Source organism: Pleomorphomonas koreensis DSM 23070 (assembly GCF_000425185.1).
GTDB classification, from domain to species: Bacteria; Pseudomonadota; Alphaproteobacteria; order Rhizobiales; family Pleomorphomonadaceae; genus Pleomorphomonas; species Pleomorphomonas koreensis.
In genome coordinates, this window is sequence record NZ_AULH01000011.1 from 1 (window position 1) to 55,550 (window position 55,550).

The 55,550-nt window shown below is 67.6% G+C and carries 55 protein-coding genes and 1 tRNA gene (1 of these 56 running past the window's edge); 26 read left to right on the top strand and 30 right to left on the bottom strand.

What is annotated here, in order from left to right:
• Nucleotides 1–531: hypothetical protein (locus tag H512_RS23440; RefSeq protein ID WP_036791115.1), on the top strand; the 531-nt coding region annotated here is incomplete at its 5' end.
• A 322-nt stretch (nucleotides 532–853) separates the two neighbouring features.
• A complete protein-coding gene (locus H512_RS26935; RefSeq protein WP_156899448.1) occupies nucleotides 854–1,456 on the top strand; it encodes a hypothetical protein in 603 nt (200 codons plus the stop codon).
• A 134-nt stretch (nucleotides 1,457–1,590) separates the two neighbouring features.
• On the opposite strand, the gene H512_RS0110100 is transcribed toward H512_RS26935, so the two are convergent.
• Both H512_RS0110100 and H512_RS0110105 read right to left on the bottom strand, forming a co-directional pair.
• Entirely contained in the window at nucleotides 1,591–2,226 is a 636-nt protein-coding gene (locus tag H512_RS0110100) for an SOS response-associated peptidase (RefSeq protein WP_026783349.1), read from the bottom strand.
• Between the two features lie 209 nt (nucleotides 2,227–2,435).
• Nucleotides 2,436–2,511 (bottom strand) — tRNA-Lys (locus H512_RS0110105).
• Between the two features lie 320 nt (nucleotides 2,512–2,831).
• Here H512_RS0110105 and H512_RS0110110 point away from each other — a divergent pair.
• Nucleotides 2,832–4,040, top strand: a complete 1,209-nt coding sequence (locus tag H512_RS0110110) for an MFS transporter (protein ID WP_026783350.1) — start codon at nucleotides 2,832–2,834, stop codon at nucleotides 4,038–4,040.
• Between the two features lie 25 nt (nucleotides 4,041–4,065).
• A complete protein-coding gene (locus H512_RS0110115) occupies nucleotides 4,066–5,043 on the top strand; it encodes a quinone oxidoreductase family protein (protein WP_026783351.1) in 978 nt (325 codons plus the stop codon).
• Here the strand turns inward: H512_RS0110115 and erpA are convergent, their stop codons facing one another.
• Nucleotides 5,044–5,382, bottom strand: a complete 339-nt coding sequence (gene erpA, locus H512_RS0110120) for an iron-sulfur cluster insertion protein ErpA (protein WP_026783352.1) — start codon at nucleotides 5,380–5,382, stop codon at nucleotides 5,044–5,046.
• Between the two features lie 100 nt (nucleotides 5,383–5,482).
• Between erpA and H512_RS0110125 the strand changes: the two genes are divergently transcribed.
• The 13 genes from H512_RS0110125 to H512_RS0110185 all read left to right on the top strand — a co-directional run bounded on the left by H512_RS0110125 (nucleotide 5,483) and on the right by H512_RS0110185 (nucleotide 18,794).
• A complete protein-coding gene (locus tag H512_RS0110125; RefSeq protein WP_053239743.1) occupies nucleotides 5,483–6,733 on the top strand; it encodes a deoxyguanosinetriphosphate triphosphohydrolase in 1,251 nt (416 codons plus the stop codon).
• 45 nt (nucleotides 6,734–6,778) lie between these two features.
• Nucleotides 6,779–8,530, top strand: coding sequence for an arginine--tRNA ligase (argS, locus tag H512_RS0110130; protein ID WP_026783354.1), 1,752 nt, complete (start codon nucleotides 6,779–6,781; stop codon nucleotides 8,528–8,530).
• Nucleotides 8,531–8,588: 58 nt separating this feature from the next.
• Entirely contained in the window at nucleotides 8,589–10,106 is a 1,518-nt protein-coding gene (locus tag H512_RS0110135) for an SPOR domain-containing protein (RefSeq protein WP_026783355.1), read from the top strand.
• A gap of 75 nt (nucleotides 10,107–10,181) precedes the next feature.
• Nucleotides 10,182–11,198 carry a beta-N-acetylhexosaminidase gene (gene nagZ, locus H512_RS0110140; RefSeq protein WP_026783356.1) on the top strand — a complete coding sequence of 339 codons (1,017 nt, stop codon included), beginning with the start codon at nucleotides 10,182–10,184 and terminating at the stop codon, nucleotides 11,196–11,198.
• Nucleotides 11,199–11,214: 16 nt separating this feature from the next.
• Entirely contained in the window at nucleotides 11,215–12,027 is an 813-nt protein-coding gene (locus H512_RS23445; protein WP_036791119.1) for a segregation and condensation protein A, read from the top strand.
• Nucleotides 12,028–12,116: 89 nt separating this feature from the next.
• Nucleotides 12,117–12,749 carry an SMC-Scp complex subunit ScpB gene (scpB, locus tag H512_RS0110150; protein WP_036791164.1) on the top strand — a complete coding sequence of 211 codons (633 nt, stop codon included), beginning with the start codon at nucleotides 12,117–12,119 and terminating at the stop codon, nucleotides 12,747–12,749.
• 127 nt (nucleotides 12,750–12,876) lie between these two features.
• Nucleotides 12,877–13,074: a twin-arginine translocase TatA/TatE family subunit gene (locus H512_RS0110155; RefSeq protein ID WP_026783358.1), complete on the top strand. Its 198-nt coding sequence runs from the start codon at nucleotides 12,877–12,879 to the stop codon at nucleotides 13,072–13,074.
• 78 nt (nucleotides 13,075–13,152) lie between these two features.
• Nucleotides 13,153–13,596, top strand: a complete 444-nt coding sequence (gene tatB, locus H512_RS27610; RefSeq protein ID WP_053239744.1) for a Sec-independent protein translocase protein TatB — start codon at nucleotides 13,153–13,155, stop codon at nucleotides 13,594–13,596.
• Nucleotides 13,593–14,393 (top strand): twin-arginine translocase subunit TatC, encoded by an 801-nt coding sequence (gene tatC / locus H512_RS0110165; protein WP_026783359.1) that lies wholly within the window; start codon nucleotides 13,593–13,595, stop codon nucleotides 14,391–14,393. The genes tatB and tatC overlap by 4 nt, the downstream gene beginning before the upstream one ends.
• Nucleotides 14,394–14,432: 39 nt before the next feature.
• Complete coding sequence (serS, locus tag H512_RS0110170; RefSeq protein WP_026783360.1) at nucleotides 14,433–15,728, top strand: serine--tRNA ligase; 1,296 nt, start codon at nucleotides 14,433–14,435, stop codon at nucleotides 15,726–15,728.
• Nucleotides 15,729–15,744: 16 nt separating this feature from the next.
• Complete coding sequence (gene surE, locus H512_RS0110175; RefSeq protein WP_026783361.1) at nucleotides 15,745–16,500, top strand: 5'/3'-nucleotidase SurE; 756 nt, start codon at nucleotides 15,745–15,747, stop codon at nucleotides 16,498–16,500.
• Nucleotides 16,501–16,708: 208 nt separating this feature from the next.
• Nucleotides 16,709–17,359, top strand: coding sequence for a protein-L-isoaspartate(D-aspartate) O-methyltransferase (locus H512_RS0110180; protein ID WP_036791171.1), 651 nt, complete (start codon nucleotides 16,709–16,711; stop codon nucleotides 17,357–17,359).
• A 166-nt stretch (nucleotides 17,360–17,525) separates the two neighbouring features.
• On the top strand, nucleotides 17,526–18,794 hold the full coding sequence (locus H512_RS0110185) for a peptidoglycan DD-metalloendopeptidase family protein (RefSeq protein ID WP_026783363.1): 1,269 nt from the start codon (nucleotides 17,526–17,528) through the stop codon (nucleotides 18,792–18,794).
• Nucleotides 18,795–18,862: 68 nt separating this feature from the next.
• Here the strand turns inward: H512_RS0110185 and H512_RS0110190 are convergent, their stop codons facing one another.
• Both H512_RS0110190 and H512_RS0110195 read right to left on the bottom strand, forming a co-directional pair.
• Entirely contained in the window at nucleotides 18,863–19,345 is a 483-nt protein-coding gene (locus H512_RS0110190) for a hypothetical protein (protein WP_026783364.1), read from the bottom strand.
• A 28-nt stretch (nucleotides 19,346–19,373) separates the two neighbouring features.
• Entirely contained in the window at nucleotides 19,374–20,252 is an 879-nt protein-coding gene (locus H512_RS0110195) for an ATP-binding protein (protein WP_026783365.1), read from the bottom strand.
• Between the two features lie 296 nt (nucleotides 20,253–20,548).
• On the opposite strand from H512_RS0110195, the gene yajC reads away from it, so the two are divergent.
• From yajC to H512_RS0110220, 5 genes are all read left to right on the top strand, one after another.
• Complete coding sequence (gene yajC, locus H512_RS0110200) at nucleotides 20,549–20,896, top strand: preprotein translocase subunit YajC (protein WP_026783366.1); 348 nt, start codon at nucleotides 20,549–20,551, stop codon at nucleotides 20,894–20,896.
• A gap of 74 nt (nucleotides 20,897–20,970) precedes the next feature.
• Complete coding sequence (gene secD, locus H512_RS0110205) at nucleotides 20,971–22,584, top strand: protein translocase subunit SecD (protein WP_026783367.1); 1,614 nt, start codon at nucleotides 20,971–20,973, stop codon at nucleotides 22,582–22,584.
• Nucleotides 22,585–22,605: 21 nt separating this feature from the next.
• Nucleotides 22,606–23,559, top strand: a complete 954-nt coding sequence (gene secF / locus H512_RS23455) for a protein translocase subunit SecF (RefSeq protein ID WP_036791123.1) — start codon at nucleotides 22,606–22,608, stop codon at nucleotides 23,557–23,559.
• 66 nt (nucleotides 23,560–23,625) lie between these two features.
• Entirely contained in the window at nucleotides 23,626–24,033 is a 408-nt protein-coding gene (locus H512_RS0110215) for an Mth938-like domain-containing protein (RefSeq protein ID WP_053239745.1), read from the top strand.
• On the top strand, nucleotides 24,033–24,884 hold the full coding sequence (locus H512_RS0110220; protein WP_053239746.1) for a phytoene/squalene synthase family protein: 852 nt from the start codon (nucleotides 24,033–24,035) through the stop codon (nucleotides 24,882–24,884). The genes H512_RS0110215 and H512_RS0110220 overlap by 1 nt, the downstream gene beginning before the upstream one ends.
• Here the strand turns inward: H512_RS0110220 and H512_RS0110225 are convergent.
• From H512_RS0110225 to H512_RS0110340, 23 genes are all read right to left on the bottom strand, one after another.
• Nucleotides 24,881–25,402, bottom strand: coding sequence for an NADH-quinone oxidoreductase subunit B family protein (locus H512_RS0110225; protein WP_026783370.1), 522 nt, complete (start codon nucleotides 25,400–25,402; stop codon nucleotides 24,881–24,883). The genes H512_RS0110220 and H512_RS0110225 overlap by 4 nt on opposite strands.
• A gap of 15 nt (nucleotides 25,403–25,417) precedes the next feature.
• Complete coding sequence (locus H512_RS0110230; protein WP_026783371.1) at nucleotides 25,418–26,980, bottom strand: hydrogenase large subunit; 1,563 nt, start codon at nucleotides 26,978–26,980, stop codon at nucleotides 25,418–25,420.
• A 4-nt stretch (nucleotides 26,981–26,984) separates the two neighbouring features.
• Nucleotides 26,985–28,454 (bottom strand): hydrogenase 4 subunit F, encoded by a 1,470-nt coding sequence (locus tag H512_RS0110235; RefSeq protein WP_026783372.1) that lies wholly within the window; start codon nucleotides 28,452–28,454, stop codon nucleotides 26,985–26,987.
• A complete protein-coding gene (locus H512_RS0110240; protein ID WP_026783373.1) occupies nucleotides 28,451–29,113 on the bottom strand; it encodes a hydrogenase-4 component E in 663 nt (220 codons plus the stop codon). The genes H512_RS0110235 and H512_RS0110240 overlap by 4 nt, the downstream gene beginning before the upstream one ends.
• Nucleotides 29,113–30,066 carry a respiratory chain complex I subunit 1 family protein gene (locus H512_RS0110245; RefSeq protein WP_026783374.1) on the bottom strand — a complete coding sequence of 318 codons (954 nt, stop codon included), beginning with the start codon at nucleotides 30,064–30,066 and terminating at the stop codon, nucleotides 29,113–29,115. The genes H512_RS0110240 and H512_RS0110245 overlap by 1 nt, the downstream gene beginning before the upstream one ends.
• On the bottom strand, nucleotides 30,057–32,075 hold the full coding sequence (hyfB, locus tag H512_RS0110250) for a hydrogenase 4 subunit B (protein WP_026783375.1): 2,019 nt from the start codon (nucleotides 32,073–32,075) through the stop codon (nucleotides 30,057–30,059). Before hyfB ends, H512_RS0110245 begins: the two co-directional genes overlap by 10 nt.
• A 269-nt stretch (nucleotides 32,076–32,344) precedes the next feature.
• Nucleotides 32,345–33,391 (bottom strand): hydrogenase expression/formation protein HypE, encoded by a 1,047-nt coding sequence (gene hypE, locus H512_RS0110255; RefSeq protein WP_026783376.1) that lies wholly within the window; start codon nucleotides 33,389–33,391, stop codon nucleotides 32,345–32,347.
• Nucleotides 33,388–34,542 carry a hydrogenase formation protein HypD gene (gene hypD / locus H512_RS0110260; protein ID WP_026783377.1) on the bottom strand — a complete coding sequence of 385 codons (1,155 nt, stop codon included), beginning with the start codon at nucleotides 34,540–34,542 and terminating at the stop codon, nucleotides 33,388–33,390. Before hypD ends, hypE begins: the two co-directional genes overlap by 4 nt.
• On the bottom strand, nucleotides 34,539–34,781 hold the full coding sequence (locus tag H512_RS0110265; protein WP_026783378.1) for a HypC/HybG/HupF family hydrogenase formation chaperone: 243 nt from the start codon (nucleotides 34,779–34,781) through the stop codon (nucleotides 34,539–34,541). Before H512_RS0110265 ends, hypD begins: the two co-directional genes overlap by 4 nt.
• Before the next feature lie 3 nt (nucleotides 34,782–34,784).
• Nucleotides 34,785–37,049 carry a carbamoyltransferase HypF gene (gene hypF, locus H512_RS0110270; protein WP_053239747.1) on the bottom strand — a complete coding sequence of 755 codons (2,265 nt, stop codon included), beginning with the start codon at nucleotides 37,047–37,049 and terminating at the stop codon, nucleotides 34,785–34,787.
• A 7-nt stretch (nucleotides 37,050–37,056) separates the two neighbouring features.
• Nucleotides 37,057–38,001 carry a hydrogenase nickel incorporation protein HypB gene (hypB, locus tag H512_RS0110275; protein ID WP_026783380.1) on the bottom strand — a complete coding sequence of 315 codons (945 nt, stop codon included), beginning with the start codon at nucleotides 37,999–38,001 and terminating at the stop codon, nucleotides 37,057–37,059.
• Entirely contained in the window at nucleotides 38,001–38,342 is a 342-nt protein-coding gene (hypA, locus tag H512_RS0110280) for a hydrogenase maturation nickel metallochaperone HypA (protein WP_026783381.1), read from the bottom strand. Before hypA ends, hypB begins: the two co-directional genes overlap by 1 nt.
• On the bottom strand, nucleotides 38,335–39,318 hold the full coding sequence (locus H512_RS25775) for a hypothetical protein (protein WP_053239748.1): 984 nt from the start codon (nucleotides 39,316–39,318) through the stop codon (nucleotides 38,335–38,337). Before H512_RS25775 ends, hypA begins: the two co-directional genes overlap by 8 nt.
• On the bottom strand, nucleotides 39,315–39,806 hold the full coding sequence (gene hybE, locus H512_RS23470; protein ID WP_053239749.1) for a [NiFe]-hydrogenase assembly chaperone HybE: 492 nt from the start codon (nucleotides 39,804–39,806) through the stop codon (nucleotides 39,315–39,317). Before hybE ends, H512_RS25775 begins: the two co-directional genes overlap by 4 nt.
• Nucleotides 39,796–39,981 carry a rubredoxin gene (locus H512_RS0110300; RefSeq protein ID WP_026783382.1) on the bottom strand — a complete coding sequence of 62 codons (186 nt, stop codon included), beginning with the start codon at nucleotides 39,979–39,981 and terminating at the stop codon, nucleotides 39,796–39,798. Before H512_RS0110300 ends, hybE begins: the two co-directional genes overlap by 11 nt.
• Nucleotides 39,978–40,793 (bottom strand): hydrogenase expression/formation protein, encoded by an 816-nt coding sequence (locus H512_RS0110305; RefSeq protein ID WP_026783383.1) that lies wholly within the window; start codon nucleotides 40,791–40,793, stop codon nucleotides 39,978–39,980. The genes H512_RS0110300 and H512_RS0110305 overlap by 4 nt, the downstream gene beginning before the upstream one ends.
• Nucleotides 40,790–41,230: a thioredoxin domain-containing protein gene (locus H512_RS0110310; protein WP_026783384.1), complete on the bottom strand. Its 441-nt coding sequence runs from the start codon at nucleotides 41,228–41,230 to the stop codon at nucleotides 40,790–40,792. Before H512_RS0110310 ends, H512_RS0110305 begins: the two co-directional genes overlap by 4 nt.
• Before the next feature lie 7 nt (nucleotides 41,231–41,237).
• Complete coding sequence (locus H512_RS23475; RefSeq protein ID WP_053239750.1) at nucleotides 41,238–42,059, bottom strand: glycosyltransferase; 822 nt, start codon at nucleotides 42,057–42,059, stop codon at nucleotides 41,238–41,240.
• Nucleotides 42,060–42,152: 93 nt separating this feature from the next.
• On the bottom strand, nucleotides 42,153–42,446 hold the full coding sequence (locus H512_RS0110320) for a HypC/HybG/HupF family hydrogenase formation chaperone (RefSeq protein WP_026783385.1): 294 nt from the start codon (nucleotides 42,444–42,446) through the stop codon (nucleotides 42,153–42,155).
• A gap of 13 nt (nucleotides 42,447–42,459) precedes the next feature.
• A complete protein-coding gene (locus H512_RS0110325) occupies nucleotides 42,460–43,020 on the bottom strand; it encodes a HyaD/HybD family hydrogenase maturation endopeptidase (RefSeq protein WP_026783386.1) in 561 nt (186 codons plus the stop codon).
• A 5-nt stretch (nucleotides 43,021–43,025) separates the two neighbouring features.
• The gene (cybH, locus tag H512_RS0110330) at nucleotides 43,026–43,724 is read right to left on the bottom strand and encodes a Ni/Fe-hydrogenase, b-type cytochrome subunit (RefSeq protein ID WP_245585390.1); all 699 of its coding nucleotides are present in this window, start codon (nucleotides 43,722–43,724) and stop codon (nucleotides 43,026–43,028) included.
• A 45-nt stretch (nucleotides 43,725–43,769) separates the two neighbouring features.
• Nucleotides 43,770–45,560, bottom strand: a complete 1,791-nt coding sequence (locus H512_RS0110335; protein ID WP_026783388.1) for a nickel-dependent hydrogenase large subunit — start codon at nucleotides 45,558–45,560, stop codon at nucleotides 43,770–43,772.
• Between the two features lie 58 nt (nucleotides 45,561–45,618).
• Entirely contained in the window at nucleotides 45,619–46,725 is a 1,107-nt protein-coding gene (locus tag H512_RS0110340; protein ID WP_026783389.1) for a hydrogenase small subunit, read from the bottom strand.
• A 286-nt stretch (nucleotides 46,726–47,011) separates the two neighbouring features.
• On the opposite strand from H512_RS0110340, the gene H512_RS0110345 reads away from it, so the two are divergent.
• Nucleotides 47,012–47,368, top strand: a complete 357-nt coding sequence (locus tag H512_RS0110345; RefSeq protein ID WP_026783390.1) for an arsenate reductase — start codon at nucleotides 47,012–47,014, stop codon at nucleotides 47,366–47,368.
• Here H512_RS0110345 and H512_RS0110350 read toward each other — a convergent pair whose 3' ends face one another.
• Nucleotides 47,369–48,895: a protein adenylyltransferase SelO gene (locus H512_RS0110350; RefSeq protein ID WP_425414167.1), complete on the bottom strand. Its 1,527-nt coding sequence runs from the start codon at nucleotides 48,893–48,895 to the stop codon at nucleotides 47,369–47,371.
• Between the two features lie 761 nt (nucleotides 48,896–49,656).
• On the opposite strand from H512_RS0110350, the gene H512_RS23480 reads away from it, so the two are divergent.
• On the top strand, nucleotides 49,657–50,547 hold the full coding sequence (locus H512_RS23480) for a tetratricopeptide repeat protein (RefSeq protein ID WP_210162677.1): 891 nt from the start codon (nucleotides 49,657–49,659) through the stop codon (nucleotides 50,545–50,547).
• Nucleotides 50,548–50,986: 439 nt separating this feature from the next.
• Here H512_RS23480 and xth read toward each other — a convergent pair whose 3' ends face one another.
• Complete coding sequence (gene xth / locus H512_RS0110360) at nucleotides 50,987–51,769, bottom strand: exodeoxyribonuclease III (RefSeq protein ID WP_026783392.1); 783 nt, start codon at nucleotides 51,767–51,769, stop codon at nucleotides 50,987–50,989.
• 190 nt (nucleotides 51,770–51,959) lie between these two features.
• Between xth and H512_RS26945 the strand changes: the two genes are divergently transcribed.
• A complete protein-coding gene (locus H512_RS26945) occupies nucleotides 51,960–52,262 on the top strand; it encodes a hypothetical protein (protein ID WP_156899449.1) in 303 nt (100 codons plus the stop codon).
• A gap of 144 nt (nucleotides 52,263–52,406) precedes the next feature.
• A protein-coding gene (gene dnaE / locus H512_RS0110370) for a DNA polymerase III subunit alpha (protein WP_026783393.1) crosses the window boundary here: on the top strand, nucleotides 52,407–55,550 show its 5' portion. The gene runs 309 nt beyond the window's last position; 3,144 of the gene's 3,453 nt are visible here — the first part of the coding sequence; its start codon is at nucleotides 52,407–52,409; its stop codon lies off the right edge, out of view.

Genomic DNA, 55,550 nt, shown 5'->3' on the forward strand with positions numbered 1-55,550 from the left:
GGTATTCTCATAATGCCCTCGGTAACGAACCAGAGCATAAAGTCGACGAGCAGAATGTTGGTGGGTAACGGTGGGACAGACGCCCTTCCGATTCTGGACCCAAAGAGCACCATGAAGGACAACGTTTACCAGGGGCGTTCGGTCAAAATCTATCCGAAGGCATCGGGCAATCACTACGTCGATGAGTATATTAGCCCGGCGACATTCCCTGTTGTGAGTCCCATATCCTTCAAGCGGGACACGAATGACTTCCGGTCTTTCCTTTTCGAAGTTCTATCCGACAGCGTTAGGCTTCTGTTTGGCAGCGGCGCATCTGACCTTGATACGCAGCTGTTCAGAGATGTGGCCGATCGCCTCACGATGGGGACGGGAGACAGCTTTAGGGTAGATGGAACTTATAACGGTGGCCACTTCGTTATGGGCAATTATCACCTGTGGGTAGACGCGGAAGGTCGACTGAGAATCAAAAACGGGGCGCCGACACCTGGCACAGGTGACCATGAGGGGACAGTCATAGGCTCTCAAACGTAGTCACACGTCTGAAAGCCATCCTTCACCGAATGGATCTTTTCGGGCTGAAAAGCTAGGCGCCAGCGCCGGTTTGGTGAGGAAACCGGACGCCAACTAGCGCAGTATCGAACAACCAGTCAGGATTTTCTTGTGGGAAAAGTGGAATCCGAAGATGGAGACCTTCAAGCGCGCCTCGACGCATTGGCCCGTGCTCTTAGGCATATAGCCGACAGTTCAGCTGCCAACTACTGCGCTCGCAACTCTTTAGACGAGTTGACAGTGGAGTTTCCAGAGCTTTCGCTGCAGCAATTGATGGCTTCGCTGGAGCGAGAGGGGTGGAGATTTGCGCCGAGATGCGAGATTCTATCTTGATGGTTCTAAGCGCGCATTGCGTATGGCTTTAGACGGACTTTCGGATGCGCAAAGTCATCCGGAACGTCGCGAGCGTGGCCTGTGCGTTGCAATTGAATTCGGGAGATCTGTCGGTGAAGCTCTTCGCCGCTTAAAGTCCCGAGTTCCGGGCTACGACGAATGGTGGCTGTCGGCGAAAGAGACCTATCTATCGCATCCTGTGTGCGCTTATCTCTACGACAAAAGGAACGACATTTTCCACGAAGGCCATCTCTTGGTGAATCGCGTCACCGTCCCCCCTAACGTGAAGATGGTGCCAGAGGGCATCTTGGTTGACGGGCAGCTGTTTATAGCACCTCCAGATGCTGACAGCTTTGTCTTCGGCGACACGTTTGGAAACGACGGATGGGCAGTCGGCGACTCCGATATCGTCACCTATGCACTAAGCTTCCCCAGACCTTCAACTTCCTTGCAATTCGACGATGCCCCGGGGGAATTTAAAGACAGGCCCGCTATTGATGCGGTTGAGTTTTGGTTGAGCCGACTTACAGAATTGGTCGACGACGCCGAACAGAAGCTATTTGGGGCCGGCTGACTTCGCTTGTGCCTGAATTGGTATTTAACGATCGGAGTGCAGATGCTGGTCTCGCTCGGCGGGCACGCCGCCGCCGAAATAGTTGATGTGCATGTACGGCAGGAAAGCCGGCCACAGCTGCTCTAGTTCTGATCCTATGGATCTTCCTTTTTGCCTGTGGCCACGATCTGAAGCGTGCCATTTGGTAAGGGCCGCTGCAGAGCCCGCGCTTCACTCCAAGGAGCAAGAAGCCAGACGTCGATCTCCTCGGTCGTGGTGAGGATGGCCGGCATCGCTTTATCATGGATGGGATAGACTTCTGCGTTCGCGTCGGTCGTCAGAAAGCCGTAGAGAAGGTGCTCGCCGAGCTCTCGCATCGCCTCGGTTCCGCGGGCGCCTTTCCATCTGGTCCAGACTCCCGCAAAGAAAAACAACGGACGGGACTCGTCCAGTGCGAACCACGTGGGCGTCTTCTTTGGGGTGGTCGGTGCATACTCGCAGAAACTCGACGCCGGCACGATGCACCGGCACTCCGGCCGCAGCCATTTCTGCCAGTATGGCTTATCGGTGTTCCGCACGTTCGTGACGGGGATGCCACCCGGTGCCGGCGGTGGCATTCCCCAGCGCATCATGAGCAGCTCCCGCGCATCGCCTGCCTGACGCACCACCGGAGCGAATTTGTCCGGGAAAACGCCTGGCAACGGCGGAAGGTTGGTGGGTGGGTTGATCATCGCCCTCACGATGGCGCGAAAGGCATCTAGCGACTTTGTCATCGAGTACAAATTGCACATCGGCGGTCTTCCCAAGGGAGGCCGTCGCGACTCAACGACGGAGACCGCTTCAGGTTCACCTCGAACACCGCTCAAACGTAATTCCAGATCAATTCATCTGGTGCCAAGTGATCTTGCGCAGCGTGCCATTTGATTTTGCGCGCTACAGCGCCCGGCGCGAGCGTCGGCAGAAGCCGCCGGGCAGACCGCAACCAGACCATCGAGATAGTTGGTGAGCGCGGAGGGACTCGAACCCTCGACCCCATGATTAAAAGTCACGTGCTCTACCGACTGAGCTACGCGCTCCCACCTCGTCCGCAGGACGGCCGACGCCACGCAGTATAACCCGTGGCGGGGCCGGCGCGAACGGGCTTTCACATACTCGACCGGGATCGACATGGCAACCGAGGGCAGGGCGATTTTCGGCGCCGCCGCCAGCATGCCGTTGTCGCGTCACCCCCGGCACCGTGTCCGTGGCGTCACGGCGAGGCCGCAATCGACGGCGCTGCCGGCAGTGCTCCGTCCGCAATCGTTGCGTCCGGCCCTTGAATCGTTTTATGCCTTCTTGATTCCGCGGCGGAGTCCATGTCGAGTCCGTCGCCTTTTCCTTCCCATTGGTGAGACCCGTGTTTACCGCCCTGCGCATCGGCACCCTTTACTTCGGCTCGTCCTTTCTCACCGCCAACTGGCTGACGCGGATGCCGGATCTGCTCGTCCATCTCGGGGTGGACAAGGCGACCATGGGCCTCGCCCTGTTCCTGGGACCGGTGGGCGCGCTGGTCACCGCGCCGATCGCCGGGCCGCTGATGGACCGCTTCGCCGCCGCCCGCGTCTCCGTCGCCGGCCTCGCGCTCGCCGCGGCGATGCTGCTCGGCATCGGCCTTGCCGGCCATTGGATGGCGCTTGCCGTCATGCTGTTCTTCGCCGGCGCCGGCAACACGCTGTTCGAGATCGGCGGCAACGCCGGCATCCAGCGCCTCGAGGTGACCACCGGCGGCAAATATATGTCCCAGTGCCACGGCTACTGGAGCCTCGGCTTCGTCGGCGGCGCGTTGTCGGCCGGCCTGTTCGGCCAGTTCGGCGTGCCGCTCGTCTGGCACCTTGCCGCGATGGCGGCGGTCGGCGTGGTCGCCTGCGCCGGTATCGCCCTCCTGCTGCCCGCACCCATGTATGAGCGCGTAACCCGTCCGGCCGACGCCGCCAAGCCGCCCTTCTTCACGCTGCCGAGCGTCGGCCTGATCGGCCTCTGCGTGATGGCCACCGGCGTGACGCTGGCCGAGGGCGCCGTCTACGACTGGGGCACCCTGTTCCTGCGCGAGCAGCTCCAGCCCAACCCGTTCTGGACGTCGGTGGCCTATGGAACCTTCCCGCTTACCATGTTCCTCGGCCGGCTGGCCGGCGACTGGTTCCGGGCGCGCTACCGGGCGTCGAACATCGTCCGCGTCTGCGCGGCGGTCACCGTCGTCGGCCTCGTCGGCTTCATTTTCTCGCCGCATATTCTCGTCTCCGGCCTGTCGCTGGCGCTGATGGGGGTGGGCGTGTCGCTGGTGATGCCGATCGGCGTCGCCGCGGCCGGCGACAAGCCGGGCGACCCGGCGCGCAACGTCGCGGCCATGTCGATGATCATCACCGCCATCTTCCTGCTGGCACCACCCGGCGTCGGCTTCATCGCCCAGCATTTCGGCCTGACCGCCGCCTTCCTCCTGATGTTGCCCTTCGTGGCGGCGTCCGGCGTGTTTGCCCGCGAGGCCGATCCACCGCTCCGGGATGGCGGCAGCCAACAAAAGATGATTGGCGACCGACCGGTGGTTGATGCTACCAACGCCATCGGATGAGTTTCCGGGATTGGGAGCGGCGGCCATGGTGAAGGCGATTGTCGTCCGAAAGACGGGCGGACCCGAGGTGATGTCGTTCGAGGAGATCGAGGTTGGCGAGCCCGGCCCCGGCGAGGTGCGCCTGCGCCACACGGCCATCGGCGTCAACTTCATCGACACCTACTATCGCAAGGGCCTCTATCCGGCACCGGCCGGCCTGCCGTTCGTACCCGGCGCCGAGGCCGTCGGCATCGTCGACAAGGCGGGCGAGGGCGTCGTGCAGTTCCGTCCCGGCGATCGCGTCGCCTATGCCGGCTCGGTCGGCGCCTACGCCGAGGCGCGGGTGATCGACTCCCGCAAGCTGGTGCGCATCCCCGACGACATCGACGGCTACACCGTGGCGGCGAGCCTCCTCAAGGGCATGACGGTGCAGTATCTCCTGCGCCAGACCTTCAAGGTGACACGCGACCACACCGTGCTTTTCCACGCCGGCGCCGGCGGCGTCGGCCAGATCGCCGGCCAGTGGCTGAAGTCGCTCGGCGCCACGTCGATCGCCACCGTCGGCTCGGATGAGAAGGCGGAGATCGCCCGCGCCTGCGGCTATACCCACGTCATCAACTACCGCAAGGAGGACTTCGTCGCCCGCGTCGACGAGATCACCGGCGGCGCCAAGTGCGACGTGGTCTATGATTCGGTCGGCAAGGACACCTTCCCGGCCTCCCTCGACTGCCTGAAGCCGCGCGGCCTGTTCGTGTCCTTCGGCAATTCCTCCGGCCCGGTGGCCGAGTTCAACCTCGGTATACTGTCGCAGAAGGGTTCGCTCTACGCGACGCGGCCGACGCTCGCCCACTACACGGCGACGCGCGCCGATCTCGATGCCTGCGCCGAGGATCTGTTCGAGCAGATCAGGACCGGCGCGGTGACGATCAACGTCGGCCAGAAATTCCCGCTCGCCGAGGCCGTCGCCTGCCACAAGGCGATGGAGGCGCGCGAGACGGTCGGCTCGACGCTGCTGACGGTGTGATCAGACGGAAAACGACGTACCGCAGCCGCAGCTCGACGTGGCGTTCGGGTTCCTGACCTGGAACGACTGGCCCATCAGGTCGTCGACGAAGTCGATCTCCGAGCCGTCCATGAACGGCAGCGACACCTGATCGACCAGCACCGTGGCGCCATCGCGGCTGATGACCAGATCGTCGGCGTTCTGGCCGTCCACCAGGTCGAATCGATAGGAGAAGCCTGAGCAGCCGCCGCCTTCCACCGAGATGCGCAGCGCCGTCTTGCCCGGCTGCTTTTCCAGCACCTTGGCGATCCGGCGCGCGGCACTGGCGGTCATGGTGATATTGGCGGCGAGCGCTTCCATCGCGGTTCCCTTGGGCTGATAATGACTTGCAACCGTCATCGCTGCTGACATAGGTAAGGCAGCGGATGGCAAAGTCAAATGACGGCTGCGCGAGCCGGTCATGCGGATTTGCCGGGCAGGTGTGCGGGAGGCGACTGTGGCAGGTCTCGGATTCGGTACGGAACCGCTGGCGCCTTTCGCGGTCCACCCCGACGACAGCCGCGGCCGCCGCTATCCCGAGACGGCGAGCCCGACGCGCACGCCCTTCCAGCGCGACCGCGACCGCATCATCCACTCCACCACCTTCCGGCGCCTCAAGCACAAGACGCAGGTGTTCGTCTTCCACGAGGGCGACCACTACCGCACCCGGCTCACCCACACGCTGGAGGTGGCGCAGATCGGCCGGGCGCTGGCGCGGGCGCTGAGGCTGAACGAGGATCTCGCCGAAGCGCTGGCGCTCGCCCACGATGTCGGCCACACGCCGTTCGGCCACACCGGCGAGGATGCGCTCGACGCCTGCCTTTCAGGCTTCGGCGGCTTCGACCACAACGCCCAGTCCTTCCGGGCGGTCACCGAGCTGGAACATTCCTATGCCGAGTTCGACGGCCTCAACCTGTCGTGGGAAACGCTGGAGGGTCTCGTCAAGCACAACGGCCCGCTGACCGACGCCGAGGGGCGGCCGATCGGCCGTTATGCCGAGAAGGGGCTGCCGGTGGCGCTCCTCGCCTATCCGCATCTGTTCGACCTCGACCTGCACACCTTCGCCAGCGCCGAGGCGCAGGCGGCGGCGATCGCCGACGACATCGCCTACGACGCCCACGACATCGACGATGGCCTCCGGGCCGGCCTGTTCTCGCTCGGCGATCTCAGCGACTTGCCGCTGATCGGCGGCTTTCTCGACGCCATCGAGGCGAAATACCCCGGCCTCGACCAGCACCGCACCATCCACGAGATCACCCGGCGGCTGATCACCGCCATGGTGGAGGACGTGATCGCTACCTCGCTGTCGGCGCTCGATCAGCTCCGGCCCGGCTCGGCCGACGACATCCGCCGGGCGGGGCTGACCATCGTGACCTTTTCCGAGGGCATGGCCGCCGTCGACGCGGCGATCAAGGGCTTCCTGTTTCCGCGCATGTATCGCCATCCCGAGGTCATGCGGGTGCGCCGCGATGCCGATCGCGTGGTGAGGGACCTGTTCGACAAATACGTCATGCACCCCGACATGATGCCCGAGGAATGGCGGCGCGGCCTCGTGGCCGGTGACGAGGCGATGCTTGCCCGGCGGGTCGGCGACTACATCGCCGGCATGACCGATCGCTTCGCCATCCAGGAGCACCGGCGCTGGTTTGACGATACGCCGGAATTGCGCTAGGCCGCAGGCCGAACGGCCGCCTTTCAGGCCCCGACGAGGTACCCGATGAATATCTTCCAGGTGTTCGGCGAGCGCATCCGCTCGGCCATCGCTTCCCTGCCGCTCGACGTGCCGGCCGACGCGCTCGCCCGCATCGCCGTCGAGCCGCCGCGCGACGCGAGCCACGGCGATGTCGCCACCAACGCCGCCATGCTGCTGGCAAAGCCGCTCGGACGGAAGCCGCGCGACCTCGCCGAGGAGATCGCCGCCGCGCTGCGCGCCGACGCCGACGTCGAGGCGGTGGAGGTGGCCGGTCCCGGCTTCATCAACCTGCGCATCTCCCCGGCCTTCTGGACCGGCTTCCTGAAGACGTCGCTGGCCGAAGGGGAGGGCGTCGGCGCCAGCCGCTTCGGCAAGGGCCTGAAGGTCAATGTCGAATATGTCTCGGCCAATCCGACCGGCCCGATGCACGTCGGTCATTGCCGCGGCGCCGTGGTCGGCGACGCGCTGGCGCGCTTGCTCGCCAAGGCCGGCTTCGACGTCACCAAGGAATATTACATCAACGACGCCGGCGGCCAGATCGACGTGCTGGCCCGCTCGGCCTTCCTGCGCTACCGCGAGGCGCTGGGCGAGGCGATCGATATTCCCGACGGCTTCTATCCCGGCGACTACCTGAAGCCGGTCGGCGAGGCGTTGAAGGCCACCTGGGGCGACCGCCTGCTGGCCTTGCCCGAGGCCGAGTGGCTGCCGATCGTCAAGAAACTCGCCGTCGACATGATGATGGAGATGATCCGCGCCGACCTGGCGCTGCTCGGCGTCCGGCACGACCTGTTCTTCTCGGAGAAGACGCTGCACGACGCCCTCGACGGCAAGCCCTCCGAGATCGCCGAGATGATCGACGAGTTGCGCGCCCGCGACCTCGTCTACGACGGCCGCCTGCCGCCGCCCAAGGGCCAGCTGCCCGAGGACTGGGAGGACCGCGAGCAGGTGCTGTTCCGCTCGTCGGCGGCCGGCGACGACGTCGATCGTCCGCTGGTGAAGTCGGACGGCAGCTACACCTACTTCGCCGCCGACGTCGCCTACATGCGCTCGAAATACCGGCGCGGCTTCAAGCAGATGATCTTCATCCTGGGCGCCGACCATGGCGGCTACGTCAAGCGGCTCGAAGCGGTCGGCAACGCCATTTCCGGCGGCACCATCGAAGTGATCGTCCGCCTCTGCCAGCTGGTGAAGCTCTATCGCGGCGGCGAGCCGGTGAAGATGAGCAAGCGCTCCGGCGACTTCGTGACGCTGGCCGAGGTGGTGGAGGAGGTCGGCTCCGACGCCGTGCGCTTCATGATGCTGATGCGCAAGAACGACGCGCCGCTCGATTTCGACTTCGTCAAGGTCAAGGAGCAGTCGAAGGACAACCCGGTCTTCTACGTCCAGTACGCGCACGCCCGCTGCCACTCCATCCTGCGGCAAGCGCGCGAGGTGGCGCCGGAGGTGGCGGCGGCCGACGAGTCGGCGGCGCCGCTCGAGCTTCTGACCGACCCGGCCGAGCTGGCGCTGATCCGTAAACTTGCGGAATTCCCGCGCGTCGTCGACGCAGCCGCCGACACCCACGAGCCACACCGGATCGCTTTTTATCTGTATGAGCTGGCAAGCGACTTCCATGGACATTGGAACGCCGGTAAGGAAAATGTAGGTTTGCGGTTTGTTAACCCTGATGAACCACTGTTGACCCATGCACGTCTGGCTCTGGTCAAGGCAGTCAGGAACGTTGTTGCGTCGGGGCTTGGGGTTCTTGGCGTCAATGCGCCCGATGAAATGCGGTAGTCGCGGCGGAGCGTTCGCTCCCGTCGCCGGCTGAGAGACACGGGAAGCCGGAAGGCCGATGGTCAGGAGCAGCGCAGCCGAACAGTCGCCGATGCGGCCCGCCATGTCCGAGGGCGAGGACCGGCTCAGCGACGAAGAGCGGTATTATGAGGATATCCTGAGCGGCCGCCAGGCCGGCGACGCCGAGATGGACCAGTTCGTCGACGCGCTGGCCGCCGAGCTGGAGCAGGACATCGCCTCGATGAACCCGGTCGATGTGCGCACCGGCCAGGTCTACAAGCCGGTGAACGCCCGCAAGACGCGGCCGGCCTACGACCCCTGGGACGATCAGGCCCTCGACGAGTTCATGGCCGAGTTCGAGCGAGACGGCGTCGATCCGGTGGTCGACGAGTTCGGCGTGCTGCCGCCGCATGGCGAAGCCGCGCCGGCCGCCGCCGCCGAGCCGCGCGGCCGCCGTCGCCTCATGACCGCCGCCGCGGCGGCCGTCCTGCTGCTCGCCGCCGGTTTCGCCGGCTGGGCCTTCCTCGGCGGCTCCGGCGGCTTCGGCGAAGTGGCCGTGGTGAGGGCGCCCGACGGCCCCTTCAAGGTCAAGCCCGATCCCAATGCCAAGGAAGTGGTTGCCTCCTCGGAGGGGACTTCCGTTTACGACACGGTGGGGGGCGCGCCGCCCAAGGGCGAGGAGCGGCTGGTTGCCCGCAGCGGCGACGTGCCCGAACTGCCGGCGGTGACGCCGCATGTGTCGCGCATCACGCTGCCCGACGGCCAGGAGGTGGAAGCCGAGCTGCCGACCGGCTTCGATCCCAACGAAACCGGCCCGCGCCGCGTCCGCACCGTGCTGGTCCGGCCCGACGGCTCGCTGATCGAGACGCCCGCCGCCAATCCGGCCGCGCCGCTGCCGGCCGACGGCGCCGGTCAGATCATCGCCCGCAGCGAGGGCGACGACGCCGATAACGCCGAGGGCGGCACCGGCTTGCCGCCGCTTTCCGCCAGCAACCAGACGCTGGCGTCCGACGCGCCGGCCGCGCCGCAGGGCCTGCCGCCGAGCAATCTCACCGACGCCTCCGGCCAGCCGATGCCGATCAACCTCGCCGCCGTGGCCAATCCGCCGCCGGCTGCGGTGGAGACGACCGCTTCGGTGGCGCCGGCGCCCGACAGCATGGCGCCGCTGCCGCCCGTCAAGCCGGCGGCGTCGGCGGTGCCCGCCGCGTCGTCCGGCCCGCTCGACCTGACGGCCGCCGCCTCGCGGCCGCAGCCGGCCGCTCCGGCGGCGACGGAGACGGCAAGCCTGCCGCCGGCCACTGAGGCCGCACCGCCGCCCGCCGCCACCGGTGGTTCGGCTGCCTATGTGCAACTGTCCTCGCAGCGCAGCGCGGACGCCGCGCGCTCGGCCTTTGTGGCGTTGCAGAAGAAGTTCCCGTCGGTTCTCGGCTCGGCCACCGTCGACATCCAGCAGGCCGATCTCGGCGCCAAGGGCGTCTACTACCGGGCACGCGTCGGCGCGCCGACCCGCGAGGCGGCCGTCTCGCTCTGCGAGCAGCTTCGCGCGGCTGGCGGCGATTGCCTAATCGCCCGCTGACTTGAGCCCGCATCCTGCGGCCGCGTCGGAGTGCCGGATGGCCTCCGGCGCGGCTTTTCCTTTGGAGACCCACCGATGCCCCGTGCTTTCGTGACCGGCCTCAAGGGCACGATGCTGTCGCCCGACGAGCGCGCCTTCGTGGCCGACGCGGCGCCCTGGGGGCTGATTCTGTTCCGGCGCAACGTCGAGGACCCCGGGCAGCTTCGCCGCCTGACCGGCGATTTCCGCGACGCCGCCGGCTGGCACGCACCGGTGCTGATCGACCAGGAGGGCGGTCGCGTCCAGCGGCTGACCGCGCCGCACTGGCGCAAATATCCATCCGGGCGGCGCCTCGCCGGTGCGGCGGCCATGGCCGGCGACCCCACGCTGATCACCGACATCGCCCATCTGATCGGCGACGACCTCGCCGCCGTCGGCATCGACGTCGACTGTGCGCCTTGCCTCGACGTCGCCACCGCCGACATGACGCCGGCCATCGGCGACCGCAGCTACGGCGAGCGGCCCGATCTGGTAGCCGCCGCCGGCCGCGCCTTTGCCGAAGGTCTGATCGCCGCCGGCGTGCTGCCGGTGATCAAGCATCTGCCCGGCCACGGCCGCGCCCGCGTCGACAGTCACCACGAATTACCGGTGGTTGGCGCGAGCCTCGATACGCTGGCCGCCACCGATTTCCGCCCCTTCGAGCTGCTGAACGATCTGCCGGCGGCGATGACCGCGCATCTCGTCTACACGGCGATCGACCCCGAGCGGCCGGCAACGCAGTCGCCCGCCGTCATCTCGGAGATCATCCGCGGCCGCATCGGCTTCGATGGCCTGCTGTTCTCCGACGATCTGTCGATGAACGCCTTGAAGGGCTCGATTGCCGAGCGGGCTCGGGCGACGCTCGCCGCCGGCTGCGACATCGCGTTGCATTGCTCCGGCGACATGGCCGAAATGGTCGCCGTGGCCGCCGAGGCGCCGGAACTCACGGGAAAAGCCGCCGTGCGGGCGGAATTGGCATTGAAGCGGCCTGCCGCATCGCCGCATGATGACCCGCAAGGCGTGCTGGCGCGGCTCGACGCGGCGCTGGCCATCCACGACGCCGCCGGCGTCTGAGGAAACGGCACTCCCCATGGTGACCACCGACGAGTGGAGCGAATCCCGGCTCGACGTCGACCCCACGGCCGGCGAGGCCTTCGTGGTCGATCTCGACGGCTTCGAGGGGCCGCTCGACCTGTTGCTGACGCTCGCCCGCAACCAGAAGGTCGATCTCGCCCGCATCTCCATCCTGGCGCTGGCCGACCAGTATCTCGCCTTCATCGACAAGCTGGGCGAGCACCGGCTGGAACTGGCCGCCGACTATCTGGTCATGGCCGCCTGGCTGGCCTACCTCAAGTCGCGCCTGATGCTGCCGCCCGACGAGGTGCCGCAGGACGAGCCGTCGGCCGAGGAACTGGCCGGCATGCTGGCCATGCGCCTCAAGCGCCTCGAAGGCATCCGCATCCTGGCCGGCCGCCTCCTCGACCGCTCCCGCCTCGGCCGCGACGTGCTGCCGCGCGGCGCGCCCGAGGAGACCGGCCTCGTCAAGCGGTCGCTGTGGGAGGCCAGCCTCTACGACCTGCTCGACGCCTACGGCCGCCAGCGCCAGCGCGACATGGTGCGCGTCCACACCGTGCGCAAGCGCCAGGTCTGGGCGCTGGCCGACGCCCGCGACATCCTCGAACGGCTGGTCGGCACGATTGCCGACTGGGCACCGATCGACGACTATCTCGTCCGCTACATGACCGGGCCGGACTCGCGGGCCACCGTCCGCGCCTCGGCCTTTTCCGCCGCGCTGGAGCTGGTCCGCGAGGGACGGATGGAGCTGATGCAGTCCAGCCCGTTCGCGCCGCTCTACATGCGCAAGGGGCCGGGCGGACCGGACACGCCGGAGGAGGGCGCCTGATGAACCGTTCGGGCATGAGCGACGACGCGCCGCACGGCCAGCTCCGGCTGTTCGCCGGCGACCGCGACCCGGCCGAGTACGAAGCGTGGATGGCGGCGATTCGCGGCGCCGAGGCCATCCTGTTCGCCTCGGCCCAGCCGGTGGCCGCCGAGGACCTCGCCGAGCGCCTGGCGCCCGGCACCGACGTGGCGCACGTGCTCGCCGATCTCCGCACCATCTACGCCTCGCGCGGCGTCAACCTCGTCGAGGTGGCCGGCAAGTGGATGTTCCGCACCGCGCCCGACCTCGCTCACCTGCTCACCCGCGAGCAGGTGGAGCCGAAGAAGCTGTCGCGCGCCGCGCTGGAGACGCTGGCGATCATCGCCTACCACCAGCCGGTCACCCGTGCCGAGATCGAGGAGATCAGGGGCGTCTCCACCAACAAGGGCACGCTCGACGTGCTGATGGAAACCGGCTGGATCCGTATGCGCGGCCGCCGCCGTACGCCGGGCCGGCCGCTCACCTACGGCACCACCGAGGCTTTTCTGGTCCATTTCGGGCTTGAAGCGGTGACCGATCTGCCGGGCGTCGACGACCTCAAGGCGGCCGGTTTCCTGGAAGGCGCGGTGCCGCCCGGTTTCCGCGTGCCGGTACCCAACGCTTCGGACACGCTGATGCCCGACGAGGACCCGCTGACCGAGCTTGATTTCCAGGATTACGAGCCGTTGCCGCCCGAAGAATGAGGGCTTTGCGGCCGCATCTTCAGAATGCCGGATTTCCTCCATAGCCTCGTCGCAGTTTCTTGCGACGGGGCGTCCGTTGTGCAAGAGTGCCGCCACTTTCGGGCGGCTGCGCCCTCAGGAGACAGAAATGGGTTCGTTGAGCATCTGGCACTGGCTGATCGTCTTGGTCGTCGTCCTCATCCTGTTCGGCGGTCGGGGCAAGATTCCCGAGCTGATGGGCGATTTCGCCAAGGGTATCAAGAACTTCAAGAAGGGTATGTCCGACGACGACGAAACGCCGGCCAAGCCCGTCGAGAACAAGACCGACGACGCCCCCAAGGCCTGATCGATCCTCATCGGGTGTGTTTTTCTGAAGGCGCCGCGCCCTTATGCGCGGCGGGCGCCGATGGCGGGCGAGTGAACGATGTTTGAAGTCGGCTGGTCGGAAATCCTGGTGATCGCCATCGTGGCGCTCATCGTCTTCCCCACCAAGGATCTGCCGCGCCTGCTCAGGACCGTCGGCCAGATGGTGGGCAAGGCGCGGCGCATGGCCGGCGACATGCAGGCGCAATTCAATCAGGCGCTGCGCGAGGCCGAGCGGGAGGCCGATCTCGCCGACCTCAGGAAAAGCGTCCAGGACGCCAATCCGCTCAACGACATCAAGAAGACCCTCGATCCCGTGCGCACGCTCGGCGACGACCTGAAGACCGCGGTGACCGCGCCGATCCCGCCCAAGGCCGTCGAGCCGGCCCCGGCCGAGGTTTCGCCGCCGGCTGCGGCCGAGGTTTCGCCGCCGGTCCCGGCGGAGACGCCGGTGGCGCCGGCCGAGACCCCCGCCCCGGAGACCAAGGACGGGAGCGCCACATGACCAACAAGGACGAGGAAGACGAGATCGAGGCCTCCAAGGCGCCGCTGATCGAGCATCTCACCGAATTGCGCTCGCGTCTGTTGAAGTCGGTGGTGGCGATTCTCGTCTGCTTCCTGATCTGCTTCTTCTTCGCTCAGCACATCTTCAATATTCTGGTCATTCCCTATGAGCGAGCGGCCGGCGCCACGCAGAACGTGCGGCTGATCTACACCGCGCCGCAGGAATATTTCTTCACCCAGCTGAAGCTGGCGCTGTTCGGCGCGATGTTCATCGCCTTCCCGGTGATCGCCAACCAGATCTACATGTTCGTGGCGCCCGGCCTCTACAAGCGCGAGCGTCAGGCCTTCCTGCCGTTCCTGATCGCCACGCCGATCCTGTTCGTGCTCGGCGCGCTGATGGTGTTCTTCTTCGTGATGCCGGCGATCATGATCTTCTTCATGTCAATGCAGCAGACGGGCGGGCCGGGTCAGGCGGCGATCGAGCTGCTGCCCAAGGTGTCGGAATACCTGAGCCTGATCATGACGCTGATCTTCGCCTTCGGCATCGTGTTCCAGTTGCCGGTGGTGCTGACGCTGCTCGGCCGCATCGGCGTCGTTACCGAGGCGGGGCTGCGATCCTGGCGTCGCTACGCCATTCTCCTGTCCTTCGTGGTGGCGGCCGTGCTGACGCCGCCGGACCCGATGAGCCAAATCCTGCTTGCGGTTCCGACGATGCTTCTCTACGAAGTGTCCATCATTGCCGTCAGGTATATCAACAAGCGCGGCCAGTCCCGGGACGTCTCCACCACCGAAAGCTGATGAGTCGGCCCCGGCGGACGTGCCGCGCGGGGAAAGCCAATGCTCGACATCAAGTGGATTCGCGACAATCCGGAAGCCCTGAAGCACGCCCTGATGCGGCGCGGCCAGTCGGCGGACATCGCCGAAGCCACCGTGTCGGAGGCCGTCCGCCTCGACGACGCCCGCCGGGCCCATCTCAAGTCCCTTCAGGAGGCGCAGGAGCGCCGCAATGCCGCCTCCAAGGAAATCGGCAAGGCCAAGGCGGGCAAGGACGAGGCCCGCGCCGCCGCGCTAATGGACGAAGTGGCGGCCATCAAGTCGTTCATCCAGGACGGCGAAGCCAAGGAGCGCGACCTCGACGCCGCCCTCGACGCGGCGCTGTCGGTGATCCCCAATCCGCCGCTCGACGAGGTGCCCGACGGGCCGGACGAGAGCGCCAACGTCGAGCACCATCGCCACGGCGAGCCGCGCCAGCCCAACTGGGCGAAGGAGCATTTCGAGCTTGGCGAAGGGCTCGGCATGATGGATTTCGAGCGCGCCGCCAAGCTGGCCGGCGCCCGCTTCACCGTGGTGAAGGGCCATCTCGCCCGCCTCGAACGCGCGCTCGGCCAGTTCATGATCAACCTCCACACCATGGAGCACGGCTACACGGAAGTGATTCCGCCGCTCATGGTGCGCGACGAAGTGATGTACGGCACCGGCCAGTTGCCGAAGTTCGCCGAGGACCTGTTCCGCACCACCGACGGCCGATGGCTGATCCCGACCGCCGAGGTGCCGCTGACCAACCTCGTCCGCGAGGAAATCCTCGACGAGAAGGAACTGCCGCTGCGCTTCACGGCGCTGACGCCCTGCTTCCGCTCGGAAGCCGGCTCGGCCGGCCGCGACGTGCGCGGCATGCTGCGCCAGCACCAGTTCAACAAGGTGGAGCTGGTGTCGATCACCACGCCGGAGACCTCGCTCGGCGAGCACGATCGCATGCTGGCCTGCGCCGAGGAGGTGCTGAAGCGCCTCGGCCTCGCCTATCGCGTCGTCACGCTGTGCACCGGCGACATGGGTTTCGGCAGCCGCAAGACCTACGACATCGAGGTCTGGCTGCCCGGCCAGAAGAAATTCCGCGAGATTTCCTCCTGCTCGGTGTGCGGCGACTTCCAGGGCCGCCGCATGAACGCCCGTTACCGTCCGGCCGGTGAGCCGAAGGGCACGCGCTTCGTCCACACGCTGAACGGCTCGGGCGTCGCGGTCGGCCGGGCGCTGATCGCCGTCATGGAGACGTGGCAGAACGAGGACGGCTCGGTGACGGTGCCGGACGTCCTGCGGCCGCTGATGGGCGGCATCACCCGCCTCGAGAAGGCGTGAGGGAGAAGAGGCGGCCATGCGCATCCTGATTTCCAACGACGACGGCATCCACGCACCGGGGCTCGTGGCGCTGGAGACCATCGCCCGGGCGCTTTCCGACGACGTCTGGGTGGTGGCGCCGGAGACCGACCAGTCGGGCTTCGCCCATTCGCTGACGCTGCACGATCCGCTGCGCGCCAGGAAGATCGACGAGCGCCGATTCGCCGTGCGCGGCACGCCGACCGACTGCGTCATCATGGGCGTCCGCCACATCCTGCCCGGCAAGCCGGACCTGGTGCTGTCCGGCGTCAACGCCGGCACCAACATGGCTGACGACGTCACCTATTCGGGTACCGTCGCCTGTGCCATCGAGGCGACGCTGCTGGGCATCCCGGCCGTGGCGCTCTCGCAGGCCTACGAGGATTTCGTCGGCCGCATCCCCTTCGAGACCGCCGAGGCGCTGGGGCCGGACGTCCTGCGGAAGCTGACGGGGCAGGGCATTGCCCACGGCACCTTCGTCAACGTCAACTTCCCCAACTGCCGGCCGGACGAGGTGACGGGCATCGAGGTGACGCGGCAGGGCAATTTCGCCTACGACCACGGCATCGACGTCGAGAAGCGCATCGACGCCCGCCACAAGCCCTACTACTGGCTGACCTTCCAGCGCGGCGAGATGCTGTGCGCGCAGAGCACCGACGCCTTCGCCATCTCGCGCAACAAGGTGTCGGTCAGCCCGTTGCGCCTCGACCTCACCGACATCGAGGCGATGGAGCGGATGCGCGGCCTGTTCTGAAAGACCGCTCCGGCCTGTCGTCGCGCCTTCGGATCTCGAAAGCCGGGTCTGTCGATTCGCCGGAGCAGTTTCCAACCGCCGTCCGCGTGCCGCGATTTTGCCGGCTTCAACACTTTATCAAGGCCATTGGTCTTACTTTTGACACCTCCGTCGTAAATGCAGCGTCGCAATTCATGTTTTGCGGCATTGCGCGAGAGTAATGGTGTCGATGAGGCCTTTCGAGCCGGACAAGGTGGCGATCGCGGAACTGACCATGAAGCTCCGCGGCATGGGTGTCACCGATACCCGGCTGCTGCGCGCGCTCGAACTCGTTCCCCGCCGCATGTTCGTCGCTGCCGCCCACCAGGCGAGTGCCTATCTCGACCGTTCGCTGCCCATCGAATGCGGCCAGACGCTCAACGCCCCCTCGACGGTGGCGCTGATGGTGTCGGCACTCGGCGTCCAGCCGGAGGACAAGGTGCTGGAAGTCGGCTGCGGCTCGGGTTTCCAGGCGGCCATCCTCGCCCATCTCGCGGCGCAGGTGGTGACGATGGACCGCTTCCGCAGCCTGATCGACATCGCCGAGGACCGGCTGGTCGCCCTCAGGATCGCCAACGTCACGACGCTGCTCGGCGACGGGCTCGAAGGCTTCACCCGCTACGCGCCCTATAACCGGATCCTGGTCGACGGCGCGGTCGAGAAGGTGCCGACGGCGCTGCTCGACCAGCTCGCCGACAAGGGCACGCTGGTGGCGCCGGTCGGCACCGGCCACACCCAGACGCTGGTGCGAATCTCCCGCGACGGCCGGCTGTTCCACCGCGCCGAGCTTGGCCGCATCAAGCAGTTTCCGCTGCGCGAGGGCGTTGCCCGGCGGCTGTGAGTCTGGCGCCGGATGCTTTTGGCTTCGCCGGAAGTCTTGCGGAATTCAGCGGTTTTCCCTGCCTTTGCCACTTCTTCATACGAGGTCGCCGCGTCGCCTTAAACCTTTATCAACGTTACTGCGGCTTAATCATTGCAGTTGATGTCGAGCAGGCGAGACCTGATCCATGAGTAACCTAGCGATCCGCCGCACCTCCCGTTTCCTGGTCCAGGCTGCCGCCCTCGCGCTGGTGGCCGGCTTCTCGGCCGGCTGCAGCGGCGACACGAGCCGTTTCGGCAACATATTCGCCGAGACCGATAATCAGGACCAGATCATCGGCCGCGCCGATCCCATGCCGACCGGATCCATAAATCCCCAGGCGACCTACGCGCAGCCCGCCTATGCGCAACCGGCCTACACGCAGCAGACCTATGCCGCGCCGGCCTCCACCTATCCTTCGGGCAGCGTTTCCTCCAACGCTCTGCCGCCGGCCCCCGGCGCCGTGGTCAACAACGGCGCCTATGTCCGCCCGGCCCAGACCGCCGCGTTGCCGGCGCCGCCGGCCACCCAGCCCTGGGCCCCGGCCAACGGCACCTCGATCACCGTCAAGCCCGGCGACACGGTGCAGGTGCTGGCCCGCCGCTACGGCGTTGCCGAATCGTCGCTGCTTGCCGCCAACGGCCTCGTTGCCGGCGCCCAGCTGACGCCCGGCCAGACCATCGTCATTCCGGCCTATACGCAGCCGACCACGGCGAGCGCCGCTCCGGCCGCCGCCACCGGCGGCATGGCGCCCGGCCCGCAGGTGCTCGGCCAGCTGCCGCCCACCAAGCCGCCGGTGCCGAAGTCGGTGTCGAGTGAGGTTGCCGCCGCCGTGCCGGCCAAGCCGGCCGCGCCGGCCACCACCACCGTTGCCATGGCGACGTCGACGGCCTCCGACGCGCGGCCCGGCCTTCTGCCGCCGGCCGGCAACACGCCCGCCCAGCAGGCCGGACAGCAGACGGCGGCGCTGGCGCCGAGCCAGACCCAGCCGAGCACCAAGACCGCCACGCCGGCCACGACCGGCGTCGAGAGCGCCGCCGACGGCAGCTTCCGCTGGCCGGTGCGCGGCCGCGTCATCTCCGCCTTCGGCGTCAAGCCGGGCGGCGAGCGCAATGACGGCATCAACATCGAGGTGCCCGAGGGCACGCCGATCAAGGCGGCCGAGGGCGGACAGGTGATCTACGCCGGCAACGAATTGAAGGGGTTCGGCAATCTCGTGCTGGTGAAGCATCCGAACGGCTTCGTGTCGGCCTATGCCCACGCCAGCGAGGTGCTGGTGCAGCGCGGCGACAGCATCCTGCGCGGCCAGACCATCGCCAAGGTCGGCGCCACCGGCAACGTCAGCCGGCCGCAGTTGCACTTTGAAATCCGCAACGGCAACCGGCCGGTCGATCCGCTGCCCTACCTCAGCGGCTGACGGCCGACGATCCGGCAGCACGGTTCTCAACCGGCGGCGTCAAAGCCGCCGGTTTTCTGTCTGCCGGTTCAGCGCCAGTCGCGCGGGATGACGCGCTCGTCGTCGGTGACGCAGGCGAGGCTGTCGGCCGGCGGCTGGGCGTTGCGGCTCGCGACATAGGCGGCACCGGCGTCGCTGCCGCAGATCGGCCGGGCGATGACCTCGAAGCCGCCTTGGCGCAGGCAGGCGCCGATGTAGCGCTCGCGCAACTCGGCGTTGACGTCGCGCGTGCGAGTGCTGCCGGGATAGACGAAGCCGCCGGTCTCGCGGCAGTAGCGGCGGCCGCTCACCGGGTCCTCGCGGCATTCGGTGAAGCCGGGCCGGTAGACCGGCGGCCGGATTTCGGTGACCAACGCCTGGGGGATCTTCTCCAGCGATTCGATGCGGCAGGCATCGGCCGCCGACTGCCGTTCGGCAAAGCTCGATCCGGCCTTGTAGACCACCGGCACCGGTCCGGATACGCAACCGGCAAGGAACAGAAGCGTCCCCGCCGCCGCGACGCGTTTCAACATGATCCTCTCCTCCGCCGTGGGGCGGCCGTCAGACGCCGAGCCGCAGCCGGCCGGCCAGATCCTGGACATATTGCCAGGCGACGCGTCCCGACCGCGCGCCGCGCGTCCGTTCCCATTCGAGCGCTTCCGCCCGCAGGAGGTCCGGATCGACGTCGAGTCCCAAGGCCGCGACATAGCCGTATACCATGTCGAGATAGTCATCCTGCGAGCAATTGTGGAAGCCGATCCACAGGCCGAAGCGGTCGCTGAGCGACACCTTCTCCTCCACCGCCTCGCCGGGGTTGATCGCCGTCGCACGCTCGTTCTCCATCATGTCGCGCGGCAGGAGGTGACGGCGGTTGGAGGTGGCGTAGAACACCACGTTGTCCGGCCGGCCCTCGATGCCGCCTTCCAGCACCGCCTTCAACGACTTGTAGGAGGTGTCGCCGTGGTCGAAGGACAGGTCGTCGCAGAACAGCACGAAGCGATGGCGGCTGTCGCGCAGCATCTTCATCAACAGCGGCAGGCTCTCGATGTCCTCGCGGTGAATCTCGATCAGCTTGAGCGGCGTGACGTTTCCCTCGCCGGCGAGACGCCGGTTGACCTCGGCCTGCGCCGCCTTGACCAGCGACGACTTGCCCATGCCGCGGGCGCCCCACAAGAGCACGTTGTTGGCCGGCAGGCCGCGGGCGAAGCGCTCGGTGTTGGCGACGATCATGTCGCGGTTGCGGTCGATGCCCTTGAGGAGGCCGATCTCAACGCGATTGACGCGTTTGACGGGTTGCAGCGACGCCGGGTCGGCGACGAAGACGAAGGCGTCGGCCGCCTCGAAGTCCGGCGTCTCGGGCGCCGGCGGCGCCAGCCGCTCAAGAAGGCCGGCGATGCGTTCGAGATGGGCGTTCAGCGTGTCGATGGGGGAAGCGCTCACATCCGGTCTCCTCAATGCCGCTTCAGTACCAAGCGGTACTCTCCCGTCTTCTTTATTGCCCGGCCCGCCCCGATGCAAACCGCGGAAGGCCATTTCCGGTACGCTTCGGCGCATTTCCTGCCGGAGACTACCTAGTCCGTGGCCCCGAGAGCGCCTACACGTAGCTTTGGTTTGCAAAGTCCCCCGGCCTAGGTATATTCCGGCCACTTTCGCGTGGACGTCTCGCCGTCCTGCCGAAGACACTATGCCTCGTCGGTCCGGCTTGCGGGCGGCGTCAGGCCAATGGAGTTGACCCGATGTTCGTAACCCCAGCCTTCGCCCAGGCGGCCGGAGCGGCCCCCGGCGGCGCCGATTTCCTGATCCAGTTCGCGCCGTTCATCCTGATCTTCGTCATCATGTACTTCCTGCTCATCCGGCCGCAGCAGCGCAAGGCCAAGGATCACCGGGACATGCTGAAGAGCCTCCGGCGCGGCGACGTCGTCGTCATGCAGGGCGGCCTGATCGGCAAGATCGTCAAGGTCGTCGACGAGAACGAGCTGCTGCTCGACGTCGGCGACGGCACCGCCAAGGTGCAGGTGCGCGTCGCTGCCGGCCTGGTGCAGCAGCTCCGCGCCAAGGGCGAGCCCGTCAAGGAAGGCGCCTGACCGCACAGGCGGTACAAGATTGAAGGCGGGCAGCTTGGCTGCCCGCTTTCGGCCAATAAGGTCCGAGGCAGCAAATGCTCTATTTTTCCCGCTGGAAAGTAACCGCGATCCTTTTGACGATCTTCGTCAGCCTCGTGGTCCTGGTTCCCAACTACCTGACCTCCGACCAGATCAAGAACTACTGGCCGTCCTGGCTACCGGGACGTCAGGTGGTCCTCGGCCTTGACCTGCAGGGCGGTGTCTATCTGCTCTACCAGGTCGACGTGAACGACTACAAGCAGAAGCGCCTCAAGGCGCTCGAGGGCGACATCCGGCAGGCGATGCGCGACGAACCGCGCATTGGCTACACCGGCCTCGGCATTCAGGGTGACCTCGTCCAGCTGAAGATTCGCGACGCCGACAAGGTCGACGAAGCGGCCAAGCGCCTGCGCAACCTGCTCAATCCGCTGTCGACCGGCGCGCTCGGCGGCGCCGCCGTCTCCGAGTTTCAGCTCGAACAGGGTTCCGACGGCCTGATGCGCCTCGGTTTCTCCCAGGCCGGCCTCGACAAGCGGCTCGGCACCGTGGTGCAGCAGTCGATCGAGGTCATCCGCCGCCGCGTCGACCAGATGGGCGCCGTCGAGCCGTCGATCCAGCGTCAGGGCTCCGACCGCATCCTGGTCGAGGCGCCCGGCGAGAAGGACCCGGAGCGACTCAAGAACATCATCGGCCGCACGGCGCAGATGACCTTCCACCTCGTCGACCTCAACGTGTCGCCCGACGAGGCGGCCAAGGGCAACCTGCCGCCCGGCGAAATCCTTCTGAAGCAGAAGGAGCCCGGCGGCATGCCGATGGTGGTCGACGAGACGCCGCTGATGACCGGCGAGGATCTCACCGACGCCCAGACCTCCTTCCAGAGCCAGACCAACGAGCCGGTGGTGTCCTTCCGCCTGTCGACGTCGGGCGCCCGCAAGTTCGCGCAGGTGACCACCGACAACGTCGGCCGGCTGTTCGCCATCGTGCTCGACGACGAGATCATCTCGGCGCCGCGCATCAACGAGCCGATCACCCAGGGTTCCGGCCAGATTTCCGGTCACTTCACCGTCGAGAGCGCCAACGACCTCGCCGTGCTGCTGCGGGCCGGCGCGCTGCCGGCCAAGCTCGCCGTCGCCGAGGAGCGCACCGTCGGCCCCGGCCTCGGCGCCGACTCGATCGCCGCCGGCGAGCGGGCCGCGCTGATCGGCACGGTCGCCGTCGTGATCTTCATGCTGGCCGCCTACGGTCTGTTCGGCATCTTTGCCAACGTGGCGCTGGTGGTCAACCTGATCCTGATCATGGCGATCATCACCATCCTGCAGGCGACGCTGACGCTGCCCGGCATCGCCGGCATCGTGCTCACCATGGGCATGGCCGTCGACAGCAACGTGCTGATCTACGAGCGCATCCGCGAGGAACAGCGGCTCGGCCGGTCACCGGTGTCGGCGATCGACGCCGGCTTCCGCCGCGCCTTCGGCACCATCCTCGACGCCAACATCACCACGCTGATCGCCGCCATCGTGCTGTTCCAGATGGGCTCCGGCCCGGTGAAGGGCTTCGCGGTGACGCACGTCATCGGCATCGTCACCACCATGTTCACGGCCATCACCTTCACCCGACTGGTGGTGGCGACCTGGGTCCGCTATCGGCGGCCGTCCGTCGTTCCGCTCTGATCCGGATCCCGAGGCTCCATCATGCGCCTGCTTCGCCTGTTTCCCGACGACACCAAAATTCCCTTCATGAAGTGGAGGAAGTGGAGCTTCCTGTTCTCCGGCATCGCGTCGGTGCTGTGCTTCATCTTCCTCTACACCCACGGCATGAACACCGGCATCGATTTCCAGGGCGGTACGCTGATGGAAATCCAGACCAAGTCCGGCCCCGCCGACCTCGAGGGGATCCGCCACACGCTCGACGCCCTCGGCCTCGGCGAGGTGCAGGTGCAATCCTTCGGCGCCGATGACGACGTGCTGATCCGCATCGTCCGCCAGGAGGGCGGCGACGAGGCGCAGACCGCCGTGGTCACCAAGGTGCAGGCCGCCTTCGGCGACAGCGTCGAATACCGCCGCACCGAGGTGGTCGGTCCGCGCGTTTCCGGCGAGCTGGCCGAGAACGGCATCATCGGCGTTCTCGCCGCGCTGGCGCTGATCATGGTCTACGTCTGGTTCCGCTTCGAGTGGCAGTATTCGCTCGGCGCGGTGATCGCCACGCTGCACGACGTGGTGATGACCATCGGCTTCTTCGCCGTTGCCCAGCTCGAATTCAACCTGTCGTCGATCGCCGCCATCCTGACCATCGTCGGCTATTCGCTGAACGACACGGTCGTGGTCTACGACCGAATCCGCGAGATGCGGCGCAAGTACAAGCGCCTCAACCTCGTCGTCCTCCTGGACCTCGCCATCAACCAGACGCTGACCCGCACCACCAACACCGCGCTCACCACGCTGCTGGCGCTGGCCGCGCTGGTGATCTTCGGCGGCGAGGTGATCCGCTCGTTCACGGCGTCGATGCTGTTCGGCGTGGTGATCGGCACCTACTCGTCGATCTTCATCGCCGCGCCGATCCTGATCTTCCTCGATCCGCAGCTTGCCGGCGACAAGTCGGCGAAGAAGATCGAGGACGACGGCGACGAGGCGGCCGAGCCGGCGTGATTTGGTAAGGTAGAGCAGGGCTGTTATAAGGCCCTCATCCGATACCCCCTTCGGGAGGTGCCGCCGATGAAGCTGTTCGGGCCGCGAGGCCATCCCCTGGAACGTCGCGACCAGCACCTGCCCGAGCAGGTGCCGGTGGACGCCTATGGCAACGGCGGCTTCCGCTTCGGCGGCATGTCGCATCGCGGGTCGATCCTGATCCTGCCGTCGGGCGTTCACGGCTGGGCGGCCGCGACGCCCGCCGATATCACCACCGACAGCCTGTCGGCCGTGTTCGACGAAGCGGCGACGATCGACATGCTGCTGGTCGGCACCGGCCGCGACCTCGTGCCGCTGCCGAAGGCTGTCGCCGCCGCACTCAGGGCCAGCGGCACCGCCTTCGAGGCCATGTCGACCGGCGCCGCCGTCCGCCTCATCAACGTCATGCTCGACGAGCGGCGTCGCTTCGCTGCCGCGCTGCTGGCGGTCGACTGATGGCGCCGGCCGCCCGCCTCGACGATGCCTACCGTTACTGCGAGGACCTCGTCCGCGACCACGATCGCGATCGCTGGCTGGCCGACCGGTTATTGGCGGACGACCGCCGCCGGCACGCCTTGGCCATCCATGCCTTCTCCTACGAGGCGGGCCGTGTCCGCGAGACGGTCCGCGATGCCATGCCGGGGGAAATCCGCCTGCAATGGTGGGTCGATGCCATCGAGGGCGAGGCGCGCGGCGACGTTGCCGGCCATCCGGTGGCGGCGGCGCTGATCGACACCATCCGTCGCTTCTCGCTGCGGCGGTCGGGTTTCGTCAACCTCCTGGAGGCGCGCCGCTTCGACCTCTACGATGATGCCATGCCGACGCTGAACGACCTCGAAGGCTATGCCGGCGAGACGGCGTCGGTGTTGTTCCTGGAAGTGGCGCAGGTGCTCTGCGACGGCGCCGACCCCAGGGCGGCCGACGCCGCCGGCCATGCCGGCGTCGCCTATGCGCTGACCGGCCTGATGCGGTCGCTGCCGATCCACGCCCGCCGCAACCAGGTCTACCTGCCGGCCGACCTGCTCGGGAAGGCCGGCCTCGATCCCGACGACGTGCGCCACGGCCGCAAGGCGGAGCAACTGGCCGGCGTGCTCGCCGATCTCCGCCGGCAGGCGGCTGACCATCTCGACCGGGCGCTCGCGGCGCTCACTGGCACGGATCCGCGCGCAAAACCGGCCTTCCTGCCGCTCGCCTTCGTCCGGCCCTACCTCGACGCACTTGCTAAGACGCCACCCTACGGCCCGGTGGCCGAACTGGCCAACTGGCGGAAGCCGCTGATCCTCTGGAAGTTCGGGCGGCGGCTTTAGCCCCGCGCACTGGCTTCGATGAGGCCGATCAGGCCCTTGAGCATGGCGATGGGCTCCGGCGGGCAGCCGGGGATGACGAGGTCGACCGGAAGGACAGCCGACACCGAGCCGATCGTCGCGTAGCTCTTGCGAAAGACGCCGCAGCCGGCGGCGCAGTCGCCCACCGCCACCACCCATTTCGGGGCCGGCGTCGCGGCATAGGTGCGTTCGAGGCCCTCGCGCATGTTGGCGGTCACCGGTCCGGTGACCATCAGCACGTCGGCGTGGCGCGGCGAGGCGACGAAGCGCAGGCCGAAGCGCTCGACGTCGTAGTAGCTGTTGTTGAGCGCGTGGATTTCCAGCTCGCAACCGTTGCAGGAGCCGGCATCGACCTCGCGGATCGACAGGCTGCGGCCGAGCCGCGCCCTGGCGACGGCGCCGAGCCGGGCGGCCAGTTCCTCGAGTTCGGCATCGGCAACTGCCGGCGCCTCTTCGGTCACCGGCCGCCGGAACAGGCCTTCGAGCAGCATGCGGCGCATGGTGGATGTCCGTTTCTAGAGATCGCTGCCCGAATAGGAGCAGTTGAACGACTTGTTGCAGATCGGGAAGTCGGCGACGATATTGCCCTCGATCGCCGCTTCCAGGAGCGGCCACTGGAATACCGACGGATCGCGCAAGGCGCCGCGCAGCACGCGACCGTCCTCGTCGATCCTCAGCCAGACCAGCACGTCGCCGCGGAAGCTCTCGACCATGGCGAGGCCCTCCGTGGAGGTGTCGTGCGGCTCGTTGGCGAGGCCGCCGGCCTGCGGCACCCGCCGTTCGCTCAAGGCGGCCGCCACCGGATGGGCGATCGGCCCGGCCGGCAGCCGGTCGAGGATCTGCTCGATCAGCTCCAGGCTCTCGTAGACCTCGCCGATGCGCAGCCAGACGCGGGCGTTGACGTCGCCGTCCTGGCGCGTCACCAGCTTGAAGTCGAGATCGCCGTAGGGCGGATAGCCCGGCGTCTTGCGGGCATCGAAGGCGCGGCCCGAGGCGCGGCCGACCGGGCCGCCGGCCCCGAAGCGGCGGGCGAGGTCGGCCGACAGGGTGCCGGTGGTGACGGTGCGGTTCTGCAATGACGCGGTGTTGTCGTAGAGTTCCACGAGGCGCGGGAACCGCTCGCGGATGTGGCGGGCCATCGCCTTGATCGCCGAGGCGTCGTGGAGATCGACGGCGACGCCGCCGGGCACGATGCGGTCCATCATCAGCCGGTGGCCGAAGGCGGCCTTGGAAGCGCGCAGCACCTCCTCGCGCAGCATGCCGCAATGGGCGAGCATCAGCGCGAAGGCGGCGTCGTTGCAGATGCCGCCGATGTCGCCGAGGTGGTTGGCGAGCCGTTCCAGCTCGGCCATCAAGGCGCGCAGCCAGATCGCCCGCTGCGGCACGGCAACGCCGAGCGCCGCCTCGGCGGCCCGCGCGAAGGCGAAGGACCAGGCGACCGTGCTGTCGCCGGAAACGCGGGCAACGACGCGCGCCGCTTCGTCCAGCGTCGTGCCGGCAAGCAGCCCCTCGATGCCCTTGTGAACGTAGCCGAGCCGTTCCTCCAGCCGCACGATGATCTCGCCGTTGGCCGAGAAACGGAAATGGCCGGGCTCGATGATGCCGGCGTGCACCGGGCCGACGGCGATCTGGTGCAGCGGCGGCCCCTCGGCTGCGAGGAACGGATAGGCGTCGCCGTCCGCCGCTACCGACGTTGCGGCGCCGAGCGGCTCCCGGACGCCCCAGCGGCCGTGATCGAGCCAGCGCCGGTCGTCGGGGAGCCCCACGGGCACCAGGCCGTAAAGGTCGGCGATCGCCCGCTCAAGGCGGAGCGCCGGCGGATGGGTGAGGCCGACCGACGGGAAGCTGCCATCGGGGACGGCCAGCGTCAGCACGGTCAGCGCGCCGTCGTCGTCGTCAAGCACGGCCATGTGCATGGCGCGCGGCTCGGCCCAGAGGTGGGCGAGCGTGGCATTGCCGGCGGCGATGGCCAGCGTTGCCTGCCGCCAGAGGTCGGCATCGACGGTGATGCGCGGCCAGGGCTTCTGCTCCTCGACGGTGAGGGCGGCATTGAGAAGGGCGGTGCGGAGCGTGCTCATGATTTCACCCCAGCATCCGCGCGACGTTCTGGAACCAGGCGACCAGCGGTCCCGGCAGGTAAAGTCCGGCGATCAGCACCAGAATGAGGTGGATGATCAGCGGCAGCATCGACGGCCGTTTCCCCGCGTCGACGACGCTGGGGCTCGGCTTGCCGAAGGCGATACCGGTCAGCCGCCAGACCAGCGCGCCGCTGGCGATCAGCAGGCCGAACACCAGCGGCACGGCGAGCAGCGGCTGCCGCGCGAAGGTGGAACTGACCAGCAGGAACTCACTCATGAAGATGCCCATCGGCGGCAGGCCGGCGATGGCGGCGACGCCGACGACGAGGCTCCAGCCGAGCGTCGGGTGGCTCTCGGTGAGGCCGCGGATGTCGGCGATCTTCTGCGTGCCCTTGACCTGCGCCACCTGCCCGACGGCGAAGAAGATCGCCGACTTGGTCAGCGAGTGCATGGTCATGTGCAGGAGGCCGGCGAAGTTGGCGAGCGGCCCGCCCATGCCGAAGGCGAAGGCGATCAGGCCCATGTGCTCGATCGACGAGTAGGCGAACAGCCGCTTGATGTCGCGCCGGAGGTAGAGCATGAAGCCGGCGAAGATCAGCGACACCAGGCCGAGCGTGACGAGCAGCGGCCCCGGCGCCACCGCGAACGGGTTGGCGGCGAGCAGCATCTTGAAGCGCAACAGCGCGTAGAGCGCCACGTTGAGCAGCAGGCCCGACAGCACCGCCGAGATCGGCGTCGGTCCTTCGGCATGGGCGTCCGGCAGCCAGGCGTGCAGCGGTGCCAGGCCGACCTTGGTGCCGTAGCCGAGCATCAGGAACACGAAGGCGACGTTGAGCAACTCCGGGCTGAAGGCGGCGGCGTGGGCGACCAGCGTCGTCCAGACCATGGCATCGTGGCCTTCGCCGATCACCGGCCGGGCGGCCATGTAGATCAGGATGGTGCCGAACAGCGCCAGCGCGATGCCCACCGAGCCGAGGATGAAGTATTTCCAGGCCGCTTCCAGCGCCGCCTGCGTCCGGTAGAGGCCGACCATCAGCACGGTGGTCAGCGTCGCCAGCTCGACCGCCACCCACATCAGGCCGACGTTGTTGGCGGTCAGCCCGAGGTTCATCGACAGGCTGAGCGCCTGATACATGCCGTGGTAGAAGCGGATGTAGCCCGGCTTCAGCCGGCCGATCTCGATTTCGTGGCCGATGTAGCTCGCCGAGAAGATCGACGTGGTGAAGCCGACGAAGGTGCCGAGCACGATGAAGACGATGTTGAGGTCGTCGACGAACAGGAAGCCTACCGCCGGATCCGGTCGCTCGAACAGCAGCGTCAGCGCGAACAGGAAGGTGATGCCGGAGGCCAGCATGTTGAGGCGGGCGCCGAGCTTGTAGCTGGAGATCAGCGCGAGGATCAGCGCCGCCGCTCCGGGCACCGCCAAGAGGGCATCGATCGGGGCGAAGGGCAAGAGATGGAGAAAGGCGGTCATTCCCGGCCCTCCCGGAAGTCGTCGAGGGCTTGGGTGTCGATGGTGTCGAAGCGCTCGCGGATGCGGAACAGGAACACGCCGATGACGATGAAGGCGACCAGCACCGAGAAGGCGACGGAGATCTCCACCACCAGCGGCATGCCGCGGGCGCCGGTGGCGGCCAGCACGAGACCGTTTTCGAGACTCATGAAGCCGACGATCTGGCTGATGGCGTTCTGCCGCGTCACCATCATCAGGAGACCGAGCAGGATGACGGAGAGGGCGAGGGCGAGGTCCTCGCGGGCGATCGGGTCGGCCTCGGCGGCGGCCGGCAGCATCACCACCATGGAGAGGGCGACGAGGCCGATGCCCATCAGCATGGTCGGGCCGATGCCGCCCACCGTCTCGATGTCGCGGTGGACGCCGAGCCGCACCACCATGTGATGCAGCGCCACGGGAATGATGATCGCCTTGAGGATCAGCGCGATGGCGGCGGTGACGTAGAGATGCGGCGCCGCCTGGATGTAGGCCTGCCAGGCGACCGACAGCGACAGCACCACGGCATGCGCCGCGAACACGTTGAGCAGGCCGAGGATGCGGTTCTGGTAGAGCATCATGAAGCTCACCAGCACCATGCCGCCGGCCAGCAGATGCGCCGCGTCGAGCGAGAAGCGTTCCATCAGAAGCTCCTCGAAACGAACAAGAGCAGCGTGCCGAGGAAGCCGAGCATCAAGGCGCCGCCGACGAATTCCGGCACGCGGAACACCCGCATCTTGGCGATGGCCGTCTCGAACAGCACCATCAGGAAGCCGCCGACCGCCAGCTTGCCGACGAACGTGACAACGCCGAAGGCCATTTCGAGAAGGCCGTCGCCCTGCCGGGCGATCCCCCAGGGCGCGAAGATGCAGGCGATCAGCGAGATGTAGAGCAGGAGCTTCAGCGCCGCCGCCAGCTCGATCACCGCGAGATGGCGGCCGGAGTATTCGAGCACCATCGCCTCGTGCACCATGGTCAGTTCGAGATGTGTAGCCGGGTTGTCGACGGGCACGCGGGCGTTCTCGGTCAGCGCGACGATGATCAGGCCGATCAGCGCGAGGCCCAGCGACACGCGCAGCGTCGCATGGTCGACCATGAAGGCGGCCACCGTCGAGAGCTGCGTCGAGCCGGCGACCAGGGCGACGGTGAAGACGATCATGATCATCGCCGGCTCGGCCAGCGTCGCGAACAGCATCTCGCGGCTGGAGCCGATGCCGCCGAAGGCGGTGCCGATGTCCATGCCGGCGAGCGCCAGGAAGAAGCGCGCCGAGCCGAGCAGGGCGGTGATGGCGATCAGGTCGGCCGCCCAGGAGAAGTGCAGGCCGGTGGCGAAGGTCGGCACCAGCGCCGCCGCCACCCAGGTGGTGGCGAAGATCAGGTAGGGCGCGTTGCGGAACAGCCAGGAGGCGTTGTCGGCCAGTACCGCCTCCTTGCGGACGAGGCGGTAGAGATCGCGGTAGGGCTGGAGAATCGGCGGTCCCTGCCGGCGCAATAGGCGCGCCTTCACCTTGCGCGTGAAGCCGACGAGGCCGGGGGCGAGCGCCAGCACCAGCACCATCTGGGCGCCCTGGACGAGGATGGCGAGGATCAGGCCCATGTTGCCACCAGCACGAGAAGCAGGACCAGCGCCGCGAAGACGAGGCTGAGATAGCTGCGGATGGTCAGGAATTGCAGGACATTGAGCCGTTCGGCGGCATAGAGCACCGCGCCCTCCAGCGGCTCGTAGACGAACTCCCAGACGAGATCGCGGAGCGACAGCGTCAGCCGGGCCGGCGCGGTATCGCCGGGCGGCGGCATGGTCTGCGTGACCTTGGCGCGGAAGGCGATCGGCCCGAACACCCGGCGGATCGGCTGGGCGAAACTGTCGGCGGTGTATTGCGTCTGTGGCGAGGGGTCGGGGAAGCCGCAATCCCAGGGCGGCGCGCGGCGCACGGCGCGCGAGGCGAAATTGTGGATGACGCGGATCGCCGCCCAACTGGCCATCAGGATGAAGAAGAAGACGAGGAAGCCGGAATAGGAGCTGCGGCTCTCGGAGATCGGGATGATCGCGAGGTGCGGCAGGATCGGCTGCTTGGGCATGGCGCCGCCGACCAGCAATTGCGAGGCCGGCGACAGCGCGTCGAGGAACGGGCCCGGAAAGATGCCGGCGACGAGGCAGATGGCGATCAGCGCATACATCGCCCGGAGCTGCCAGCGGCCGACCTCATGGGCCGTCTCGGCGGCCGGCGAGCGCGGTCGGCTCAGGAAGGTGATGCCGAAGGCACGCACGAAGCAGGCGGCGGCCAGCGCGGCGGCGAGAGCCAGCATGGCGCCGGACGCCGGCACCAGGAAGCGCAGCGCCCATTGCGGCAGCTCGGGGCTGATCAGGATCGCCTGAAGGATCAGCCATTCCGAGACGAAGCCGTTGAGCGGCGGCAGCGCGGATATGGCCAGGCACCCGCCGAGGAACAGGTAGGCGGTCTCCGGCATGCGGTGGATCAGGCCGCCCAGCTTCTCGATGTCGCGCTCGCCGGCGCCGGTCAGCACGTTGCCGGCGCCGAAGAACAACAGGCTCTTGAACAGCGAATGGTTGAAAGCGTGGAAGATGGCGGCGGTGACGGCCAGCGCCGCGGCGCCGGCCATGTCGTTGGTCTTGAAGGCGAGGCCGAGGCCGAGGCCGATGAACACGATGCCGATGTTCTCGACCGTCGAATAGGCGAGGAGCCGCTTGAGGTCGCGTTGCAGCACGGCGTGCAGCACGCCGAGCACCGCCGATGCCGCCCCGAGGATCAGCACCACCACCGCCCACCACCAGGCAGGCTGGCCGGCAAGGTCGAACACCACGCGGATGAAGCCATAGACGGCCACCTTGGTCATCACGCCGGACATCAGCGCTGACACATGGCTTGGCGCCGCCGGATGGGCGAGCGGCAGCCAGACGTGCAGCGGCACGAGGCCGGCCTTGGAGCCGGCGCCGAGCAGCATCAGGATCAGCACGAGGCCGGAGAGCCAGGGCGCGTGGCCGGCGGCGCGGATGGCCGCGAAGGCATAGCCGCCGTCCGGCCCGGCGAGCAGGCCGAAGGCGAGCAGCAGCATCAGCGTGCCGAACGAGGCCATCAACAGGTAGACGTAGCCGGCGCGCCGGTTCTCCGGATCGTGGTGATGGGCCATCACCAGCGCCCAGGAGGAGAGCGACATGAACTCCCAGGCCACCAGGAAGCTGAAGGCGTCGGCGGCGAGCACAACGAGGTTCATGCCGGCCAGGAAGGCCGGGTAGAAGGGCAACACGCGGCCCGGCTCTTCTTCATGGGCGCCGTAACCGACGGCATAGAAGGAAGCGACCACCGCGCCGAGGTTGACGATGATCAGGAAGGCGGCGCTGAGCGGGTCGATGGCGAAGTTGGCGCCGACCCATGGCAGGCCGACCGGCAGGCGGACGCCGCCCCAGTAGGCGCTGCCGCCCAGCAATCCGAAGAGGCCGCAGACGAGCAGCACGGCGGAGAACACGAGACTGGCGCCATAGACGGCGGGTGTCGCCCAGCGGACGCGGCGGGCGGTGAGGATCGGCGCCGCCACGGCGACGCCGGCGAGGCCGGCGACGCTCAGAAGGGCCGCTGCGATCGGCATGGTCACTTTTATTCCCCGTACGGGTTCGAGCCGCGCCCGGCGGCTCCGTGAAGGCCGGCGCCAGAATGGCCGGCTGCCCCGCACCGGCCGGTGCGGGCGCCGCGGCAGCGGCGCGCAATCGGCGCCGGAGGAGCGGCTTGTCAGGAAGACTCAAGGTGTGGCGGCGAGCATATCGGCTCGCCGCCAATCCCGAAATTGTTTGTTGGTCTTCAATCCATTCAGGTGGTCCGAGGCGCCGCCGCTGTTGCACGGATGCCGCGGCCCGCCTCTCAGCAGATGCGCGGCAACTGCTCGCCGGCCAGCCAGTCGACGATGCGGCCGCCACCGAAGCCGGTGGTCATCTGCACGAAGTGCTGGTCGTCTTCCACCGCGTCGCCGATGATCGCCGCATCGGCGCCAAGCGGATGGCCCCGCATCGCCGCGAGCAGCGCTTCCGCCGCCTCCGGCGCCACGACCACGACCAGCTTGCCCTCGTTGGCGACATTGAGCGGGTCGAGGCCGAGCAGTTCGCAGGCGGCGGCCACCTGCTTCTTGATCGGGATGTGATCCTCGACGATGCGGAAGCCGACGCCCGACTGGTGGGCCAGTTCGTTGAGCGTCGCCGCGAGGCCGCCGCGCGTCGGGTCGCGCATCAGCTTAAGGTGCGGACCGGCCACCGTCACCATCGCCTCGACGAGGCCGTTGAGGGCCGCGCTGTCGGAGAGGATTTCCGTCTCGAAGGTCAGGTTCTCGCGGCTCGACATGATGGCGACGCCATGATCGCCCATCGATCCCGAGACGATCACCTTGTCGCCGGGCCGCGCCCGGTCGCCGGAGAGGGCGAGCCCGTCCGGCACCACGCCGACGCCGGCCGTCGAGATGAACACGCCGTCGGCCTTGCCGCGCTCCACCACCTTGGTGTCGCCGGTAACGACCAGCACGCCGGCCGCTTTCGCCGCCGCGCCCATGGAGTCGGCGATACGCTTGAGATCGCCGAGCGGGAAACCTTCCTCGATGATGTAGCTCGCCGACAGATAGAGCGGCTTCGCCCCGGCCATGGCGAGGTCGTTGACCGTGCCGTGCACGGCCAGCGAACCGATGTCGCCGCCCGGAAAGAACAGCGGCGACACCACATAGCCGTCGGTGGTCATCACCATGCGGCCGCCGGCCGGCGTCGGGAAGCTCGCCTGATCGTTGCCCTGTTCGAGCAGCTCGTTGCCGAAGGCATCCTTGAAGATCGAGGATATCAGCTCGGCCATGGCGCGGCCGCCGGCGCCGTGGCTCATGTCGACGCGGCCGTTCTTCAGGTCGAGCTTGCGGCGGAAGGTCTTGCTCATGCGCTTTTCCTGAGGCCGGCGCCGGCTTCGCGATCACGGAAGCGGCCGTAGGTCCAGTGGGCGGCGCAGGCGCCTTCCGACGACACCATGCAGGCGCCGGTCGGCGTCTCCGGCGTGCAGACGGTGCCGAAGAGGCGACAGTCGGCAGGCTTCTTCTGGCCGCGCAGGATGGCGCCGCATTCGCAGGCCGGGTTGTCCTCGGCCGGCTGCGTCTCGATGGAGAAGCGCTTTTCGGCGTCATAGAAGGCGTAGGCGTCGCGGAGCTTCAGGGCGCTTTTCGGCACCGTGCCGAGGCCGCGCCACTCGAAGCTGTCGCGCAGCTCGAACACTTCGTCGCAGAGGTCGATGGCGACGGAATTGCCGTCGGCGCGGACGGCGCGGATATACTGGTTCTCCACCTCGGCCCGCTGCTCGTTGACCTGCCGCACCAGCATCAGGATGGAGTACATCACGTCCAGCGGCTCGAAACCGGCGATCACCACCGGCTTGCGATAGTCGCGGGCGAACACCCGGTAGGGCTCCATGCCGATGATCGTCGAGACGTGCGACGGCCCGACGAAGCCCTCGATGGCGATCGGCGGCTCGTCCGGCGTCGGCTCCCGGTCGAGGATGGCCCGCATGGCCACCGGTGTCAGCACGTGGTTGCAGTAGATCGAGAAATTGGTGAGGCCCTTGGCCTCGGCCGTCTTCAGGGCGACGGCGGTCGGCGGCGTCGTCGTCTCGAAGCCGATGGCGAAGAACACCACTTGCCGCTCGGGATTGGCCTCGGCGATGCGCAGCACGTCCAGCGAGGAATAGACCATGCGGATGTCGGCGCCGGCCGCCTTGGCCTTCATCAGGCTGAGGCCGCCGGAGGCCGGCACGCGCATCAGGTCGGCATAGGTGCAGAGCGTCACCTCCGGCCGCCGGGCGAGGCGGATAGCATCGTCGATGCGGCCGATCGGCAGCACGCAGACCGGGCAGCCGGGGCCGTGGATCATGCGGACGTTCGGCGGCAGCAGGTCCTCGATGCCGTAGCGGGAGATGGCGTGGGTGTGGCCGCCGCAGAACTCCATGAAGGCATAGGAGCGGTCGGGCCGCACCTCGGCGGCAATGGCGGCGGCGAGCGCCCGCGCCTTGTCGCCGTCGCGATATTCGTCGACGTATTTCATCGGGCGCCTCCTGCGGCCAGCGCCACGCCGCGCGCCTCATCGAGCAGATCGAGCGTCCGGCGCGCCTCGTCGGGATCGACCTTGGACAGGGCGTAGCCGACGTGGACGATGACGTAGTCGCCGACGGCGACATTCTTCACCAGCGCCACGGAAATGGTCATCGAGACGCCGTCGAGGCTGATCTTCGCCATGCTGTCGGGCAGAAGCTCGGTGACGAGGGCGGGAACGGCAAGGCACATGGATCAGGTCTCCGAGAAGGCCCAGCGGGCGAGGACGGCTTGCCCGAAGGACAGGCCGCCATCGTTGGCGGGCAGGCGCCGGGCGAGGAGGGGGGTGAGGTCGGATTTGAGGAGCGCCGCCGACAGGCCTTCGGCCAGCACGCGGTTCATCAGGCAGCCGCCGCCGAGCGCGATCGACTTGAGGCCGGAGGCGGTGGCGCCATGGCGGGCGAGGGCGGCGAGCCCGTCGATCAGCGTGCCGTGGAACAGCGCCGCGCCGGTGCGGGCATCGGGGCGGGCGAGGGCGAGATGGGCAAGGAACGGCGCGAAGGAGAGGACGCCGTCGTCCAGCGTGAAGCCGCCGGCCAGCGTGGCCGGCTCATCCACCAATGCTTCCAGCTCCATCGCCGCCTGCCCCTCGTAGTCCTGGACAGTGCGCACGCCGAGCAGCGCCGCCGCCGCGTCGAACAGCCGGCCGAGCGAGGTGGTGGCGAGCCTGTCGGCGCCCGAGGCGACGCGGCCGGCGATCGGCCCGGCCAGCGGCCGATCGGGGAACAAGGTGGCGGCGAGATCGGCCCGGCCGAGCGCCGCCAGTGCGCCGGCGCCCATCCGCCACGGTTCGCGGGCGGCGCGGTCGCCGCCGGGCAGCGGCAGCGGGGCGAGATGGCCGAGGCGGCGGTGCGCCGCGCCGTCCACCAGCAGCAGCTCGCCGCCCCAGGCGCCGCCGTCATCGCCGAGGCCGTGGCCGTCGAGGGCGAGGCCGAGCGCCGGACCTTCAAGGCCGGCTTCTGCGGCAACCGCCGCCACATGGGCGGCGTGGTGCTGGACGTGGATCACCGGCAGGCCGAACTCTTCGGCCATCTGGCTGGAGCGATAATCGGGATGGAGATCGCGGGCGACCAGCTCCGGCTTGATGCCGACGATGTCGATCAGGTGCTCGATCGTCTCGCGGTAGAATTTCAGCGTCTCGGCGGTGTCGAGGTCGCCGACGTGCTGCGACACGAAAGCCTCGCGGCCGCGCGTCAGCGTCACCGTCGCCTTGAGATGGGCGCCGAGGGCCAGCGTCGCCGGTCCGTCTTCGGTTAGCGTGATCGGCTCGGGCACGTAACCGCGCGCCCGGCGCAGGAAGCTCGGCGCGCCGGCGATCACCTGCGTGACGCTGTCGTCGGCGCGCACGACGATCGCCCTGTCGTGGGTGACGATCAGGTCGGCGATGCCGGCGAGGCGGCGGGTGGCGTCGTCATCGTCGACCACCAAGGGCTCGCCGCCGGGATTGGCCGAGGTGGCGACCAGCACGAAATCGTTGGCGGCGTGCGGATCGTGGCCGGCGAAATCGTGACCGGCGAGCGCCGCGAACAACAGATGATGCACCGGCGCATAGGCCAGCATGACGCCGACGCGGGCAAGGCCCGGCGAGACGGCCGGTGCCAGCACGCCGGCTTTCGCCGCCATCAATACGATCGGCCGGGCCACCGACGATGCAAGCGTTCGCTCCTCCACTGACGCCTCGGCCACCGCCGGGATCGAGGCGGCATTGGCGACCATCACCGCGAAGGGCTTGAACTCGCGCGCCTTCCTGGCCCGGAGCGCCGCCACCGCCACGGCGTTGCGGCCGTCGCAGACGAGATGGAAGCCGCCGATGCCCTTCAGCGCCACGATGCGGCCGGCCCGGATCGCCTTGGCGATGTCGGCGATTGGATGGCTGAGCTGCGGCCCGCAGGCCGGACAGGCGACCGGCTCGGCGTGGAAGCGGCGGTCGCGGACGTCGGTGTAGGCGGCGGCGCAGTCCGGGCACATCGGGAAGTCGGCCATCGACGTCTGCCGCCGGTCGTAGGGCAGGCGGCGGGTGATGGTGTAGCGCGGGCCGCAATGGGTGCAGTTGACGAAGGGATAGCCGAAATAGCGGCTGGTCGGTTCGAACAGCTCGGCGAGGCAGGCGTCACAGGTGGCGGCGTCGGCAACGATGCGCGTCATCGTCGCGCCGCCGACGCTGTCGCAGATGACGAAATCGCGGTCGCCGGCGAGCGGCAGGTCCTCGCGGAGGAAGGAATCGATGCGGGCGAGCGGCGGCGCCTCCGACCTCAGCCGGCGCGCGAATTCCTCGACGCGGGCGCCCTCGACCTCGATGGTAACGCCGTCGGCGCCGTTGTGGACGTAGCCGGCGAGGCCGCAGTCGGTAGCGAGACGATGCACGAACGGCCGCATGCCGACGCCCTGCACGGCGCCGTTCACCTTCAGGCGCAGGCGCGCCACGGTGGCGAAGGCGTCAAGGGCGGGCACGGCGGTCATCGTCCGGTCAGGCCCGGACGGCCGCGGCGCGGCTGAGGGCGGCGCGCGCTTCGATCCAGGCGTAGAAGGCGGCCATGCCTTCACCGGTTTCAGCCGACACCACCAGCGTCTGGAGATGCGGATTGACGGTCAGCGCGGCGGCGAGGCATTTGCCGACGTCGAACTTCAGATATGGCAACAGATCGGCCTTGTTGAGCAGCAGCAGGTCGGCGGCGGCGAACATATCCGGATATTTCAGCGGCTTGTCCTCGCCCTCGGTCACCGACAGCACCACCACCCTGTGCGCTTCGCCAAGGTCGAAGCCGGCCGGGCAGACGAGGTTGCCGACGTTCTCGATGAACAGGAGGCCGCCCGGCTCAAGCCGGAGGTCGTCGAGCGCGGCGCCGACCATGCCGGCTTCGAGGTGGCAGCCCTTGCCGGTGTTGATCTGCACGGCGCGGGCGCCGGTGGCGCGGATGCGGGCCGCGTCGTTGTCGGTCTGCTGGTCGCCCTCGACGACGGCGATGGGAAAGCGCCCCTTCAGGTCCTCGATGGCGCGCACCAGCAGCGTCGTCTTGCCCGAGCCGGGCGACGACATCAGGTTGAGCGCCAGCGTGCCGGTGGTGGCGAGGCGGGCGCGGTTCTGGCGGGCGGTGTCGTTGTTCCTGGCGAGGATGTCGCGCTCGATGCGGATCACCCGGTCGCCGTCGATGCCCGGCTGATGCACCGCGCCGAGCGGCGCCTCGTGCACGTGCGGATGATCGTGATGATGGCCGTGGTCATGATCGTGGTGATGGTCGTGATCATGCGAATGGGGATGATCATGCGGATGGTCGTGGTCATGATGGTGATGGTCGTGATCATGATCATGCGGATGGTCGTGGTCGTGCGCGTGGCCGTGCAGTTCCGCCGGCGTCTTGCCATTGATCCGGTAGCCGGTGCCACCAGAGCCGCAGCCGCAATCCTTGCACATCACTCCACCTCCAGTTCGCGCAGCCGCAATTCGTCGCCTTGCGTCATCTGCACGTGATGGCGCCCGCACGCCGGGCAGGCGCCGAAGCGTTCGCTCATCGGCACCGTCTTAGCACAGTCGAGGCACCAGCCACTGCCCGCGACACGCTCGATGACCAGCCTTGCATTCTCCGCAAGGGTGCCGTGGCTGACGGCCGTAAAGCAGAAGGCGAGGGCGGCCGGATCGACATGACCGAGCACGCCCACCTCCAGCACCACCGACTTGATCCTGATGGCGCCGTTCTTCCGCGCTTCCTCGACGGCGATGTCCACCACCGCCTCGCAAAGCGACATCTCATGCATGGGCCGCCCCTTCCGGAACGACATCCACCGCGACACAGGGAGAGAATTGCGCCGCCAGCCGGGCGATCGCCGTCACGGCGTCGCCGTCCGGCCGGAACCCCGCGAGGGCACGCGCAAACGGCCCCTCGGGATGGAAGTTCCATTCCGTGGGAGCGACGACGCGGGCGTCTCGGAGCCGTCCATCTCCTTGCACCACGGCAAAATAATATAACCGGCCGCGTGGACTTTCCACTGAGGCGTATCCCGTATTCATCTGCGTCCGATTTGCATCGAGCGGCACGGCGAAATTCCGGCCCTCGCCCGGCCGGGCGCACAGCCAATCGAGCGCCGCTTCCGCCTCGGCAAGGCGGGCGGCCAGCGTCGCGCCCGGCAGGCCGGCCGACCGGCCGGCACGCGCCGCCGGGCCGGTCTCGGGGTGCCGGCCGGAGAGAGCGGGCAAGGCGGCAAAGCCGGCATCGGCGGCGAGCGCGGTGACCACCGCCTCATCGTCGGCGACCGTCAGCGCGTCGGGCAGGGCGGCGGCGCCCGCTGTTGCCGGCAACCAGCCCGGCGCCAGTGCCAGCGCCGCGCCGATCGCCTCGGCACCGTCACCGACGACGCCGCTGCGGGTCGCATTGTAGGCGGCATCGAGGGCGTCGCGCACCACCGGGAAGGCGGCGACCGGCGCCAGATGGGCGAGGTCGCGCAGGTGCTCGGCAATGCGTTCGGCGGCGAGGCGCGCCTGCCAGCGGGCCACTTCCTCGGCCGGAACGATGCGTCCGATCGCCGCCGCCGCCGCCAGGGTCAGCGCGGCGGCATGCGACACGCCGCAGACGGCGTGCAGCAGCCCCACCGCCTCGATCGCCCGGCCAACCGGCTGGCCGGCGAAGCGGGCGGCCAGCGACAGCGGCCGCTCGGAGCGGACCGAGGCCTGGCCGACCGTGCCATCGACGAGGGTGAAGGCAACGACGATCCGTCCCGGATCGAGGCCGCTCATTCGTTGCCTCCCGTCCCGCCACGTCCGAGGCCGATCAGCCGCCGGCGATCGAGGCTGGCGGAGAGCGGCCCGACTTCCGACGGCTCGGCCTCGCGCAGCAATTCGTCGAGGGCGGCGAAGGCCACCGCCTCGGCCGCCACCTGATCCTCGAAGTCGCTCATCGGCGAGAACAGCGACGCCGCGCCGTAGCGGCTGCCGTCGTCCATCGAGGCGATCACGAAATCGACGCTGCCGGCCGGCAGGTCGAGCCGCAGCATCACGCCGTCGGGCGGCAGATCGATGCCGGCGTCGGGCAGGGCGACGACGTTCATGCACCAGGGCGTGACCACCACCGAGAAGCGGAAGCCGCCGAAGCGCCGCGACGGCGTCGCCATGACGGAGAGCGCCGGATTGTGGACCGGCAGGCCGGCCATGCGGCTTTCGGCCTCGCGCCAGAAGCCTTCGAGGCGACCGGCGACCGCCTCGTCGTCAAGGAGGTCAGCTGTCATCGTCGATCCTCAGGAACCGCGCCTTGGCACCGTCGCAATGCGGGCAGCGCCAGTCGTCCGGCAGCGCCTCGAACGGCGTGCCGGGCAACACGCCGGCCGCCTCGTCGCCCGCCGCCGGATCGTAGACGGTCCAGCAGACGCCGCACTCCCAGCGGTCTCCGGCGCGGTCGCTCATTTGAAATAAGCCTCCTCGATCTCGCGCAGCCGGACGGCCGAGTCGCGGAAATCCGCTTCAGCCGCCTGCGCCGTCACCGGCACGTCGCCGATCTCGATGGTGTCGAGCAGCATGGCGTCCATGGCGTTGAAGAACTGCACCGACCAGACGTTATGGATCGCCGTCGCCTGAATGCGGCAGGTGCCGTAGCCGCGCGACACGATCCGCACCGGGCCGTTGCCCAGCCGGTCGGTCAACAGCGCGATATCGTCCGGCAGCATCGGCAGTAGCGTCAGCGAGAGGACGTCGTTTGGCTGGCCCGGCCGATAGCGGGCGGCGCGGGCGGCGATCTCGTGCAGCACCGGCGGCGCGTTCATGACGCCCTCGGGGATGTCGCCGATCTCAAGGTGCGGCAGCGTCATCGCCGCCGCCCGCCGCACCGCCTGCGGCACGGCCGATACCTCGGCATAGTCGGCGAGAAGGCCACCGTCGGCGCCGACGAAGCGGACGCGCCACAAGCCGGCGAAGATGCTTTCGGAGATCTGCGCCACCACGCCGTCGGGCAGCGCCACGGTTGCCGCCACCTCGCCTTCGCCGAGGATTTCGCCGACGAGCCGTGTCTCCTCCTCGCCGAGCGCCGCGAGGTCGAACAGGATGCCGGGCGCCGCCGCCGTCTGGCGGTCGAGGGCGGCGGCGATCTCCGGCAGGAGGCGCGCGACGCCAGGGCAGCGGGCGATCAGCGCCTCGGCATCGGCGGTGGCCAGGAAGGCGAGCGTACCGGTGCCGGTGGTGCCGGCGGCGATCGTCGCGGCGGTTCCGAAGGCGGTGGTCATGCGTCGGCCCTCCGGGCATTGGCGGTGATTTCGATGCGGCTCGGGGCGACGTAATCCGGCGCGTCCGGCCTCAGCGCTGCCGCGAGGCGGTCGAGATAGTCGCTCCAGTCGCGGATGCGCGGCAGCACGTCGAGCACGCTCGCACCGCGCAGCACCACCAGCGACGGCAGTACCTCGACGCGGCAGCGCGCCTTCAGCGCCGCCTCGGCCGGCCGGGCGACCACGGCGGCGCGGTAGCGGCCGGGAAAGGCGGCCAGCAGTTCCGGCAGCACCACGGCGACATCGCCGCTGTCGCTCCGCTGGTCGGGATCGCCGGTGAAGAACAGCAGCGCGTGCTGCGGCTCGCCGGCGGCCGGCGTCAGGAAGGTGTCGAGCGTCTCGGCATCGACGACCGGCAGGCCGTGGCGGGTGGTGAGGGCGGCGATCAGCGCGGACATGGATGTCTCACAATCCCTTCAGACGGGCGACGACATAGCGGCCGACGCCGCGCGCCTGCCGCCATGGCGTGTAGAGGTAGTTCTCGGCGGCGATGCCGAGGTCGCTCTCGCGGCCGGCCGGCAACGTCCGGATGATCGGGAAGAGGTCGGCCATCGATTCCAGGCCGACGCGGGTGCCCTTGATCCGGTTGGAGACGTTGCCGCCGTGCACGACCTGCAGCCAGGCCGGACGCCCTTCAAGCTGCCGGACCGGCGCCAGCCGCGCGATGTTGACGTGGATTTCGTGCCAGATGGTCCGCGCCTCGAGCGACATGGGCTCCAGAAGCGAGGCGAAGGGGTTCTTCCGGTCGACGATCCGGTAGATGCGCGGCGCGGCGCCGGACGTCGACAGGATGGCACCGTTGGGGAAATTGAACACTTGGGCAGCGCCGGCCGTCGCCGCCTCGCGCAGCCGCGCCACGTGATCGACGGCGAGGATGTCGTCGCTGTCGAGGCGGGTGGTCAGCAGCCAGTCGAAACCGGTATAGCGGGGCAGAATGCCGGGGATGATCTCCGGCATCATGAAGCGGTCGGTGAACTCGGCCTTGAAGGGGTAGACCTGCTGCAACTCCGCGATGACGGCCTTGAACTCGGCCGGCGTCTGCTCGTCGAAGAAGATCACCCAGTCGAAATCCTGCTCGGTCTGCTGGGCGACGCCCGGCAGGCAATAGTCCCGGAACAGGCGGAACCGATCGGCCAGCCACCCCGGCTTCGAGCGGAGATGCTGCTCCCGCCCCGGCGAGGGAACGTTGAAGCGGGTGAGAATGAGGTGCTTGATCCTGGCGCTCATGCGGGCTGATCCCTGACGGCGGCGACTGCCGGACAAGAGAGTTGTCGGCCCGAAGTCTTCCGCCCGCATCCCGCCATTGTCAAACCGTGTTCCTCACGTCCTGAGATGGTCCGGCAGTTCCGGCTCTCGGTCGATCAGGTCGGCGAACAGATGCTCGAAAGCCTCGCCGGCGCTGGCCGCCGCGAGGCCGTCGAGCGCCCGGTCGATCGCCTCGGCCTCGGCCGCATCGAGCACGCGCACGGCGCTGTCGAGATGGACCAGCAGCCAGGTTCCCGCCGCCTGCCGGCCGACCAGCAGCGTCGACACGCGCCGCGTTTCGCCGCGCCGCGCGCAGAGGGCGGTGAAGTCGTCGCCCTCGACGACGGTCATCGGCAAGCCGAGGCACATGCAGCGATCTCCCTCAGCCGACGCGCGGCCGTTCGTAGCCGGCGCGGTCGATGTCGTGGCCGAGCAGCCCCTTGCCGGCGGCGAGCGGCGCCTTGCGCCGCACCGGCGCCACGCCCCAGCCGGCCAGCAGGTCGATCGCCAGGGCGATGGCCGGCTCGATGGCGGCGGCGACCGGCGGCGTCAGCGGCCCGCCCCAGTCCTCGAGGTCGAGCGGCTGGCAGCCGATCAGCGCGATATCCTCGGGATAGCGATCCATCAGGTCGGCCGCCGACAGTACCTCCTGGAAGCCGGTCTGGTGGAGGCTCATCTTCTTGGCGCCGGTGAATTTCGGCACCGCATCGCCGCGCACCATCTTCAGCGTGCCGGGCGCAAGGCCGTAATCGATGGCGTCGAACACCACCAGACGATCGGCGTCGCAGACGCGGTCGACGAGGTAGAGCCCCTGCGTGCCGCCGTCGAGCAGTTCGACGCCGTCGGCCATGGCGTAGAGGCGGTGGAAGGCCTCGACGGCGCGCACGCCGAAGCCCTCGTCGGCCCAGAGGATGTTGCCTATTCCAAGCACCAGCACGCTCATGCCGCTCAGCCCTCGCGCTCGTCGCGGAATTGCCGCTCGCCGGAAATCATGGTGGATATCATGGTCTGGCGGCTCATGATGTCCTCGCGGACCGCCGCGTAGATGTGGATGATGGAGAAGATGACGATCACCCACATGCCCAGGTGATGGATGGTGTGGACGTCCTGCGAATTCGGCCAGATGTCGAACACCCAGCCGAACACCTTGGCCTGCCAGCTGTCGCGGCCGGTGCCCTCCGAATAGAGGGCGAAACCGGTGATGATCATGCCGAGGTTGAACAGGGTGAACATGGCGAACATCGCCGTATGGGCCAGCGGGTTGTGCCCGATATACTTGTAGGGTTCCTTTTCGAGGAACAGATACCAGCGCGCCTCCCGGATGACGCCCCGCCACCATGACTTCTCCCAGACCGGCAGATAGAAGATCTGGCGCGAGTATTTGTTGCCCCAGAACGCCCAGAGGATGCGGGCGAGGAAGGCGACGGCGAGCACCTGCCCGGCGGCAAAGTGGGCGAAGCGGATGTAGCCGAACAGGAAGTTCGCCGACGCCTCGCCCGGCATGGTGGGCGGCGGCGAGCCGATCAGATAGCCCGTCACTGCGAGGATGGTGATGCAAAGGGCGTTGCCCCAATGCCAGAGGCGCACCGGCGCCTCGTAGACGTAGATCGAAGGTCCGGCGACGATGACGTCGTCGGTGGCGTCCATCACGCCGGTGAGTATCCTGGCTTGGCGGGCCATGGCGGCGCCTCCTCAGCGGACGGTGACGGTGGCCATGTCCTGCCCGTCTTCGCTCATGACGTGGGTGGAGCAGGCAAGGCATGGATCGAAGGAGTGCAGCGTCCGGAGGATTTCCAGCGGCTTCTCCGGTTCGGCCATCGGCGTGTCGAGCAGGGCGGCCTCGAAGGCGCCGATGTTGCCGGCCGGATCGCGCGGCGAGCCGTTCCAGGTGGTCGGCACCACGGCCTGGTAGTTGTCGATCTTGCCGTCCTTGATGCGGATCCAGTGGCCGAGCGCGCCGCGCGGCGCCTCGGTGAAACCGACGCCCTTGGCCTCCTTCGGCCAGGTGTCCGGCGTCCACTTGTCGGTGTTGGCGGTCGAGAGATCGCCGGCCTTGATGTTGGCCACCAGCTTGTCCTGGAAGTAGCGCAGCTGATGCACCGCCCACTGGCATTCGAGCGCCCGCGCCGCCGTGCGGCCGAGCGTCGAGAACAGGGCGGTGAGCGGCAGGCCGAGATCGGTCAAGAGCTTGTCGGCCGGCTCCTTGAACTCCGGCTTGCCCTGCGCGTAGCCGATGATGTAGCGGGCGAGCGGCCCGACCTCGACGGCACGGCCCTTCCAGCGCGGCGACTTGATGAAGGAGTATTTCGCCGCCTCGTCCACCGCCTCGATGTTGGTCTTGGTGCCGCGGGCGTTGGGGCCAAGCTCGAAATGCGGCTCGGTGACGCCGTCCCAGGGGTGCAGACCCTTGGTCTCGTCCGGGTACTTGTACCAGGAGTGGGTGACGAACTCCTGCACCTCGTCGGGATTGGCGAGATCGATCGGGTGGATCTCGTCGAGCTTGCCATCGAGGATGACGCCGCGCGGCAGCTTCAGCGAGGCGTCGGAGTAGTCGTTGGCGTGCTCGGGAATGTCGCCGTAGCTCATCACCGAGGTCGACGACAGGCCGCCGCCGTAGAGCCAGTCCTTGTAGAACGAGCCGATCGCCTTGAGATCGGGCAGGTAGACCTGCTCGACGAAGGCGATCGACTGATCGATGATCGACGAGACGAGGTTGAGCCGCTCCATGTTGATGGCGCCGACCGCGCCGGTGCCGTCGACGTTGATCGGCGACGGCACGCCGCCGACCAGCCAGTTGGGATGCGGGTTCTTGCCGCCATAGACGGTGTGGATCTTGACGATCTCCTTCTGGAAGTCGAGCGCTTCCAGATAGTGGGCGACCGCCATCAGGTTGGCCTCGGGCGGCAGCTTGTAGGCGGGGTGGCCCCAGTAGCCGTTCTTGAACGGGCCGAGCTGGCCGCTGTCGACGAACTTCTTCAGCCGCCCCTGCAAGTCCTTGAAGTAGCCCGGCGAACTGAGCGGCCAGTCGGAGATCGACTGGGCCAGCGCGCTGGTCGCCTTGGGGTCGGCCGACAGCGCCGACACCACGTCCACCCAGTCGAGCGCGTGCAGGTGGTAGAAATGGACCAGATGGTCGTGCACCTGCAGCGTCAGCTGCATGATGTTGCGGATCGAGTTGGCGTTCTCGGGAATCGTGATGCCCAGGGCGTTCTCGACGGCGCGCACCGAGGTCAGCGCGTGCGTGCCGGTGCAGACGCCGCAGATGCGCTCGGTGAAGGCCCAGGCGTCGCGCGGGTCGCGGCCCTTCAGGATCACCTCGATGCCGCGCCACATGGTGCCGGTGGAGACGGCGTTGCGGATGACGTTCTGGTCGTCGACGTTCACCTCGACGCGCATGTGGCCCTCGATGCGCGTCACCGGGTCGACGACGATGCGGCGGCCGGCATTGTCGAGCTTGAAGCCGTTGGGGGTTTCGATACCCATGGAGAATTGTCCCGTTGCTGGAAGACCGGCGGGGCGCCAGGCGCCCGCGCGCCGGCTGTTACTGCTGGTCGTGGTGCTCGGTGCGGCGGTGGTGATCGTGCTTGCTGGTCAGGCGCTTGACGGCGGTCGCCGCCGTGTGCACCGCCACGCCGCCGATCACCGCGCCGGCCGCCAGCAGGCCGATCTGATCGGCCGTCGCCTCGACGCCGAACTGCCGGATGGTGGTCAGCCGGTCGTAGAACGAGCCCTTGTCCCAGAAGCCTTCTTCCGAACAGCCGATGCAGCCGTGGCCCGACTGGATCGGGAAGGAGACGCCGCCGTTCCAGCGCACCGTCGAGCAGGCGTTGTAGGTGGTCGGGCCCTTGCAGCCCACCTTGTAGAGGCAATAGCCCTTGCGCGCGCTCTCGTCGTCCCAGCTCTCGACGAACTGGCCGGCGTCGAAATGCGGCCGGCGGTAGCATTTGTCGTGGATGCGCTGCGAGTAGAACATCTTCGGCCGGCCCTGGCGATCGAGTTCGGGCATCTTGCCGAAGGTCAGGATGTAGGTGATGACGCCGGTCATCACCTCGGCGATCGGCGGACAGCCGGGTACCTTGATGATCGGCTTGTCGCGGATCACCTTGTCGATCGGCACGGCCTGCGTCGGATTGGGCTTGGCCGCCTGCACGCAGCCCCAGGAGGCGCAGGCGCCCCAGGCGATCACCGCCATGGCGTCGGCCGCCATCTCCCTGAGCTTCTCGACGAACGGCCGGCCGCCGTCGATGCAGTACATGCCGTCCTCGTTGAGCGGCGGATTGCCCTCGACGGCCAGAATGTAGCCGCCCTTGTACTTTTCGCGGGTTTCCTGAAGGATCGCGTCGGCCTGATGGCCGGCCGCCGCCATGATGGTGTCGTCGTAGTCGAGCGAGATCATCGACAGGATGACGTCCTTGGCCAGCGGATGCGCCGAGCGGATGAAGCTCTCCGAGCAGCAGGTGCATTCGAGGCCGTGCATCCAGATCACCGGGATGCGCGGCTTGGTCTCCAGCGCGTGCGCCATCTCTGTCGCCGCCAGCGGGCCGAGCCCGAGACTTGCCGCCGTCAGGTTGCAGAACTTGACGAAGCTCCGCCGCGTGATCCCCTGCCGCCGGATCACGTCGTAAAAGGTCTCGGTCGCCGAACCCATGCTGTTCCCCCGCAAAACAACGCTGCGTCCGCCGTCGCCATCAACGCCGAAAGACGCTCCAACGCTCGACTCGCGAGCATTAGCAATCGCTCACACGGCATAGCCCCCAGTTAAGAATGGGTCCAGATCACAAATCGTAGCGTTGGCTGCACGATCCGGGTTTTCGACGTTGAAAGAAAGGGATAGGCTGGCGGGGAAGGGAAGATCATACGTAGCTTAGCGTATGGACTTCGGTCCCGTGCCGGCTCCGGAGAGGGCGGATCGGCCACTATCGAGAGGTTGAGCGATGCCCGTGACAGTCTATGGAATCAAGAACTGCAACACCATGAAGAAGGCCTTCGCCTGGCTCGACGAACATGGCATCGCCTACGACTTCCACGACTACAAGAAGGTCGGCATCGATCCGCACCGGCTGGCCGGCTGGGTGGCGCGCGCCGGCGGCTGGGAACACGTGATCAACAAGAGCGGCCTTACCTATCGCGGCCTGCCGGAGACCACCAAGAACAGTCTCGATACCGAGAGTGCCATCGCGGTGATGGTCGCAAAGCCCAGCCTGATCCGCCGCCCGGTGGTCGAGGCCGAGGGCGGCAAGCTGATCATCGGCTTCTCCGACGAGTCCTTCGCCGTCAGCTTCGAGAAGTAGTCAGGTGCCGCAGAAGGTCGCCGCCACCCGCTCCTCGGGGCGCGGCGGCGCCGTGAGGTCGGCATCCTCCGGCCGCTCCTCGAATGGCCGCGTCACCGCCTCGAGCAGTCGCATATAAGCCGAGCCGTCGCCGTTCTCGACGATGGCGTCGAGCGCCGCCTCGACCCGATGGTTGCGCGGGATGATCGCCGGGTTGATAGCTCGCATCGCCGCGGCGGCCTCGGCGGGCGGGCGACTGTCGTCGGCGATGCGCGCCTGCCAGGCCGGCAGCCACGTTTCGATGCCGGCCGGCGTTTCGAACAGCGCCAGGAACGGAGCCGCGTCGGCATCGGCAAGGGCACAGTCGGCGAGGCGGCGGAAGGCGAGGGTGAAATCGGCCTGTCCCGTCTGCATCGCCGTCAGCAGGTTGGTCACCAGGTCGCGATCGCCCGGCCGCTCGTCGGCAATGCCGATCTTTTCCAGGAAGCGGCCGAAATAGGCCGCCTCGAAGGCGCTGGCGAAGCCGCTCAGCCGCTCCACGGCCAGGGCGACCGCCGCGTCGCGATCCTCGGACAACAGCGGCAGCAGGCATTCGCCGAAGCGGGCGAGGTTCCACTGGGCAATCTGCGGCTGGCGGCCATAGGCATAGCGGCCGTGCCGGTCGATGGAACTCAGCACCATGCCCGGCTCATAGGCGTCCATGAAGGCGCATGGGCCGTAATCGATGGTCTCGCCGGAGATGGCCATGTTGTCGGTGTTCATGACGCCATGGATGAAGCCGACCGCCAGCCATTGGGCGATCAGCCGCGCCTGACGCAGGGCGACGGCTTCGAGCAGCGCCGCATAAGGATTGGCGGCGCCGGCCACCTCCGGATAGAGGCGGTCGATGACGTAGTCGGCGAGACGGCGGATGCCGTCCGCGTCCGAGCGGTGAGCGAAATACTGGAAGGTGCCGACGCGGACATGGCTCGCTGCAACCCGCGTCAGCACGGCGCCGGGCAGCGGCCGGTCGCGATGGACGGTCTCGCCGGTGGCGACGGCGGCCAGCGACCGGGTGGTCGGGATGCCGAAGGCGGACATTGCCTCGCTGACGAGGTACTCGCGCAAGACCGGCCCGATCACCGCCTTGCCGTCGCCGCGCCGCGAGAAGGCGGTGCGGCCGGAGCCCTTGAGCTGGATGTCGCGCCGCCGGCCGTCGCGGTCGATCACCTCCCCGAGCAGCACCGCCCGGCCATCGCCGAGCGCCGGCACGAACTGGCCGAATTGGTGGCCGGCATAGGCGAGCGCCAGCGGCTCGGCGCCGGCCGGCACCTCGGCGCCCGAAAGCATGGCGATTCCCTCAGGGGATGCGAGTACGCCGGCGTCGAGGCCAAGTTCGTCGGCCAGCGTGGTGTTCAGCACCAGAAGCCGCGGGTCGGGCGCCGGCTCCGGCCGTACCCGCTCGTAGAATCGGGCTGGCAAGCGGGCGTAGCTGTTGTCGAAGGCGATGGCGAGCGGCAAGGGCGGCTCCTCGGGGGCTTCCGGCCCGGCTGTCGAAAGGGCGCTCAAAGGCGCCGGCGGACGATCATGTCTCTCTACGTAGAGTTCTGTAGGATGGCAAACAAGGGTGCGGCAAGGCGGGCCTTCGTCCGAAAGGACAAGGTTGGTCCTCAAGGAAAAATGTGTGAAATCAATATGTTGTGCTTTGATTCTCATGTCTTGAGTAAGAAGCCAAAGGCGGTCAAACTCTAGCGTTTTGCATTAGAATTATCTATTAAGTACTTGAATTAAAAGCATCCTGCTATCCCGTTCATGCGCCCGGCAAGGGGGCTTGCATCGGAAGCTTCATTCTCAAGAGAATCGCTCCTGCGTGCAGGAGGTTGCATCCGGAACCGGCTTATCTGGCCGATTATGCGCCGACACACTGGAACAGGGTGCGAGTCGTGCCGCCGCCCTGCGCGCCCGCCGGCGTCGCCAAGGGAATCGCTGGTCTGTCGGTGCCGCACTCCCCGCGATCAAGTCCCTGGTTGCGGGAAGGCGAACTGGCGGCCGGCGCGATTTTGCTGCCGCCAGCGGGAGTCGAGGTGGACTCGCTGTGACGATTCCGCAACAGACAGGCCAAACTCGAGAAGGCAGAAATCGTTAGGCATAATTCGCCCCTATTCAGCCATAAACGGACCTGACTTTATCGCTACAAAACAAGCGTGGAGAGGCACAGGCGCGTCCGGAGCGATGCGTAGCGAGGCACTTCACGGAGGTTCGCGGAACGGAGGCGATGCCGAGGGCATCGCGGGCCTGAAAGCGGGCGGGGCGGAACGCCGAGAGTAAACATGTCGGGTGTCTGTGTCAGAAACGTCTGCAAGGTCTCCGTCGTCCTGTCGCTGGGAGTAATGCTCGGCTCGCAGGCGATGGCCTTCGATCCGCAGTCCGCCGCCAAACAGGATGCGTGCTGCGACGCCGCGACGATGTCCACGTTGCGCGAAGCTACGCGGGCTTATTACTCGGGTGACAAGCGCGAAGCGGTCACCGGGCTGCTCGCCGCCGCGCAGAGCGGCCACCCCGCCGCCCAGTGGAAACTCGGCCGCATGTATGCCAAAGGCGACGGCGTCGCCGAGGACGACATGAAGGCCTTCGAGTTCTTCAGCCAGTTGATCTCAGCTCATGGCGAGGACGCGCCCAGTTCGCCGGATGCGCCGTTCATCTCCAGCGCCTTCGTCGAGGTCGGCTCCTATTATCTGACCGGCATCGCCGACACGGCCATCGTACCGAACGTCAACCGCGCCCGCGAGATCTTCACCTACGCCGCCTCCTATTTCGGCGACGCGCTCGCCCAGTTGAAGCTCGGCACCATGTATCTCGACGGCGTCGGCGTCGATCAGGACCCGCGTCAGGCCGCCCGCTGGTTCCTGCTGGCCGCCCGCAAGGGCCAGATCGACGCCCAGGCCAAGCTCGGCCAGATGCTGGTGCAGGGCGACCAGATCGAGCCCAACCCGGTGCACGGCCTGATGTGGCTGACCATTGCCCTGAAGCGCTCCGAACTGATGCACCACGACGATGCCTCCATTCGCGCCGCCCACGAGGAAGCCTTCTCGCTGGCCAGCGAGGACGAACGCCGCAAGGCCATCGCGCTGGCCGACCAGTGGCTCCTCGACAACGACGCCGCTTTCAGCCAGGCCTATGTCACGTCGGAGCGCCCCATCGAGGCTTCCGCGACGCGTTGAGGGTGAAGACCGGTTGGGGTAACTGTCCGGCGTTGCTCATCCAGCCGGCCAATGCTGCTTTCCGGCCTTGAGCCGTCCACAGGATGGAAGCGCACACGAACGCGGCGCCTCAACCTGCACCTTGCCAGTTGATCGAAATCCCCCGCCGTTTCCCTTGCGTCACTCACGCAACCCCTGCGTCATCCTTCCGCATCCCGCCGCTTCGCATGCTCCATGCCGTGCTCGCGGTTTGGCCTTTCTCTCTCCTGCTCCCTCCAGCATCGCACCGGATGCTCCGTCCCGTTGAGGCGGAGGGGCATGAATACCCGCTCCCGCCAAGGACGTTACGACTGCTGGATGCGCATCGTCGGCATCCGGCCAACTGTGGCGATTGCCGGCGCTCCGCCCGCTCGCGGTCGGTTCGTCTCCGACGGAAGCCAAGATCATCCCGAGGCCGATCTCAGATCCTCACCTCCACCACCACCGGCACGTGGTCGGACGGCTTTTCCCAGTCGCGAACCTCGTCTTCGATGCTCACCCCGGCAATCCGGTCGGCGGCCTGCGGCGAGGCCAGCACGTGGTCGATGCGGATGCCCCAGTTCCGCTGCCGCGAGCCGGCCTGATAATCCCAGAAGGTGTAGCGGCCCGGCCGGTCGTCGACGGCGCGCAGCGCATCCGTCCAGCCGAGGTTGACGATCGAGCGGAAGGCCGCGCGGCTTTGCGGCAGGAACAGCGCATCGCCGGCCCAGACGGCGGGATCGTGGCAATCGCGCGGCTCGGGGATGACGTTGTAGTCGCCGCAGAGTAGGGTGGCTTCCTCGAGCTTCAGCAGGCCGGCGGCGTGCCGCCGAAGCCGCTCCATCCAGGCGAGCTTGTAGGCATACTTGTCGCTGCCGGCGGGATTGCCGTTGGGAAGATAGATCGAGGCAACGCGCAGGCTGCCGGCCGGTACGGATACCACGGCCTCCATATAACGCGCCTGGGGATCGCCGTCGTCACCGGGCAGACCGTTCCGTACCTCGTCGAGCGGCAGCAGCGACAGGATGGCGACGCCATTGAAGCCTTTCTGGCCGTGCAGTGCCACGTTGTAGCCCAACCGTTCAAAAGGCTCGGGCGGAAAGGCCTCGTCGATGCACTTGATCTCCTGCAGGCAGACGATGTCGGGCCGGCTCTTCTCAAGCCAGGCAGACGCCGTCTCGACGCGGGCCCGGACGCCGTTGATGTTCCAAGTGGCGATGCGCATGAAAACTCCCTGTGCCGCCCCGGACAAGGCGCGACGGCCGCCGATTCCCTCATGTCCCCTTACGGGAATCCTTGTCATGCACGCATGAACATTTCAAGAACTATTGCATTTTGATCTAGGTTAAGAGCGCACTTGACGAACGAACAAAATTAGAACATCCTGCGTCCTAACACAGAACATGGAGGCGGGGATGACTGTGATAAGTGCCAAGCTCTCTATCGGGGAAATTGAGTGCGTGCTAGGCATTCGCTACAACCAACCACAATGCATTGAGAACAAAGAGGGATCGCCGCCGTATTTCGGCCGGGTTCTGCCGGGGTTTTTGCGGGACGAGATGCCGACGGTGCGCGATTTCACGCTTTCTCCGCGCGAGCGGCTGGCCTCGGCCATCGCCTCGGCCGCCATTGTCCGCGACGTGGCGGCGCTCGGCGCCCTGGTGCTGTTCGGCACCATGCTGGTGCTGATCCTGAGTTCGGCCGACCTTTTGGTCTGAGCCGTTTCTGCGGATGTGCGTCAACTTTTCCACAAGCCGGCGGTTCCGCCCTGGAAAATGCTCCGATCGCTCGTCCGGATGAGATAGCGTCATGGCCGCTAACCTGCCGGTGGGGCAGGACGGCGCCAACCGGGACCTCGAACGATGATCGGCGACGTCGGCTTCATTCACCTGCGCGTTCACAGCGCCTATTCGCTCCTCGAGGGCGCTCTGCCGCTCGTCAAGGCGCTGAAGCTCGCGGTGGCCGATCACCAGCCGGCGCTGGCCATCACCGACACCGGTAATCTGTTCTGCGCCCTTGAGTTCTCCGAGAAGGCCATCGAGAAGGGGCTGCAGCCGATCATCGGTTGCGAAATGGCCGTCGACTTCGGCGACGACAGCACCGACCGTCGCCGGCCCGGTGGTCTGCCGCAGGAACTGCCGTCCATCGTGCTGCTGGCGGCAACGCCGGAGGGTTTCGCCAACCTGACCGTGCTGATGTCGCGCTCCTTCCTGGAATCGGAGCCGGGCGCCCGCGCCAGCCTGCCGATTGCTCGCTTCGAGGGAATGACGGCCGGCGTCATCGCGCTGACCGGCGGCCCCAACGGCCCGGTCGACAAGGCGATCGCCGCCGGCCTGATGCCGCAGGCCGTGAGCCGCCTTACGCGGCTGGAGGACCTGTTCGGAGACCGTCTCTACGTCGAACTGCAGCGTCACGGCACGCCTGACGAGGTGATGGTCGAGCCGCACATCGTCGAGCTTGCCTATGCGCGCGGGTTGCCGCTCGTCGCCACCAACGAATGCTATTTCCCGACGCGCGCCGACTATGAGGCGCACGACGCGCTGATCGCCATTTCCGAGGGGCGGATGGTGGCCGAGGACGATCGCCGCCGGCTTACCGAGGAGCATTATTTCAAGTCGCGCGCCGAAATGCAGACGCTGTTCGCCGACCTGCCGGAAGCGCTCGACAACACCATCGAGATCGCCCGCCGCTGCTCGGTGCGGGCACCGAAGCGCAAGCCGCTGCTGCCGCGCTTCGCCGGTGCCGATGTCGACGACGTGGCGGCCGCCGAGGCCGCCGAGGCGGGCGAACTGGAGCGGCAGGCATGGGAGGGGCTTGCCCACCGCATCGAAACCCACGGCCTTGCCCCCGGCCTCACTCTCGAGGACTATCACAAGCGGCTGGAGTTCGAACTCGGCATCATCACTCGCATGAAGTTCCCCGGCTACTTCCTGATCGTCGCCGACTTCATCAAGTGGGCCAAGGCGCACGGCATTCCCGTCGGGCCGGGTCGCGGCTCGGGCGCCGGTTCGCTGGTGGCCTTCTCGCTGACCATCACCGACCTCGATCCCCTGCGCTTCGCCTTGCTGTTCGAGCGCTTCCTCAACCCAGAGCGCGTGTCGATGCCCGACTTCGACATCGACTTCTGCCAGGACCGGCGCGAGGAGGTGATCCGTTACGTCCAGGACAAGTACGGCCGCGGCCAGGTGGCGCAGATCATCACCTTCGGCTCGCTACAGGCCCGCGCCGTGCTGCGTGACGTCGGCCGCGTGCTGCAGATGTCCTACGGCCAGGTCGACAAGCTCTGCAAGCTGGTGCCGCAGAACCCCGCCCATCCGGTGACGCTGGAGCAGGCGCTCGTCGACGAGCCCCGCCTCAAGGAGGCGCGCGAGGATCCGGTGGTCGACCGGCTGATCGACATCTCGATCAAGCTCGAGGGCCTCTACCGCCACGCCTCGACGCACGCCGCCGGCATCGTCATCGGCGACCGGCCGCTCGACCAGCTCGTGCCGCTCTACCGCGATCCGCGGTCGGACATGCCGGTCACCCAGTACAACATGAAATGGGTGGAGAGCACCGGCCTCATCAAGTTCGACTTCCTCGGCCTCAAGACGCTGACGGTGCTCCGGCGCGCCGTCGACCTCATCGAGAGGAAGGGCGTGAAGATCGACCTGTCCGCCCTGCCGCTCGACGATCCCAAGACCTACGAGCTTCTGGCCCGCGGTGAGACGGTCGGCGTGTTCCAGCTGGAAAGCATGGGCATGCGCAAGGCCATCTCCGACATCAAGCCGGACCGCTTCGAGGACATCATCGCCCTCGTCGCGCTCTACCGGCCCGGTCCGATGGCCAACATTCCCGTCTATGGCGCCCGCAAGTTCGGCCACGAGCAGCCCGACTACCTGCATCCGTCGATCGAGCCGGTGCTGAAGGAGACCTATGGCATCATCGTCTATCAGGAACAGGTGATGCAGATCGCCCAGATCCTGTCGGGCTACTCGCTCGGCGAGGCCGACCTCCTGCGTCGCGCCATGGGCAAGAAGATCAAGGCCGAGATGGACAAGCAGCGTGCCCGCTTCGTCGACGGCGCGGTGGAGCGCGGCATCGGCAAGGCGCTGGCCGATACCATCTTCGACCTGTTGGCCAAGTTCGCCGACTACGGTTTCAACAAGAGCCACGCCGCTGCCTACGCGCTGGTCGCCTACCAGACCGCCTATCTCAAGGCCAACCATCCGGTGGAGTTCATGGCGGCGTCGATGACGCTGGAATTGACCAACACCGACAAGCTCAACGACTTCCGCCGCGAAGCGATCCGCCTGGGCATCCCGGTGGAGCCGCCGTCGGTCAACCGCTCCGACGTGGTGTTCGAGGTCGACGGTGGTCACATCCTCTACGCGCTCGCCGCCGTGAAGGGCGTCGGTCAGGCGGCCGTCGAACACATCGTCGAGGTGCGCGGCGACAGACCGTTCCGCTCGATGGCCGATTTTGCCAGCCGCATCAATCCCAAGGCGATGAACAAGCGCATCCTGGAGGCGCTGACCGCCGCCGGCGCCTTCGACTGCCTGGAGGCGAACCGCAACCGGCTGTTCCAGGGGCTTGAGTCGGTGATGGCCGCCGCCGCCCATCGCCTCGAACAGCAGGAGAGCGGCCAGAACGAACTGTTCGGCGGTGGCGGAGAACCGGAGCCGGTGCGCCTGCCCAACATCGCCAACTGGCTGCCCGAGGAAAAGCTGCAACGCGAGCATCAGGCGATCGGCTTTTACCTCTCCGCCCACCCGCTCGACGCCTACGAGGCGCTGCTCGGCCGCCTCAGGGTGCAGACCTGGGCGCAGTTTTCGGCCTCGGTGAAGCGCGGAGCGGCGGCCGGCCGTCTCGCCGGCACCATCGTCGGCAAGCAGGAGCGCAAGACGCGCACCGGCAACAAGATGGGCATCATCGGCGTTTCTGATCCGACCGGTCAGTACGAGGCAGTGATCTTTTCCGAAGGGCTGGCGCATTTCCGCAGCCTGCTCGAACCCGGCCAGTCGGTG

What these genes read in the sequence shown, in the direction of transcription:
- H512_RS0110100 (WP_026783349.1), bottom strand. Translation starts at nt 2,226, where the DNA reads ATGTGCAATTTGTACTCGATGACAAAGTCGCTAGATGCCTTTCGCGCC.
- H512_RS0110115 (WP_026783351.1), top strand. Translation starts at nt 4,066, where the DNA reads ATGGTGAAGGCGATTGTCGTCCGAAAGACGGGCGGACCCGAGGTGATG.
- erpA (WP_026783352.1), bottom strand. Translation starts at nt 5,382, where the DNA reads ATGGAAGCGCTCGCCGCCAATATCACCATGACCGCCAGTGCCGCGCGC.
- H512_RS0110125 (WP_053239743.1), top strand. Translation starts at nt 5,483, where the DNA reads ATGCGGATTTGCCGGGCAGGTGTGCGGGAGGCGACTGTGGCAGGTCTC.
- argS (WP_026783354.1), top strand. Translation starts at nt 6,779, where the DNA reads ATGAATATCTTCCAGGTGTTCGGCGAGCGCATCCGCTCGGCCATCGCT.
- H512_RS0110135 (WP_026783355.1), top strand. Translation starts at nt 8,589, where the DNA reads ATGGTCAGGAGCAGCGCAGCCGAACAGTCGCCGATGCGGCCCGCCATG.
- nagZ (WP_026783356.1), top strand. Translation starts at nt 10,182, where the DNA reads ATGCCCCGTGCTTTCGTGACCGGCCTCAAGGGCACGATGCTGTCGCCC.
- H512_RS23445 (WP_036791119.1), top strand. Translation starts at nt 11,215, where the DNA reads ATGGTGACCACCGACGAGTGGAGCGAATCCCGGCTCGACGTCGACCCC.
- scpB (WP_036791164.1), top strand. Translation starts at nt 12,117, where the DNA reads ATGGCGGCGATTCGCGGCGCCGAGGCCATCCTGTTCGCCTCGGCCCAG.
- H512_RS0110155 (WP_026783358.1), top strand. Translation starts at nt 12,877, where the DNA reads ATGGGTTCGTTGAGCATCTGGCACTGGCTGATCGTCTTGGTCGTCGTC.
- tatB (WP_053239744.1), top strand. Translation starts at nt 13,153, where the DNA reads ATGTTTGAAGTCGGCTGGTCGGAAATCCTGGTGATCGCCATCGTGGCG.
- tatC (WP_026783359.1), top strand. Translation starts at nt 13,593, where the DNA reads ATGACCAACAAGGACGAGGAAGACGAGATCGAGGCCTCCAAGGCGCCG.
- serS (WP_026783360.1), top strand. Translation starts at nt 14,433, where the DNA reads ATGCTCGACATCAAGTGGATTCGCGACAATCCGGAAGCCCTGAAGCAC.
- surE (WP_026783361.1), top strand. Translation starts at nt 15,745, where the DNA reads ATGCGCATCCTGATTTCCAACGACGACGGCATCCACGCACCGGGGCTC.
- H512_RS0110180 (WP_036791171.1), top strand. Translation starts at nt 16,709, where the DNA reads ATGAGGCCTTTCGAGCCGGACAAGGTGGCGATCGCGGAACTGACCATG.
- H512_RS0110185 (WP_026783363.1), top strand. Translation starts at nt 17,526, where the DNA reads ATGAGTAACCTAGCGATCCGCCGCACCTCCCGTTTCCTGGTCCAGGCT.
- H512_RS0110190 (WP_026783364.1), bottom strand. Translation starts at nt 19,345, where the DNA reads ATGTTGAAACGCGTCGCGGCGGCGGGGACGCTTCTGTTCCTTGCCGGT.
- yajC (WP_026783366.1), top strand. Translation starts at nt 20,549, where the DNA reads ATGTTCGTAACCCCAGCCTTCGCCCAGGCGGCCGGAGCGGCCCCCGGC.
- secD (WP_026783367.1), top strand. Translation starts at nt 20,971, where the DNA reads ATGCTCTATTTTTCCCGCTGGAAAGTAACCGCGATCCTTTTGACGATC.
- secF (WP_036791123.1), top strand. Translation starts at nt 22,606, where the DNA reads ATGCGCCTGCTTCGCCTGTTTCCCGACGACACCAAAATTCCCTTCATG.
- H512_RS0110215 (WP_053239745.1), top strand. Translation starts at nt 23,626, where the DNA reads ATGAAGCTGTTCGGGCCGCGAGGCCATCCCCTGGAACGTCGCGACCAG.
- H512_RS0110220 (WP_053239746.1), top strand. Translation starts at nt 24,033, where the DNA reads ATGGCGCCGGCCGCCCGCCTCGACGATGCCTACCGTTACTGCGAGGAC.
- H512_RS0110225 (WP_026783370.1), bottom strand. Translation starts at nt 25,402, where the DNA reads ATGCGCCGCATGCTGCTCGAAGGCCTGTTCCGGCGGCCGGTGACCGAA.
- H512_RS0110230 (WP_026783371.1), bottom strand. Translation starts at nt 26,980, where the DNA reads ATGAGCACGCTCCGCACCGCCCTTCTCAATGCCGCCCTCACCGTCGAG.
- H512_RS0110235 (WP_026783372.1), bottom strand. Translation starts at nt 28,454, where the DNA reads ATGACCGCCTTTCTCCATCTCTTGCCCTTCGCCCCGATCGATGCCCTC.
- H512_RS0110240 (WP_026783373.1), bottom strand. Translation starts at nt 29,113, where the DNA reads ATGGAACGCTTCTCGCTCGACGCGGCGCATCTGCTGGCCGGCGGCATG.
- H512_RS0110245 (WP_026783374.1), bottom strand. Translation starts at nt 30,066, where the DNA reads ATGGGCCTGATCCTCGCCATCCTCGTCCAGGGCGCCCAGATGGTGCTG.
- hyfB (WP_026783375.1), bottom strand. Translation starts at nt 32,075, where the DNA reads ATGCCGATCGCAGCGGCCCTTCTGAGCGTCGCCGGCCTCGCCGGCGTC.
- hypE (WP_026783376.1), bottom strand. Translation starts at nt 33,391, where the DNA reads ATGAGCAAGACCTTCCGCCGCAAGCTCGACCTGAAGAACGGCCGCGTC.
- hypD (WP_026783377.1), bottom strand. Translation starts at nt 34,542, where the DNA reads ATGAAATACGTCGACGAATATCGCGACGGCGACAAGGCGCGGGCGCTC.
- H512_RS0110265 (WP_026783378.1), bottom strand. Translation starts at nt 34,781, where the DNA reads ATGTGCCTTGCCGTTCCCGCCCTCGTCACCGAGCTTCTGCCCGACAGC.
- hypF (WP_053239747.1), bottom strand. Translation starts at nt 37,049, where the DNA reads ATGACCGCCGTGCCCGCCCTTGACGCCTTCGCCACCGTGGCGCGCCTG.
- hypB (WP_026783380.1), bottom strand. Translation starts at nt 38,001, where the DNA reads ATGTGCAAGGATTGCGGCTGCGGCTCTGGTGGCACCGGCTACCGGATC.
- hypA (WP_026783381.1), bottom strand. Translation starts at nt 38,342, where the DNA reads ATGCATGAGATGTCGCTTTGCGAGGCGGTGGTGGACATCGCCGTCGAG.
- H512_RS25775 (WP_053239748.1), bottom strand. Translation starts at nt 39,318, where the DNA reads ATGAGCGGCCTCGATCCGGGACGGATCGTCGTTGCCTTCACCCTCGTC.
- hybE (WP_053239749.1), bottom strand. Translation starts at nt 39,806, where the DNA reads ATGACAGCTGACCTCCTTGACGACGAGGCGGTCGCCGGTCGCCTCGAA.
- H512_RS0110300 (WP_026783382.1), bottom strand. Translation starts at nt 39,981, where the DNA reads ATGAGCGACCGCGCCGGAGACCGCTGGGAGTGCGGCGTCTGCTGGACC.
- H512_RS0110305 (WP_026783383.1), bottom strand. Translation starts at nt 40,793, where the DNA reads ATGACCACCGCCTTCGGAACCGCCGCGACGATCGCCGCCGGCACCACC.
- H512_RS0110310 (WP_026783384.1), bottom strand. Translation starts at nt 41,230, where the DNA reads ATGTCCGCGCTGATCGCCGCCCTCACCACCCGCCACGGCCTGCCGGTC.
- H512_RS23475 (WP_053239750.1), bottom strand. Translation starts at nt 42,059, where the DNA reads ATGAGCGCCAGGATCAAGCACCTCATTCTCACCCGCTTCAACGTTCCC.
- H512_RS0110320 (WP_026783385.1), bottom strand. Translation starts at nt 42,446, where the DNA reads ATGTGCCTCGGCTTGCCGATGACCGTCGTCGAGGGCGACGACTTCACC.
- H512_RS0110325 (WP_026783386.1), bottom strand. Translation starts at nt 43,020, where the DNA reads ATGAGCGTGCTGGTGCTTGGAATAGGCAACATCCTCTGGGCCGACGAG.
- cybH (WP_245585390.1), bottom strand. Translation starts at nt 43,724, where the DNA reads ATGGACGCCACCGACGACGTCATCGTCGCCGGACCTTCGATCTACGTC.
- H512_RS0110335 (WP_026783388.1), bottom strand. Translation starts at nt 45,560, where the DNA reads ATGGGTATCGAAACCCCCAACGGCTTCAAGCTCGACAATGCCGGCCGC.
- H512_RS0110340 (WP_026783389.1), bottom strand. Translation starts at nt 46,725, where the DNA reads ATGGGTTCGGCGACCGAGACCTTTTACGACGTGATCCGGCGGCAGGGG.
- H512_RS0110345 (WP_026783390.1), top strand. Translation starts at nt 47,012, where the DNA reads ATGCCCGTGACAGTCTATGGAATCAAGAACTGCAACACCATGAAGAAG.
- H512_RS23480 (WP_210162677.1), top strand. Translation starts at nt 49,657, where the DNA reads ATGTCGGGTGTCTGTGTCAGAAACGTCTGCAAGGTCTCCGTCGTCCTG.
- xth (WP_026783392.1), bottom strand. Translation starts at nt 51,769, where the DNA reads ATGCGCATCGCCACTTGGAACATCAACGGCGTCCGGGCCCGCGTCGAG.
- H512_RS26945 (WP_156899449.1), top strand. Translation starts at nt 51,960, where the DNA reads ATGACTGTGATAAGTGCCAAGCTCTCTATCGGGGAAATTGAGTGCGTG.